Source organism: Pseudomonas shirazensis (assembly GCF_050496565.1).
GTDB lineage: Bacteria > Pseudomonadota > Gammaproteobacteria > Pseudomonadales > Pseudomonadaceae > Aquipseudomonas > Aquipseudomonas shirazensis_A.
Genome location: NZ_JBNWAE010000020.1, coordinates 1 through 56,782, shown reverse-complemented (window position 1 = coordinate 56,782; position 56,782 = coordinate 1). Strand labels below are relative to the sequence as shown.

General features: G+C 62.5%; 45 protein-coding genes and 3 pseudogenes (1 of these 48 cut by a window edge). 14 read left to right on the top strand and 34 right to left on the bottom strand.

Annotated features, from left to right (window positions below; translation table 11 throughout):
- Window positions 1-2,195: the 5' portion of a PepSY domain-containing protein gene (locus ACQZ2L_RS22500; RefSeq protein ID WP_430327922.1), read on the bottom strand. Its footprint begins 361 nt before the window's first position; only the first 2,195 of its 2,556 coding nucleotides appear in the window; the start codon lies at window positions 2,193-2,195; its stop codon lies off the left edge, out of view.
- Window positions 2,196-2,298: 103 nt separating this feature from the next.
- Entirely contained in the window at window positions 2,299-4,593 is a 2,295-nt protein-coding gene (locus tag ACQZ2L_RS22495; RefSeq protein ID WP_430327921.1) for a TonB-dependent receptor, read from the bottom strand.
- Between the two features lie 218 nt (window positions 4,594-4,811).
- On the opposite strand from ACQZ2L_RS22495, the gene ACQZ2L_RS22490 reads away from it, so the two are divergent.
- The 4 genes from ACQZ2L_RS22490 (at window position 4,812) to ACQZ2L_RS22475 (ending at window position 7,663) form a co-directional block, all read left to right on the top strand.
- Entirely contained in the window at window positions 4,812-5,492 is a 681-nt protein-coding gene (locus ACQZ2L_RS22490; RefSeq protein ID WP_430327920.1) for a Fe2+-dependent dioxygenase, read from the top strand.
- Window positions 5,493-5,494: 2 nt separating this feature from the next.
- Entirely contained in the window at window positions 5,495-6,238 is a 744-nt protein-coding gene (locus ACQZ2L_RS22485) for a tetratricopeptide repeat protein (RefSeq protein ID WP_430327919.1), read from the top strand.
- Between the two features lie 100 nt (window positions 6,239-6,338).
- On the top strand, window positions 6,339-6,902 hold the full coding sequence (locus ACQZ2L_RS22480) for a hypothetical protein (RefSeq protein WP_430327918.1): 564 nt from the start codon (window positions 6,339-6,341) through the stop codon (window positions 6,900-6,902).
- Window positions 6,903-7,126: 224 nt separating this feature from the next.
- Entirely contained in the window at window positions 7,127-7,663 is a 537-nt protein-coding gene (locus ACQZ2L_RS22475) for a hypothetical protein (RefSeq protein ID WP_430327917.1), read from the top strand.
- 58 nt (window positions 7,664-7,721) lie between these two features.
- Here the strand turns inward: ACQZ2L_RS22475 and ACQZ2L_RS22470 are convergent, their stop codons facing one another.
- The 6 genes from ACQZ2L_RS22470 to ACQZ2L_RS22445 all read right to left on the bottom strand — a co-directional run bounded on the left by ACQZ2L_RS22470 (window position 7,722) and on the right by ACQZ2L_RS22445 (window position 13,403).
- Complete coding sequence (locus ACQZ2L_RS22470) at window positions 7,722-8,885, bottom strand: type III PLP-dependent enzyme (protein WP_430327916.1); 1,164 nt, start codon at window positions 8,883-8,885, stop codon at window positions 7,722-7,724.
- Window positions 8,886-9,458: 573 nt separating this feature from the next.
- Window positions 9,459-10,616 (bottom strand): betaine/proline/choline family ABC transporter ATP-binding protein, encoded by a 1,158-nt coding sequence (locus ACQZ2L_RS22465; protein WP_430327915.1) that lies wholly within the window; start codon window positions 10,614-10,616, stop codon window positions 9,459-9,461.
- On the bottom strand, window positions 10,613-11,266 hold the full coding sequence (locus ACQZ2L_RS22460; protein ID WP_430327914.1) for an ABC transporter permease: 654 nt from the start codon (window positions 11,264-11,266) through the stop codon (window positions 10,613-10,615). Before ACQZ2L_RS22460 ends, ACQZ2L_RS22465 begins: the two co-directional genes overlap by 4 nt.
- Entirely contained in the window at window positions 11,263-12,189 is a 927-nt protein-coding gene (locus tag ACQZ2L_RS22455; RefSeq protein ID WP_430327913.1) for a glycine betaine ABC transporter substrate-binding protein, read from the bottom strand. Before ACQZ2L_RS22455 ends, ACQZ2L_RS22460 begins: the two co-directional genes overlap by 4 nt.
- A gap of 13 nt (window positions 12,190-12,202) precedes the next feature.
- A complete protein-coding gene (locus ACQZ2L_RS22450; RefSeq protein ID WP_430327912.1) occupies window positions 12,203-12,889 on the bottom strand; it encodes an ABC transporter permease in 687 nt (228 codons plus the stop codon).
- A gap of 313 nt (window positions 12,890-13,202) precedes the next feature.
- Window positions 13,203-13,403, bottom strand: a complete 201-nt coding sequence (locus ACQZ2L_RS22445; RefSeq protein WP_430327911.1) for a hypothetical protein — start codon at window positions 13,401-13,403, stop codon at window positions 13,203-13,205.
- On the opposite strand from ACQZ2L_RS22445, the gene ACQZ2L_RS22440 reads away from it, so the two are divergent.
- On the top strand, window positions 13,402-14,985 hold the full coding sequence (locus ACQZ2L_RS22440; RefSeq protein WP_101316735.1) for a peptide chain release factor 3: 1,584 nt from the start codon (window positions 13,402-13,404) through the stop codon (window positions 14,983-14,985). The two genes, ACQZ2L_RS22445 and ACQZ2L_RS22440, sit on opposite strands and share 2 nt — an antisense overlap.
- 38 nt (window positions 14,986-15,023) lie before the next feature.
- On the opposite strand, the gene ACQZ2L_RS22435 is transcribed toward ACQZ2L_RS22440, so the two are convergent.
- The 4 genes and pseudogenes from ACQZ2L_RS22435 to ACQZ2L_RS22420 all read right to left on the bottom strand — a co-directional run bounded on the left by ACQZ2L_RS22435 (window position 15,024) and on the right by ACQZ2L_RS22420 (window position 18,815).
- Window positions 15,024-16,103: a polyamine ABC transporter substrate-binding protein gene (locus ACQZ2L_RS22435; RefSeq protein WP_430327910.1), complete on the bottom strand. Its 1,080-nt coding sequence runs from the start codon at window positions 16,101-16,103 to the stop codon at window positions 15,024-15,026.
- Between the two features lie 57 nt (window positions 16,104-16,160).
- Window positions 16,161-16,454: pseudogene (locus tag ACQZ2L_RS22430) on the bottom strand (cupin domain-containing protein); the annotation flags it as partial.
- Window positions 16,455-16,535: 81 nt separating this feature from the next.
- Complete coding sequence (locus ACQZ2L_RS22425; protein ID WP_430327909.1) at window positions 16,536-17,942, bottom strand: NAD(P)/FAD-dependent oxidoreductase; 1,407 nt, start codon at window positions 17,940-17,942, stop codon at window positions 16,536-16,538.
- Window positions 17,943-18,005: 63 nt separating this feature from the next.
- Window positions 18,006-18,815 carry a helix-turn-helix domain-containing protein gene (locus ACQZ2L_RS22420; protein WP_430327908.1) on the bottom strand — a complete coding sequence of 270 codons (810 nt, stop codon included), beginning with the start codon at window positions 18,813-18,815 and terminating at the stop codon, window positions 18,006-18,008.
- A 234-nt stretch (window positions 18,816-19,049) separates the two neighbouring features.
- Between ACQZ2L_RS22420 and ACQZ2L_RS22415 the strand changes: the two genes are divergently transcribed.
- Entirely contained in the window at window positions 19,050-19,994 is a 945-nt protein-coding gene (locus ACQZ2L_RS22415) for a hypothetical protein (protein ID WP_430327907.1), read from the top strand.
- 239 nt (window positions 19,995-20,233) lie between these two features.
- On the opposite strand, the gene ACQZ2L_RS22410 is transcribed toward ACQZ2L_RS22415, so the two are convergent.
- The 9 genes and pseudogenes from ACQZ2L_RS22410 to ACQZ2L_RS22370 all read right to left on the bottom strand — a co-directional run bounded on the left by ACQZ2L_RS22410 (window position 20,234) and on the right by ACQZ2L_RS22370 (window position 31,932).
- Window positions 20,234-21,202, bottom strand: a complete 969-nt coding sequence (locus ACQZ2L_RS22410) for a peptide ABC transporter ATP-binding protein (protein WP_430327906.1) — start codon at window positions 21,200-21,202, stop codon at window positions 20,234-20,236.
- Window positions 21,202-22,170: an ABC transporter ATP-binding protein gene (locus tag ACQZ2L_RS22405; RefSeq protein WP_430327905.1), complete on the bottom strand. Its 969-nt coding sequence runs from the start codon at window positions 22,168-22,170 to the stop codon at window positions 21,202-21,204. Before ACQZ2L_RS22405 ends, ACQZ2L_RS22410 begins: the two co-directional genes overlap by 1 nt.
- Window positions 22,171-22,180: 10 nt before the next feature.
- Window positions 22,181-23,107 carry an ABC transporter permease subunit gene (locus ACQZ2L_RS22400; protein WP_181108495.1) on the bottom strand — a complete coding sequence of 309 codons (927 nt, stop codon included), beginning with the start codon at window positions 23,105-23,107 and terminating at the stop codon, window positions 22,181-22,183.
- A gap of 9 nt (window positions 23,108-23,116) precedes the next feature.
- Window positions 23,117-24,127, bottom strand: a complete 1,011-nt coding sequence (locus ACQZ2L_RS22395) for an ABC transporter permease subunit (protein WP_430327904.1) — start codon at window positions 24,125-24,127, stop codon at window positions 23,117-23,119.
- A 101-nt stretch (window positions 24,128-24,228) separates the two neighbouring features.
- Complete coding sequence (locus ACQZ2L_RS22390; protein WP_430327903.1) at window positions 24,229-25,827, bottom strand: ABC transporter substrate-binding protein; 1,599 nt, start codon at window positions 25,825-25,827, stop codon at window positions 24,229-24,231.
- 70 nt (window positions 25,828-25,897) lie between these two features.
- Window positions 25,898-27,274 (bottom strand): annotated as a pseudogene (locus ACQZ2L_RS22385) (OprD family porin).
- A 111-nt stretch (window positions 27,275-27,385) separates the two neighbouring features.
- Window positions 27,386-28,978 (bottom strand): ABC transporter substrate-binding protein, encoded by a 1,593-nt coding sequence (locus ACQZ2L_RS22380; RefSeq protein WP_430327902.1) that lies wholly within the window; start codon window positions 28,976-28,978, stop codon window positions 27,386-27,388.
- A 209-nt stretch (window positions 28,979-29,187) separates the two neighbouring features.
- The gene (locus tag ACQZ2L_RS22375; RefSeq protein ID WP_430327901.1) at window positions 29,188-30,813 is read right to left on the bottom strand and encodes an ABC transporter substrate-binding protein; all 1,626 of its coding nucleotides are present in this window, start codon (window positions 30,811-30,813) and stop codon (window positions 29,188-29,190) included.
- 405 nt (window positions 30,814-31,218) lie between these two features.
- On the bottom strand, window positions 31,219-31,932 hold the full coding sequence (locus ACQZ2L_RS22370; RefSeq protein ID WP_312390960.1) for an SIMPL domain-containing protein: 714 nt from the start codon (window positions 31,930-31,932) through the stop codon (window positions 31,219-31,221).
- 203 nt (window positions 31,933-32,135) lie between these two features.
- On the opposite strand from ACQZ2L_RS22370, the gene ACQZ2L_RS22365 reads away from it, so the two are divergent.
- On the top strand, window positions 32,136-33,392 hold the full coding sequence (locus tag ACQZ2L_RS22365) for an ATP-binding protein (protein WP_101316761.1): 1,257 nt from the start codon (window positions 32,136-32,138) through the stop codon (window positions 33,390-33,392).
- Window positions 33,392-33,952: a response regulator transcription factor gene (locus ACQZ2L_RS22360; RefSeq protein ID WP_314878001.1), complete on the top strand. Its 561-nt coding sequence runs from the start codon at window positions 33,392-33,394 to the stop codon at window positions 33,950-33,952. Before ACQZ2L_RS22365 ends, ACQZ2L_RS22360 begins: the two co-directional genes overlap by 1 nt.
- Before the next feature lie 51 nt (window positions 33,953-34,003).
- On the opposite strand, the gene ACQZ2L_RS22355 is transcribed toward ACQZ2L_RS22360, so the two are convergent.
- The 9 genes from ACQZ2L_RS22355 to ACQZ2L_RS22315 form a co-directional block, all read right to left on the bottom strand.
- Window positions 34,004-37,054, bottom strand: a complete 3,051-nt coding sequence (locus ACQZ2L_RS22355; protein ID WP_430327900.1) for a multidrug efflux RND transporter permease subunit — start codon at window positions 37,052-37,054, stop codon at window positions 34,004-34,006.
- 13 nt (window positions 37,055-37,067) lie between these two features.
- Entirely contained in the window at window positions 37,068-38,213 is a 1,146-nt protein-coding gene (locus ACQZ2L_RS22350) for an efflux RND transporter periplasmic adaptor subunit (protein WP_430327899.1), read from the bottom strand.
- Window positions 38,214-38,924: 711 nt separating this feature from the next.
- Complete coding sequence (locus ACQZ2L_RS22345) at window positions 38,925-40,022, bottom strand: DUF1513 domain-containing protein (protein ID WP_430327898.1); 1,098 nt, start codon at window positions 40,020-40,022, stop codon at window positions 38,925-38,927.
- Window position 40,023: 1 nt separating this feature from the next.
- Window positions 40,024-41,088 (bottom strand): imelysin family protein, encoded by a 1,065-nt coding sequence (locus ACQZ2L_RS22340; protein WP_430327897.1) that lies wholly within the window; start codon window positions 41,086-41,088, stop codon window positions 40,024-40,026.
- 17 nt (window positions 41,089-41,105) lie between these two features.
- Window positions 41,106-42,533: a di-heme oxidoredictase family protein gene (locus ACQZ2L_RS22335; RefSeq protein WP_430327896.1), complete on the bottom strand. Its 1,428-nt coding sequence runs from the start codon at window positions 42,531-42,533 to the stop codon at window positions 41,106-41,108.
- A 244-nt stretch (window positions 42,534-42,777) separates the two neighbouring features.
- Window positions 42,778-44,115 (bottom strand): imelysin family protein, encoded by a 1,338-nt coding sequence (locus tag ACQZ2L_RS22330; RefSeq protein WP_430327895.1) that lies wholly within the window; start codon window positions 44,113-44,115, stop codon window positions 42,778-42,780.
- 148 nt (window positions 44,116-44,263) lie between these two features.
- Complete coding sequence (locus ACQZ2L_RS22325; protein WP_101316777.1) at window positions 44,264-46,315, bottom strand: putative bifunctional diguanylate cyclase/phosphodiesterase; 2,052 nt, start codon at window positions 46,313-46,315, stop codon at window positions 44,264-44,266.
- A 248-nt stretch (window positions 46,316-46,563) separates the two neighbouring features.
- Window positions 46,564-47,160, bottom strand: a complete 597-nt coding sequence (locus tag ACQZ2L_RS22320; protein ID WP_101316779.1) for a superoxide dismutase — start codon at window positions 47,158-47,160, stop codon at window positions 46,564-46,566.
- 181 nt (window positions 47,161-47,341) lie between these two features.
- Entirely contained in the window at window positions 47,342-47,941 is a 600-nt protein-coding gene (locus ACQZ2L_RS22315; RefSeq protein WP_101316781.1) for a LysE/ArgO family amino acid transporter, read from the bottom strand.
- Between the two features lie 126 nt (window positions 47,942-48,067).
- On the opposite strand from ACQZ2L_RS22315, the gene ACQZ2L_RS22310 reads away from it, so the two are divergent.
- The 3 genes from ACQZ2L_RS22310 (at window position 48,068) to ACQZ2L_RS22300 (ending at window position 50,917) form a co-directional block, all read left to right on the top strand.
- Window positions 48,068-48,958, top strand: coding sequence for a LysR family transcriptional regulator ArgP (locus tag ACQZ2L_RS22310; RefSeq protein ID WP_181089310.1), 891 nt, complete (start codon window positions 48,068-48,070; stop codon window positions 48,956-48,958).
- A gap of 49 nt (window positions 48,959-49,007) precedes the next feature.
- The gene (locus ACQZ2L_RS22305) at window positions 49,008-50,003 is read left to right on the top strand and encodes an NAD-dependent epimerase/dehydratase family protein (protein WP_430327893.1); all 996 of its coding nucleotides are present in this window, start codon (window positions 49,008-49,010) and stop codon (window positions 50,001-50,003) included.
- A gap of 86 nt (window positions 50,004-50,089) precedes the next feature.
- The gene (locus ACQZ2L_RS22300) at window positions 50,090-50,917 is read left to right on the top strand and encodes an ATPase (RefSeq protein WP_430327892.1); all 828 of its coding nucleotides are present in this window, start codon (window positions 50,090-50,092) and stop codon (window positions 50,915-50,917) included.
- Between the two features lie 44 nt (window positions 50,918-50,961).
- Here ACQZ2L_RS22300 and ACQZ2L_RS22295 read toward each other — a convergent pair whose 3' ends face one another.
- From ACQZ2L_RS22295 to ACQZ2L_RS22285, 3 genes are read right to left on the bottom strand one after another with little or no spacing between them, the layout of a single operon-like run.
- Window positions 50,962-52,011, bottom strand: coding sequence for an alkene reductase (locus ACQZ2L_RS22295; RefSeq protein ID WP_103436152.1), 1,050 nt, complete (start codon window positions 52,009-52,011; stop codon window positions 50,962-50,964).
- A 20-nt stretch (window positions 52,012-52,031) separates the two neighbouring features.
- Entirely contained in the window at window positions 52,032-53,201 is a 1,170-nt protein-coding gene (locus tag ACQZ2L_RS22290; RefSeq protein ID WP_430327891.1) for an MFS transporter, read from the bottom strand.
- 13 nt (window positions 53,202-53,214) lie between these two features.
- Complete coding sequence (locus tag ACQZ2L_RS22285; protein ID WP_103436154.1) at window positions 53,215-53,517, bottom strand: ArsR/SmtB family transcription factor; 303 nt, start codon at window positions 53,515-53,517, stop codon at window positions 53,215-53,217.
- 1,088 nt (window positions 53,518-54,605) lie between these two features.
- Here ACQZ2L_RS22285 and ACQZ2L_RS22280 point away from each other — a divergent pair.
- Window positions 54,606-55,175, top strand: a complete 570-nt coding sequence (locus ACQZ2L_RS22280) for an ACP phosphodiesterase (protein WP_430327890.1) — start codon at window positions 54,606-54,608, stop codon at window positions 55,173-55,175.
- Window positions 55,176-55,184: 9 nt separating this feature from the next.
- On the opposite strand, the pseudogene ACQZ2L_RS22275 reads toward ACQZ2L_RS22280, so the two are convergent.
- A pseudogene (locus tag ACQZ2L_RS22275) lies at window positions 55,185-55,451 on the bottom strand (1-acyl-sn-glycerol-3-phosphate acyltransferase); the annotation flags it as partial.
- A gap of 67 nt (window positions 55,452-55,518) precedes the next feature.
- Here ACQZ2L_RS22275 and ACQZ2L_RS22270 point away from each other — a divergent pair.
- Together ACQZ2L_RS22270 and murB are read left to right on the top strand one after the other, a co-directional pair.
- Window positions 55,519-55,935 carry a hypothetical protein gene (locus ACQZ2L_RS22270; protein WP_430327889.1) on the top strand — a complete coding sequence of 139 codons (417 nt, stop codon included), beginning with the start codon at window positions 55,519-55,521 and terminating at the stop codon, window positions 55,933-55,935.
- Window positions 55,932-56,782 (top strand): UDP-N-acetylmuramate dehydrogenase (gene murB, locus ACQZ2L_RS22265; RefSeq protein WP_430327888.1); only part of this gene is annotated, 851 nt, incomplete at its 3' end. The genes ACQZ2L_RS22270 and murB, both read left to right, overlap by 4 nt.

Here is a 56,782-nt window from a genome sequence, read left to right as displayed (position 1 = left end):
CTGCGCAGCCCGGCCAGCCCGGTGCCGTTGCCGATCAGCAGCATCGGTGCTGGGGCCACTGGCAGGTGGAAGCTGCTGTTGCGGCGTAGGCGCAGGCTCAGCGAGCCGTGCAGGGGCAGCACCTCGGTCAGCCAGCCTGAGCCCAGGCCAAGGCTGCCGTCACTGTGCCGATGCTGGCGCACGATCAGTTGCAGCACGCCATCGCTGGCAATCGATGCGATCGAGTATTCACGCGTGCCGATCGGCACCAGCGCATCGATAACCGCCTGCGCGTGCAGGCCGACCAGGTGCTCGCGGCTGGCCGGCAGTTGTCGACTGCCCAGTGCCTGACCCAGGGTTTCGCGCGAGCCTTCACGTTGCACTGGGGTATCCAGATTCAGGCCCAGGCCTTGGATAAAGGCTTCAACCTGAGCGGGAGCGTTGCGTGGCAGAACCTCCACCAGATCGCCCGCGTCCCAGCGCACAGCCTGTTCGGATTGCAGGTCGAGCAGGTACACCGGCTGGCCTTGGCTGCGGGGGTTGAGCAGCGTACGCGCGGTCAGGGTCCAGTTGCTGAAAGCGGCCGGTTGCCAGGCGCTGACGACGCTGGCACCGGTCAACTGCGCGAGTTGCTGCTGCCAGTGCTGAAGCGCGGCTGGGTCGGCGTTGTCGACTTCGACCGGGCTGAACGCAGTGCTGGCGCCGCGCTCGGCAAGCCATGCCTGCAAGCGCCGGGCAAAGCCACAGAAGTGCTGATACTGGCGGTCGCCCAAGGCGAGCAGGGCATAGTCCAGATGTTCCAGCGGCCAGGCCTGGCCGAGTATCTTGCGCTCGAAACCACGGGCGCTGTCGGGGGCCTCGCCATCGCCAAAGGTGCTGACTACAAACAGCGCCCGGCGTGCCTGGCGCAGGTCATCTTCACCCAGCTCGGCCAAGGCGCGTACCTGCACCGACAGGCCTGCCGCCTGGAGCTGGCCGGCGCTCTGCCAGGCCAGTTGCTCGGCAAGGCCGCTCTGGCTGGCAAAACCAATCAACCAGCTGTCACCTGCCGACGTGGTGCTGTCGACACTGCCACGGGCCGCGCGGATCTGACGTTTCTTGCGCCGGCGGTCGAAGTACAGCAGCCAGCCGGTGATGAAGAACAGCGGCATGCACAGGCTGGCGATGGTGACGATGATTCGCCCGGGCAAGCCGAAATAGCTACCCACGTGCAGGGCATAGATGCTTTGCAGCAATTGAGCACTGAGCGACTTGTCGGCATAACGCTCGATGCGCGTGAACGTGCCGGTAGCCGGGTCGAGCGTGACGGTGTCAAAGGCGCGTTCGTGATCGGCATCATCGAGCAGATAGAACAGCGTCGCCGGCTGCCCGCCAACCGGCGGCAGGCGCAGGTTGTAGCCAGCCAGGCCGGGCCCTGCCGCAGCCTGCAGGTTGCTCCAGATGGCGTCATAGTCGACTCGCAGCGGCGGGGCGCTTTGGTTGACCGACTGCTGGCCACGGCGGCCACCGCCTTCGCCACGCTTATGCTGCTGTCCCGCAGCCGGGGCGTCGCCGAGCAGCTTGTTCAGCCCTCGGCTGTACCATTCGTACGACCACGACAGACCGGTCAAGGCAAACAGCAGATAGAACAGCAGGCACCAGGTGCCGAACACGGCGTGCAGGTCCCAATTGAACGCACGGCCCTTCTTCGCCCAGTCCAGAGTCAGCCAGGTGCGCCAGTTCAGCGCCTTGCGCGGCCAGCGTAGATACAGGCCTGACAGGCAGAAGAAGATCAGCATCAGGGTGCAGGCACCGGTGATCTGCCGGCCGCTTTCGCCCATGGCGAGAAACCGGTGCAGGCTGAGCATCAGGTCGAAGAAGCCTTGCCCGGCGACCTCGCCCTTTATTTCGCCGGTGTAGGGGTCGGCATAGCGCATCTCACCGCGGCGCTGGCCGGGTGGCGCGGTGAAGAAGATTCGTGCGGCATTGCCCTCGCGGGTGTCGACCCGCAGCATCGCGACCTTGTCGCCGTGCGCCGCTTCGACCCGCCGTACCAGCTCTGCCGGCGGCAGCACGCCTTCGGCACGCACCTGCACCTTGAGCACATCGGCATTGAACAGGCGCAGCAGTTCTTCCTGGAACGACCAGATCGCCCCGGTAGTGCCCATCAACGCCAGGACCAGCCCGGCTGTGATGCCAAACAACCAGTGCAATTGAAACAGCGACTTCTTCAGCACGTCGATCACCTTGTCTTGCCGCGCAAACTCAACCGGCGGGCATTATGCCTTGCTACGCGAAAGCCCCGCTCACTGGCGTGAACGGGGCTTGGCGATTGTTGCGTCAGAAATGGAAGCTGGTGGTCAGCAACGCTGTACGTCCGGCTGCCTGGTTGGCGAAGTGAGTAGAAAACGCCTTGTCGTAGTACACCTCGTTGGTGAGGTTTTGTACGTTCAACTGCAGATCGACGTTCTTGCTCAGCTTGTACGCAGCCATCGCGTCATAGCGCACATAACTGTCGACCATGGTGGTATTGGCGACATTGCCGTACACATCATCCATGTAGAAGGCGCCGCCACCCACCGTCAGCTTTGGCGTAAGAGCGTAGGTGGTCCAGAGGCTGGCACTGTTGTTCGGCGTATTCGGCAATTGATTACCGTCGTTGACCGCACCCAGCGCGCCGCCGTCGATCTGGCGGGCCTGCATGTAGGTGTAACCGGCGAACACCTGCCATTTGTCGGTGAGCTTGCCACTGGCCGACAGTTCGACGCCCTGCACGCGGGTCTCGCCGACGTTTTCGTAGGTGGTGGTGTTGACCTGAACGCGGGCGTTTTCCTTTTCAGTGCGGAACACTGCGGCGGTCAGCGACAGGCGCTCGTCGAGCAGGTCCCACTTGGTGCCGAGTTCGTAGTTGGTGGTTTCTTCCGGCTCCATGTCACTGGCCAGCAGGTTGCCGGCGCGATCGGTGGTGTTGCCCAGCGGGTTGCCTTCGGAGCCTTCGCCCAAGTGTGCGCCGGGTGGGGTCGCCGAGGTGGCGTAGGAAACGTAGATGCTGCCGTTCTCGGCGGGCTTCCACACCAGGCCCAACTGGCCAGTGATGAACTCGCTGGTGTCCTTGCCTTTGGATGCAACACCCTTGCTGCTCACTGCGGTAGCACCAGAGGCGGTGTAACCGCGGTACTGGGTATCGAAGTGGTCATAGCGCAGGCCCATGTTGAGCAGCCACTGTGGGGTCAGCTCAAGGGTGTCGAACACATACAGCGCGCGGGTGTTGCTCTTGGTGTCGGTGCCAGCGTAGTTGCGGGAGATAGCGCCGTTCCACGGATCGTCCGGGTTGGGATTGCTCAGTGACGTGCAGTTGTAGCCGCTGTTGGCGCCGATCAGGCCTGGGGTGCAGGTAGATGTCGTTGCGCCGCGGGTGTTGGTATTGACGTCGTAAGACGAACGCTGGCTTTCTTCCCGGCTCAGTTCAATGCCGGTGGAGAAGCTGTTCTTCATGCCGCCCAGGTAGAACTCACCAAACAGATCGGTTTGGTTGGTGGTGGTCGCGGTATTGCCCACGCGGGTGTTGGCGCGGCGCCAGACGCTGCCGTTGTTGACGTTGCCTTTGCTGTCGTCCGGCTGGGTGAGGATGTAGTCCTGCATGCTGTTGCCGTGACGCAGGGTGTTCTTGATGGTCAGCGCGTCGGTCAGGTCATGCTCGATCGCGAAGGTGGCGATATCGACCCGGCTCTTGCGAAAATCACGCCCGGTCAGGCCGTAGAAGTTGTCGCTGTCGCCACCGTCATCCGGTTTGCTCGGGTGAGCCGAGGTGCGCGCGTTGCTGCCCGCGGTCGGGATCGAATAGGGGATCCCCGAGTCCGGCAGGTCGTCGCTTTCCAGATGGTAGTAGTCCAGGTTGACCCGGGTTGGAGTGCCCAGGCCGAACGCCAGCGACGGGGCGATCCCCCAACGGTCGTAATTGACCTTGTCGCGGCCGGCGACGTTGCTCTCGTGGGTCATCAGGTTGAGGCGCCCGGCAACGCTGTCGCTGAACTGGTAGTTGCCATCCAGGGTATAGCGCTGGGTCTGGTCACTGCCCCAGGTCCAGGCACCGTCCAGCGAGTTGCCCAGGTGCGCGCGCTTGCTCACCAGGTTGATGGTGCCGCCGGCGGCGCCACGCCCGCCAACTGCCGAGTTCGGCCCTTTGGCCACTTCCACCGATTCAACAGCGAAGATTTCCCGGGTTTGCGCGCCAGTGTCGCGCACGCCGTCCAGGTAGGTATCACCCTGGGCATCGAAGCCGCGGATGAACGGCCGGTCGCCTTGGGGGTTGCCGCCTTCGCCGGCACCGAAGGTAATCCCCGGGACGGTGCGCAGGGCGTCTTGCAAGCTCAGCGCGTTGGTTTCCTTGATCACCTGCTGCGGGATCACGGTTACCGAGCGTGGCGTGTCCACCAGAGGCGCGGTGTACTTGGGCGACGAGGCTTTATCGACTTTGTACTCGGTTGCAGCCTGTTCTGCCTTGCCGTTGACGCTGGTCGCGTCAAGCGTGATGGCGGCCGGGTCTGCGGCATAGGCGGACGAAGCACTGATGGCAACGCCAATAGCTGAGACAAGCAGGCGTGGTGAACTTACGGCAGACGGCACGTGGCGCATTTGTTTATGACCTTCCCCAAGGTGTGAAGGCCGCGAAGAGTAATGTAAGCAATTGTAAGTAACAATTGAGAAATATTACCATTCGATACAAATTTACATTCTTTACAATTTGCCCCTTCATTTCCTCAGGTTTATTGCGAAGGGTCTGGCGAAAGGGCTTGCCGTGAGTAAAAGGGAATCAATATCATTGCCCCCTAGTCCCGACCTGGTCCATATCCATGCTGCTGCACATTCCCAATCTGTTCGCCCCCGATGAACTCTTGCGGATTCGTCAGGCGCTGGCGCAAGCAGATTGGGCCGATGGCAAGATCACCGCAGGCCACCAATCGGCCAAGGCTAAACACAACCTGCAGTTGCCCGAGGCGCATCCACTGGCCAAGGAAATCGGCAGCGCCCTCATCGAGCGTCTCTGGCAGACCCCGCAGTTCATGTCAGCGGCCTTGCCGCACAAGGTGTTCCCGCCGTTGATTAACTGCTATCGCGAGGGCGGCAACTTCGACTTTCACATCGACAATGCCCTGCGCCAGCCCAAGGGCAGTGCCGAGCGAGTACGTACCGACCTGTCGGCGACGCTGTTTCTCAGCGATCTGGAGAGCTATGACGGCGGCGAACTGGTGATTCAGGACACCTATGGCACGCAGCAGATCAAGCTGGCCGCAGGTGACATGGTGCTGTACCCCGGCACCAGCCTGCACAAGGTCAACCCGGTCACTCGCGGTGAGCGCTATGCGGCGTTCTTCTGGACCCAAAGCCTGGTCCGCGAAGACAGCCAGCGGGCACTGCTGTTCGAGATGGACAATGCCATTCAGCAGCTCAGCGCTGACCTGCCCGATCACCCGTCACTGCTGCAACTGACCGGCACCTATCACAACTTGCTGCGGCGCTGGGCAGAGGTCTGAACATGTCCTATCCGTTGCGCCGCGATGAGATCGTGGATGTCACAGCGCTGCGAGCCATGCTCGAAGCCAGCCCCGGCAAGGCCGCTCAAGCGATTCTGGCAGCAGCCGGGCAGGGCGTGAGTGAGGCGCAGTTGCTGCTTGGCCAGATTCTGCTGGATGGCCGCGGTATCGAGCGTGATCCGCAGCTGGCGCGACGATGGTTCAGCATTGCCACCCGCGCCGGCAGCAGCATGGCGCACAATATGCTCGGGCGCTGCCTGGAGCACGCCTGGGGCGGGCCGGCCGACCTGCCTGGCGCAGCAGTGCAGTACCAGCGCGCAGCCGCGCTGGGGCTGGACTGGGGCTGGTACAACCTGGGCAACCTGCTGGCCACCGGGCGCGGTGTCGAGCTTGACCAGAAGCTGGCGCTGGCCTGCTACGAGAAAGCTGCACATCTGGGCCATGCCAAATCGATGAACCTCTATGGGCGTTATCTGGAGCAGGGCATCGCCGGCCCTGCCAGCCCGGCGCGGGCGTTGCGCTGGTATCGGCGCTCGGCCGAGGGTGGGGATTTTCGCGGCATGTTCAGCCTGGCCATGGTGCTGGCCGAACGGGGCCAGTTCGATGCCGCGCACCCTTGGCTCGAGCGTGCCCGGCGCGAGGGCAATCTGGCCTTCTTGCACAGCGCACTGGCTACCCTGAGAAGCGCCGGTCCATCTCTGTCGACCTACGCCGACGATTACGCCGAGGCCATCCGCCGCGCTTGAAGGCGTTGCTCCGCAGGAAGTCTGTCACGCTCCATTGACGTTGCTGCTGCGCCTAGGCTGCTCGCGAGCCAATCCGGCTCTTTATGGCGAGGACAGCATCATGGCCAAGGACTACCTTCTAAAAAAATATGGCAGGTTGTACCTGCTGCGCGACGGCGAGCGTTACCCCATCAGCCTCAACCGCGACGGTGAACTGCAGGTGCGTGGCGATCAACCGCCGGAGCGCTTCACCATCGGCATGCTGCATCACCCGGCGATTGGCGGCGATGTGGCTTTCGAGTTCAGGACAGCCTCCGGCCGTCAGCTTACCGAGCAGGGCTCCGGTGTCGTGCGGGCTGCGCGTGAGGAAATGGGTGTGCCCGGGCCTGCGTGGCGCCTGCTGCGTGATGATATCGAAACGGACGGCAACCCCAATCTGCATCAGGTGCAGATTCAGACGCTGGACAGCCGTTTCGTCAGTGCAAGCCAGATGGACTATGTCGGAAAAAAAACCGGCCCTGTCCCCAACACGAGCTGGTCGGAGCTGTGGCTGTCGCAGACCCCGACGCCGAAGTGGGTCAACGTGTACGAGCCGCGCAACAGTAACCTGCTGCGCTACTTCGAGCCAACGGTGGCTCGACCTTCAGTGTTCCTGATCGAGGAGCTGGATGCCCCACCGAACTGAGTGACGCCTGAGCACAGACCCAACCCGAGCTGGCGCGGCTGGAACATCGACGCGCCAGCCCTCATTGCTGCCGCCAATAACCCATTCTGCGCAGATCGCGATCACCCCCATTAACGCCCCGCGCAACGCTGTGTCGAGGGGAAATCTATCGAGATTCAAGGCTGCAGAGTGTTTTCGTAGGCTGCTCGCGAGCCACCCCGGTTCCAATCAAGAGAAGCGCAGGCATGCCTAAAACACAAATTCCAAAGGAATGTATATCCGAGCTTTATCATGTTGCAGACAGCGTAGTACCGGTGCGCTTGATCACCGCCAGCCCGAGCTTTCTACCGGGCTACACCGGTCGTTTAGTCACCAGCAAGAACCCAAACCAAGCTTGGGAGACGGTGCGTCTGAAGCTCAAGTTTCATATCGAGAGTTATTCGTCAGAAAAGATGTCCGTACGTATGACATGCGCTATTGACTATCTCGGCTATCTGGACGACGTGTTCTACGCCACCGACGATGGCGACATCCATCTGGAAAATGACTTGTGGAGAGATCCATACGACTTCAGTGAAGGTGCCGCGTGGGAGTGCATCAATACCGGTGTCATGGGCGACCACGATGGCCAGCCGCGGCGGGTGTTTCAGATCAGGAATCTGGGCTATGACAAATGGGTGAAGGTTGAACGCCTGGACAACTTCATGTACTTGCGCCTGACCGGTGAGGGCTCCGGTTCAAGTTTCATGCTGGGTAAAGTCAGCGACATCGATTACTACTGATGGCAATGCTCGGCAAGCGTAGGCGCGGGAGGCAGTTGGCTGCCCCCGCGCTTTTTTATTACAGGTAGTAGGCTTTCAGCGGTGGGAAACCGTTGAATTCCACCGCGCTGTAGCTGGTGGTGTAGGCACCGGTCGACAGCCAGTACAGGCGGTCACCAATGGCCAGGTTCAGCGGCAGGCCATACTTGTACTGCTCGTACATGATGTCGGCGCTGTCGCAGGTTGGCCCTGCAATCACCACTTCTTCCATCTCGCCTTTCTTCTCGGTCCAGATCGGGAACTTGATCGACTCGTCCATGGTTTCGATCAGGCCGGAGAACTTGCCCACGTCGGTGTACACCCAGCGCTCGACAGCGGTACGCGACTTGCGCGCTACCAGCACCACTTCGCTGACCAGGATACCGGCGTTGGCAATCAGCGAACGGCCCGGCTCGAGGATGATTTCCGGCAGGTCGTCGCCGAAATCTTCCTTGAGGAAGCGGATGATTTCTTCAGCGTAGGTTTCCAGGCTGTTGGTCCGGGTGATGTAGTTGGCCGGGAAGCCGCCACCCATGTTGATCAGCTTGAGAACGATGCCGTCCTCTTCCTTCAAACGCTCGAAGATCACTTTGACCTTGGCGATGGCCGCGTCCCAGACGCTGATATCGCGCTGTTGCGAGCCGACATGGAAGGAGATGCCGTAAGGCACCAGGCCCAGGTCACGGGCGAGGATCAGCAGGTCCATGGCCATGTCGGTCTGGCAGCCGAACTTGCGCGACAGCGGCCAGTCGGCAGTGGTCGAGCCTTCGGTGAGAATGCGCACGTAGACCTTGGAACCCGGCGCGGCCTTGGCGATGTTGCGCAGGTCGGCTTCGGAGTCGGTCGCGTACAGGCGCACGCCCTTGTCGAAGAAGTAGCGGATGTCCTTGGACTTCTTGATGGTGTTGCCGTAGCTGATGCGGTCCGGGCTGACGCCCTGGTTCATGACCTTGTCCAGCTCGTAGATCGAAGCGATGTCGAAGTTCGAGCCTTTGTCCTTGAGCAGGTCGATGATTTCGACCGCCGGGTTGGCCTTGACTGCGTAGTAGACCTTGGCGAACTCGAAACCGGCGCGCAGGTCGTCATAGGCCTTGCTGATCATCTGTGTATCGATGACCACAAACGGGGTTTCCTGCTTGTCGGCGAACGCCTTCATCTTCTGGAAGGTGTCACGTGCGAAATAATCTTCGACTTGGATCGACATGCTCAAGGACTCCATGGGCAAACTGAAAAAGAAAGTGGCTGCAAACTGAACGCCCTCCGTATCCCCACTTTGGTTCGCCTACTTCCCAAGGCATGTCGCCGAAAGCAAAAAGGCCAACCGCATGGTTGCGCCTGCTGTCTCGTCGTCAGTACTTGAGCCGGATGGATCGTTTCCAGCATGGACGTTCGGCGCGCACTTTAGGGCGTGAACCAGGCAAGATCAACAGGCAATCCCCACCTGTTCGTCGCGGATCGACGAGCAGTTACTGGAATAACCGACTCGTATTACCGACAGATGTTCCTGAGCTGGCGCAAACGTAAATAATTGTGGAATAGGCGGGGATCTGGCTGCGAACCCCTGAAAAGCTGTGTTCATTGCAGGTCGGTGATATTTCACTGCAAGAACCCGCAAGTAAGCTCTGTAGACCGTTGGTCAGTGGTTCGCTGGATCAAACGTCGAGGCGGGGAGTGTCCACATTTATGGCCACACAGTCAGCGCCTGCGAGTGGCCAAAAAAAGCATAAATTTTTTGTTACCACAGCGGGGGCGCCCGATCACAGACGCCCCCGGTCATTCAGGAGGCCACCGTCTCGGCCGGCGAGACGATGCTGGTCTTGGCTCCGCGAGAGCGCCCCGAACTCAGGTAGGCCGCGATCGACTCCTGGGTCACCTCGCCAAGGAACACCTGTTCGGCATCCAGCACCGGCAACCACGCCCGGTTGAACTCGTACATCCGCGACAACAGGATGCGCAGATGCTCATCGTGCGATGCGGTGGCGTTGAACTGGCGCAGGAAGTCAGCACACGCGCCCTGCTGCCGGTGCATGTCACGGCGGCGCACATAACCCAGCGCTTTGTTCGCTGCGTCGGTCACCACTACATAGCGGCGGTCGTGCTCGTCGAGCAGCTCCAGCGCATCGGCCACGGGTGTGTCCGGGCTGACCGACGGCGCGTTGTCGGCCGCATCTTCTGCGCGGACCAGCAGCAGGCGCTTGAGGGTGCTGTCCTGGCCGACGAAGTTGCTGACGAAGTCGTCCACCGGGTGCGCCAGCAGGGTATCCGGGTGATCCAGCTGGAGCAGCTTGCCGGCGCGGAAGATGGCGATCTTGTCACCCAGCTTGATCGCTTCGTCGATGTCGTGGCTGACCATGATCACAGTCTTGTTAAGCGCCCGCTGCATCTCGAAGAACTCGTTCTGGATCATCTCGCGGTTGATCGGGTCAACCGCACCGAACGGTTCGTCCATCAGCAGCACCGGGGCGTCGGCGGCCAGTGCGCGGATCACGCCGATGCGCTGTTGCTGGCCACCGGACAACTCGCGCGGGTAACGCTGCAGGTACTGCTTGGGCTCAAGCTTGATCATGCTCATCAGCTCGCGCGCGCGGTCATGGCAGCGCTGCTTGTCCCAGCCGAGCAGGCGCGGCACCACGGTGATGTTCTCTTCGATGGTCATGTTCGGGAACAGACCGATCTGCTGGATCACATAGCCGATACTGCGGCGCAGGCTGACTTCGTCGAGCCCAGTGGTGTCTTCGCCATTGATGAATACCTGGCCCGAAGTCGGCGTGATCAGGCGGTTGATCATCTTCAAGGTGGTGCTCTTGCCGCAGCCCGACGGGCCGAGGAACACGCAGATTTCGCCTTCGTTGACGGTCAGGTTGACCGAGTCGACGGCTTTGACGTCCTTGCCGTTGGCATGGAAGGTCTTGCTGAGGTTCTTCAATTCGATCATGAGCGCAGTCCTCGTGGAGTCAGGGCACGTTGCAGGGCTTGCAGGAGCAGGTCGGCGATGATCGCCAGCAGGCTTACCAGCACCGCGCCGACCAGCAGCATCGACATGTCGCTGCGGCTGATGGAAGTCAGAATAAGTACACCCAGGCCACCGGCGCCGATGGTCGCGGCGATGGTCATCACGCCGATGTTCATCACCACGGCGGTACGCACCCCGGCGAGGATCACCGGCACGGCGATCGGCAGCTCGACCATGCGCAGGCGCTGGCCGAAGGTCATGCCGATACCGCGGGCGGCTTCACGGATGCCCGGTTCGACGTTGGTCAGGGCCAGGTAGGTGTTGCGCAGGATTGGCAGCAGTGAATAAAGGAACACTGCAGTGATTGCTGGCAATGGGCCCAGGCCCTGGCCGAACTTGGAGTAGAACGGCAGCAGCAGACCAAACAAGGCAATCGAGGGAATGGTCAGCAGCACCGTGGCGCTGGCCTGCAGCGGCCCGGCCAAAACCGGGAAGCGGGTCATCAGAATGCCCAGCGGCACGCCAAAGACAATCGCCAGGCTGACTGCGATGCCGACCAGGGTGATGTGCTGCCAGGTCAGTTGCAGCACCAGCGCCCAGTCGAGGTGGGCAAAGGTATCGAACAGGCTCATGGCTGTACCTCTTTGTCGGCAGTGCCGGGCAGCGGATGCTCACGCAGGAACGCAGCGGCAACCACCGACGGGCTCTGGTGTTCGACGTCGACCTTGGCATTGAGCTGGCGCATGGTCTCGTCGTCCAGTTGCTCGGCCAGCGGCTTGAGCAGGGTGGCCAGTTGCGGGTTGGCGTCGAGCACCGCTTTACGCACCACCGGAGCTGCGGTGTAGTCGGGGAAGTAGTGCTTGTCATCTTCCAGCAAGGTCAGGTTGAACGCGTTGAGGCGGCCATCGGTGGTGTACACCAGGCCGGCGAACACCTGATCGTTGCGCAGCGCGGTATAGACCAGGCCGGCATCCATCTGGCGGATGTTGGCGCGGCCAACCTGCAAGTCGTACAGCTCCTTGAGGCCCACCAGGCCATCCGGGCGGTTGGCGAACTCGGTGTCCAGCGCGACCAGATGCTTGCGCTTGTGCTCATCACGCAGCACCTGATTGAGCTGGCTGATGTTGCGCACCTGCGGGTACTCTGCGGCGACCTTGCTGGGCAGGGCCAGGGCGTAGGTATTGCTGAACTTCGATGGGGGCAGCCAGATCAGGTCCTTTTTCGCGTCGAGCTGTTTGACCTTGGCGTAGGTCGCTTCGGCACTGGGCATGCGCTCGTCGATATGGTTGTACGAGACCAGCGATACACCGGTGTACTCCCACATCAAATCGAGCTGGCCGGTCTCCTGCGCCTGGCGTGCCAGGCTGCTGCCCAGGCCGCCGGTCACGCGCACGGCAAAGCCATTGGCGCGCAGGTATTGCGCGGTGATTTCGGCGAGTACCGTCTGCTCGGTGAACACCCGGGCACCGATGCGAATCAGTGGTTTTTCCGCCGCTTGGGCAAATCCTGCCAACAGCAGGCCCGCGCCAAGCAACAAGGCGATGGTTTTTCTCATGGGTTCCCTCTACTTATTGGGCCAGGCCGCGTTCCAGCCAGCGCTTGCTGGAGAAACTCACCAGCACATCCAGCAACAACGCCAACGCCGCCGTGCAGGCCGCGCCGAGCAGTAGCTGTGGCTGATTGTTCAAGGCAATGGCCGGGAAAATCAGGCTGCCAAGGCTGTTGGCGCCGATCAGAAACGCCAGCGGCGCGGTGCCGACATTCAGCGCCAGAGCAACCCGCACGCCGCCGACAATGATCGGCACGGCATTGGGCAGTTCGACCTGCCAGAGTTGCTGGCGCGGGGTCATGCCGATGCCGGTAGCGGCTTCCTTGAGTGAGGCGGGAACGTTTTTCAGGCCTTCGTAGGTGTTGCGCACGATGGGCAGCAGGGAGGCGAGAAACAGCGCGAAGATCGCCGGGCCTGCGCCAATGCCCAGAAAGCTCAGGGCGATGGCCAGTACGGCCAGGGGAGGGATGGTGTTGCCTACGTTGAAGAACTGCATGAAGCGCTCGGCTTGGTCGACCCGGTGCGGTCGACTCAAGGCAATCCCGGCGGGGATGCCCACGGCCAATGCCGCCGCCATCGAAGCCAGCACCAGCATCAGGTGCGCTTGCAGGTAAAACCACAGATCGTCGCGATAACGCGCGATCGTATCGAGGCTGATCCAGTGGATCAGCAGGGCCAGGATGACAAGCGCGGTGGCCCATCCCATCAGCCCTTTTCCGTAGCGTCTAGCCACAGGTGGACTCCTTTTCTTGTCGTCGGCGAACAGTGCTGCGCAGCGCGGCCAGTGCAGGCGGCGGGCAGAGTGATCGCGAGTAGCAGCGTGGCGCTCAGCAAAGCTGCGCGGACATGCCATGAGCCAAGCCCCGTCGGGCTCGAAAATGCAGGTATTACCAGCCCCAAACTGCAATGGTCAGCAGGGGGTGGACGTCTCCGGGGGCGCAAAGGTTCCCATCTGCGGCGGCATTTGGCCAGCGTTAATCACTGGCTAGGCTGGATTTAGGCGCGATAAAACAGCGCGTTTACAGCTCGCAGGCGTTGAAATAACTACCTTTGCCGGCATTATCGATATTCTTCTGAACAGCCCAAAAAAATTCCGCTAACCCGGCTGCTGCCGGCAAGCTTTGCCATTGAGCAGAGCGCGGCGGCGTTGTTTGGGTCTGCAGACGGTTTCGGGTATAATCTGCGCCCTTTTTTCGATCTCCAGTCAGGCGATTTCCCATGACCAACCAGGCCGCCGAAGTCGCGAAGCGCCGCACTTTCGCAATCATTTCCCACCCCGACGCCGGTAAGACCACCATCACCGAGAAGCTCTTGCTGATGGGCAAGGCCATTGCCGTCGCCGGTACCGTGAAGTCGCGCAAGTCCGACCGCCACGCCACCTCCGACTGGATGGAAATGGAGAAGCAACGCGGCATCTCCATCACCACCTCGGTCATGCAGTTCCCTTACCGCGAACACATGATCAACCTGCTCGACACCCCGGGCCACGAAGACTTCTCGGAAGACACCTACCGCACCCTGACTGCGGTCGACTCGGCGCTGATGGTCCTCGACGGTGGTAAAGGCGTCGAGCCACGGACCATCGCCCTGATGGACGTCTGCCGTCTGCGTGATACGCCGATCGTCAGCTTCATCAACAAACTCGACCGCGATATCCGCGACCCGATCGAGCTGCTCGACGAGATCGAAGCAGTACTCAAGATCAAGGCCGCGCCAATCACCTGGCCGATCGGTTGCTACCGCGACTTCAAGGGCGTTTACCACCTGGCCGGCGACTACATCATCGTCTACACCCCAGGCCATGGTCACGAGCGCACCGAGGTCAAGATCATCGAGAAGCTCGACTCCGATGAAGCCCGCGCGCACCTGGGTGACGAGTACGATCGCTTCCTTGAGCAACTGGAGCTGGTGCAGGGCGCCTGCCACGAGTTCAACCAGGAAGAGTTCCTCAACGGCCAACTGACCCCGGTGTTCTTCGGAACCGCACTGGGCAACTTCGGTGTCGACCATGTACTCGACGCAGTAGTCGACTGGGCGCCGCGCCCGCTGGCACGCGTAGCCAACGAGCGGACCGTCGAGCCGGTCGAAGAGAAGTTCACCGGCTTCGTGTTCAAGATCCAGGCGAACATGGACCCGAAACACCGCGACCGCATCGCCTTCATGCGCATCTGCTCGGGCAAGTACGAAAAGGGCATGAAGATGCGCCATGTGCGCACCGGCAAGGACGTGCGCATCGGCGACGCCCTGACCTTCTTCTCCTCCGAGCGTGAGCAACTGGAAGAAGCCTTTGCCGGCGACATCATCGGCCTGCACAACCATGGCACCATCCAGATCGGCGACACCTTCAGCGAAGGCGAAAGCCTGGGCTTCACCGGCATCCCGCACTTCGCCCCGGAGCTGTTCCGCCGCGTGCGCCTGAAAGACCCGCTCAAGTCCAAGCAGCTGCGCCAAGGCCTGCAGCAGCTCGCCGAAGAAGGCGCGACCCAGGTCTTCTTCCCGCTGCGCAGCAACGACATCATCCTCGGTGCGGTTGGTGTGCTGCAGTTCGACGTGGTCGCCAGCCGCTTGAAGGAAGAGTACAAGGTCGAGTGCGGCTACGAGCCGATCACGGTCTGGTCGGCGCGCTGGATCAGCTGCGACGACAAGAAGAAGTTCGAGGAATTCGAGACCAAGGCTGTGGAGAACCTTGCAGTCGATGGCGGCGGTCACCTGACCTACCTCGCCCCGACCCGGGTCAACCTGGCGCTGATGGAAGAGCGCTGGCCAGACGTGAAATTCCGCGCCACGCGCGAACATCACTGATCTGATTATTGGGGCCGCATCTGCGGCCCCAATGCTAATCAGTTACCGGCTTTGATACTGGTCCACAAACGAGTGCGGATACGGTCGATCTTGGCGGGCATCGCCTCCAGTGCGTACAGCTTGCCCATCACATCGTCGCTCGGGTAGATCATCGTGTTGCTCTTGAGCGCAGGGTCGACCAGCGTGTCGGCCTTGAGGTTGCCGTTGGCGTATTGCACATGGTTGCTGATGTTGGCCATCACCTCAGGCTGCAACAGGTAGTTCATGTAGGCGTAGGCCTGCTTCTCGTCGGGCGCATCGGCTGGCATGGCGACCATGTCGAACCACATCGGTGCACCTTCCTTGGGGATCGAATAGCCGACCTTGACGCCGTTCTTGGCTTCTTCGGCGCGGTTCTTCGCCTGCAGCACATCGCCCGAGAAACCAACCACCACGCACACGTCGCCGTTGGCCAGGTCGCCGGTGTACTTGGAGGAGTGGAAGTAGCTGATGTACGGGCGCACCTTCATCAGCAGCTCTTTGGCTTTCTCGTAGTCCTTCGGATCCTGGCTGTGGTGCGGCAGGCCGAGATAGTGCAGGGCAATCGGCAGCAGCTCGGGGCCGTTGTCGAGCACCGCCACGCCGCAGCTCTTGAGCTTGCTCATGTACTCGGGCTTGAAGATCAGGTCCCAGGAATCGACCGGGGCGTTTTCGCCGAGCACCGCCTTGACCTTGTCGATGTTGTAGCCGATGCCGGTGCTGCCCCACAGATAGGGGAAGCCGTACTGGTTGCCTGGATCGTTGACCTCCAGCGCCTTGAGCAGCACCGGGTTGAGGTTCTGCCAGTTGGGCAGCTGGCTCTTGTCGAGTTTCTTCAGAGCCTTGCCCTGGATCTGCCGGGCCATGAAGTGGTTCGACGGGAACACCACGTCATAACCGGAGTTGCCGGTCATCAACTTGCCGTCGAGGGTCTCGTTGCTGTCGAACACGTCATAGGTCGGCACGATGCCGCTGGCCTGCTGGAAGTTCTTCAGGGTGTCGGGGGCGATGTAGCTCGACCAGTTGTAGATCTTTACCGACTCGGCGGCGTTGCTGACACAAGCGGCGAGCATCAGGGGAGCGATTAGAAGCGTGCGCATGTCCGGGGTACCTTGCTTTGTGTGTTGTTATCGAAGGACGGCAGAGGCGATCAGCGATCAGAAAATCAATACATAGGTCTTGCGCACGGTTTCTTCGATGTCCCAGATCCCGGTGCTGTTGGCCGGTAGCATCAGTGCGTCTCCGGCTTCTATGAGTAGCGGCTCGCCACCGTCAGGGGTGAAGGTGCAGCGGCCCTTGATGAAGTGGCAGAACTCCTGCTGAACGATCTGCCGGCGCCAGCGCCCTGGGGTGCACTCCCAGATGCCGGTTTCGACGCCATCGCTGCGCTCGACGCTGGTCACCGAAGTCACCGCGACCGGCTCACCAAGCGGCACGGCGACCGGGTTGGATTCCTCGAGTACGGCGCTGTCGGTGTGTTTGAACTAGGTGATGCTCATGACCAGTGAATCCTGTGTGGAGAAAAGGGCAAGTCAGTGCATGAAGCCTTCCATGAAGTCGGCCACGCCGCTGGCCAGGCGCCGGCGCCAGGGTGCGCTGGCGGGGTTGGCGAGGGTGCGGTCTTCATGGACAAAGCTGCGGATGATCGCGTTGTAGCCCAGCCAGCGGCAGGGCTCGGGCGGCCAGCTGGCCAGGCTGGTCAGCGGGCAGTTGTCGTGTACCCAGGGCTGTGCGGTCAGCTGGTTGTGCTGGCCAAGGATCAGCGCCGCCAGGGTGCGCCCGCCCAGGTTGGTCGCGCCTACGCCTTCGCCACCGTAGCCGCCAGCGAGGGCGATGCCGCGCTGACGATCACACAGAATGTGCGGGCGGAAGCGCCGGGCCATGCCCAGGTTGCCGCCCCAGGAATGGGTGATACGGGCGTTTTTCAGCTGCGGGAACAGCTCGCCGAACAGATAGCGGCGCAGCTCGATCTCGTGGTCCTTGAGGTTGAAGTCTTCGCGCAGACGGCCACCAAAGCGATAGCCACCACGCGCACCGAACACCAGGCGGTTGTCGGCGGTGCGCTGACCGTAGGTGACCTGGCGGCTGTTCTCGCTGAAGGCTTGCCCCTGGTTCAGGCCGATCTGCTCCCAGGTTGACTCCGGCAACGGCTCGGTGGCGACCAGCAGGCTCTGCACCGGCAATTGGTGTTTGCCTAGCGGCGGCAGGCTGGCTGCGTAACCCTCCACGGCCGGCACCAGCCAATGGGCGCGGACGTTGGCATGCGGGGTGCGCAGCATGCCAGGCTGCAGATCAAGCGCAGGGCTGTTCTCGTAGATGGTCACGCCCATGCGCTCGACCGCTCGGGCCAGGCCGCGCACCAGTTTGGCCGGCTGGATGGTGGCGGTGTGCGGGCTGAAGATCGCCCCGTATGGGTTGCTGACGCGCAGTTGCGCATCGAGTTGCTCGGGACGCAGCCAGCGGTAGTCGTCTTCGTTCATGCCCTGGCGGTAAAGGTCGTCGAGGTAGGCGCGCAGGCTGCGCTCCTGTTCCGGATACCGCGCTGCGCAGTACAGCACGCCGCCTTTGCGATAGTCGCAGTCGATGCCCTCATGCTGCAGCACGTTGTTTACTTCATCAGGGATGCCGTGCAGCAGGTCGATGCTGGCGCGGCGCAGCTGCGGCGACAGGGTGGCGAGCAGGCGGTCCTCACCCAGCAGATTGCCCATCAGCCAGCCGCCGTTGCGCCCGGATGCACCGAAGCCGGCGATGTTGGCTTCGACAATGGCGATGCTCAACTGCGGCGCCTGCTGTTTCAGGTAGTAAGCGGTCCACAGCCCGGTGTAGCCGGCGCCGATGATGCACACGTCGACATCGAGGTCCTTGGCCAGGGCCGGGCGGGCGTCGAGGGGCTCGTCGAGCTGGTCCATCCAAAGGCTGATCGTGCGCCAGGGTTGCATCAGGTGCAGCTCCACATCGGTAAGGTCTGTGGCTGATCCTAGGATGCTCCGGCGGCGGCTGTCTTACGTGCGTGCACGCAGGGAAAGTTGTTTTACATAGGCCTTGGGCGACAGCCCGGTATGTTCGCGGAACGCTTTATAGAACGCCGACAGCGAGTTGAAGCCGGCGCCGAATGCCAGTGCATCCATGGTCGCGCCGACGCTGCTGCTGTCGAGCCCTGCCAGCAGGTGCTGCAGGCGCGCCTGGTTAACGTAGCGATAGAAGCTCTGGCCGAGCACCTGATTGAGCAGGTAGGAAATCTGATTGCGGCTGTAACCGCTGTCTTTGGCCACTTGCTGCAGGTCCAGCTCAGGGTCCAGGTAGGGCCGCTGGCGCTGGAAGTAGTGTTCCAGGTCCTGCGCCATGGTGCTCAGCTGACGCGGCGACAGGCCCAGCCGGCTGGTAGCAGGGCGCAGGCCGCCGTTGCTGATGCTCTTGCTGCCTTGACGGACCAGTGTGGCGTATTCGTTGACCCGCCAGATCAGGCCGTCCTTGACGGTGATCGCCTCACTGGAGTGAAACGCAGTCAGGCCATCGCCGCCCTGCACCGTGACCTCGTACTGGATAAAGCCTGTGCAGCCGTCGACCCTGATGCGGTCATTGTGAACGATGTCTTCACCTGCTTCGCGGGGCAGGCAGACGCGCACATACTCGCGCAGCTCGGCATGGCCCATTACACGGTTCTGGAAGAAATCGTGGTATTCGACGTCGGGGTGATACAGGGCCATCACCCCATCGAGGTCGCGGTGTTTCCAGCACAGGTGATAGCGCAGCACGGTGTCGGCTGTAACGGGCGTCTGGGCGGGGCCGTCGGGCAGGGTAATGGATGTCATGGGGTGATGGTGCCGGGCCGCTCAGAGCCGGGCAAGTGCGCGTTGTAGGGGTCCCATTGCAGAAACCCTGAGTGGTATATAGCCATTCGGGCTTTATGCACGATCCTCCCTATGCGATTTTTTGTAAGTCATTGATTTATATAGATGTAATTTTTTGTCGCAATTGGCACAGCGTCTGCACTAGTGCAAGTGCAAGCAAACGGATCCGTTGCTAACTACAAAAGGCGCTGCCACATGATTACCACTGCCGAGCTATCACCCACTGTCGCCGATGCCTCGAACCATTCGGGCGTGTCCTGGGCGGCGATCTTCGCCGGTGCCGCTGCTGCTGCGGCACTCTCATTGATCCTGATGATCCTGGGCGCGGGCCTGGGCTTCGCTGCAACTTCGCCATGGGCCCATGAGGGTGCCAGTGCCAAGGCGCTGGGTATCTCGACCATCATCTGGCTGCTGCTCACGCAGATCATTGCTTCGGGCGCCGGTGGCTATATTGCCGGTCGCCTGCGAGTCAAATGGGCCAACCTGCATGCTGATGAAGTGTACTTCCGCGACACCGCGCATGGCTTCCTGGCCTGGGCTGTGGCGACTCTGGTAACCGCAGTGCTGATCGTCAGCATGCTCGGCAACGTCCTCAGTGCTGGCGCGCAGGCCGGTGCAGCTGCAGTGGGTGGCGCTGCTACCGCTGCGACCGCTGTAGTTGGCAAGTCTGACGCCGACCCAATGGGTTACTACACCGACAGCCTGTTCCGCAGTGAAGGTCCAGCGCCTGTTACTGACGACGCAGCCACCGCAGTTGCCGGTCGCGTGATTGCGCGCGCAGTAAGCAACGATGGTGCTCTGTCTGCTGATGACCGTGCCTACCTGGCGCAATTGGTCGCTCAGCGTACTCGCCTGACTCAGGCAGAAGCTGAAGCTCGCGTTGACCAGATCTATACCGAAGTGCAGCAGGATGCACAGAAAGCCAAGGTAGCTGCTCAAGAAGCCGCTGATACCGCCGCCAAGGTCGCTGCCTGGACCGCTCTGTGGACCTTCATCGGCCTGCTCTGCGGCGCGTTCTTCGCCTGCCTTGCTGCTCTGTTTGGTGGCCGTCAGCGTGATCAGGCTCGCTGGATCGACGTCGACGATGCGGCGTATGTCGGTCGCCGTACCGTTCACACCAACAGCGCGCCGATTCGCTAATCAACTGAACTGACCAGGAGAACTACCATGCGCTCGATTCTGCTTTGGATGATTGGGGTACCGATCCCTGTGATCATTTTGATTGCGATCTTTATGCACTGATAAAACCTGGGGGCGCTTTGCGCCCCTTTCGCGACACAAGGCCGCTCCTACACCGACCGCGCCATCCTCAGGATATGCGCGGTCGCTGTAGGAGCGGCCTTGTGTCGCGAAAGGGCTGCAAAGCAGCCCCCAGCCATCTAAAGAAACTGCTCCGCATAATGACACGCCACCTGCCGCGTCCCCACCTGCCTGAACGCCGGCACCTCCTTGCTGCACCGCTCCGTGGCATACGGACAACGCTTGTGAAAGGCGCAACCATCCGGTGGATTCAACGGATTAGGCAGCTCACCCACAATACGAATCTTCGGCTTCAACGGATCCGGATGAATCGCCGGCGTCGCTGACAACAACGCCTGGGTATAAGGGTGCAGCGGCTTGTCATAGATGTCCGCCTTCGGCCCCATCTCCGCAGGCCTGCCCAGATACATCACCAGCACCTGATCAGCCACATGCCGCACCACCGCCAGGTTGTGCGAGATGAACACGTAAGCGGTGTTGAATTCCTTCTGCAGGTCCATGAACAGGTTCAGCACCTGGGCCTGGATCGACACATCCAGCGCCGATGTCGGCTCATCCGCCACCAGCACCTTGGGCTGTAGCATCATCGCCCGGGCGAGGGCAATGCGCTGGCGCTGACCACCCGAGAACATATGCGGATAACGCTGGTAATGCTCCGGTCGTAATCCAACCTGCTGCATCATCGTCTGGACCTTCTCGCGGCGCTCTTGCTTGCTCAACGAGGTATTGATCAGCAATGGCTCGGCCAACTGGTCACCAATCTTCTGCCGCGGGTTGAGCGAGGCATACGGGCTCTGGAACACCATCTGCACATCACGGCGCAGTTGCTTGCGCTGCTCCTTGCTGGCGCCAGTGACTTCGGTGCCGGCGATCTGCAATGAGCCGGCGGTGGGTTCTTCGATCAAGGTCAGGGCGCGGGCCAGGGTCGACTTGCCGCAACCCGACTCGCCGACCACCGCCAGGGTCTGGCCCGCTTCAAGTTCGAACGAGACGCCATTGAGCGCCCGCACCAGAGCATGGCCCTTGAACAGGCCGCGAGACACCTGGTAATGGCGGGTAAGGTCACGTGCGCTGAGTACGGCAGTCATCACGCCACCTCCTGGTTCAGTGGATAGAGGCAGCGCGCCAGGCTCTGGCTCTTGGGCTCAAGCGCTGGTCGCTGCGTGCGGCAGTTGTCGCGCACATACGGGCAGCGCGGCGACAGCAGGCAGCCCTGCGGCCGGTCATAGCGGCCGGGGACGATGCCGGGCAGGGTGGCCAGGCGTTCGGCGCCGATGCTGTGCTCGGGAATCGCCGCCAGCAAGGCTTCGCTGTAGGGATGCGCGGGCACGTCGAACAGTTGCGGCACCTGGCCCACTTCAACCGCCTGGCCGGCGTACATCACGCAGACTCGCTTGGCAGTTTCGGCCACCACGGCGAGGTCGTGGGTGATCAGGATCAGCGCCATGTTGCGCTCTTGCTGAAGGTTGACCAGCAGCTCCATGATCTGCGCCTGAATGGTCACATCCAGCGCCGTGGTTGGCTCGTCGGCGATCAGCAGCTTGGGTTCGCCGGCGATGGCCATGGCAATCGCCACCCGTTGGCTCATGCCGCCCGATAGCTGGTGCGGGTAGGCCTGCAAGCGGCTTTCGGCAGCCGGAATCTCGACTTTTTCGAGCAGCTCCAGGGCCCGTTGCCGGGCCGCTTTGCCTTTCAGGCCGAGGTGCTGGCGCAATACTTCTTCGATCTGGAAGCCGACCGTGTAGCTTGGGTTGAGCGCAGTCATCGGGTCCTGAAAGATCATCGCGATGTCCTTGCCGACGATCTTGCGCCGCTGCCGGCCACTGAGCTTGAGCATGTCGGTGCCGGCGAAGCTCATGGTGTCTGCGGTGATCCAGCCGGGAGCGTCGATCAGGCCCATCAGGGCCATCATGGTCACCGACTTGCCCGAGCCGGACTCGCCGACGATGGCGACGATCTCGCCAGCATCCACCGCCAGGTCCAGGCCATCTACCACCGGCACTGCCGAGGCATCGCCGAAGCGCACGTTGAGGTTTTTGATCTGCAATAGTGACATGGCGTGGTCCTCAGGCGGCGTTCTTAAGTTTCGGGTCCAGCGCATCGCGCAAGCCGTCGCCCATCAGGTTGATTGCCAGCACACTGAGCAATATGGTCAAACCGGGCAGGCTCACCACCCACCAGGCGCGTTCGATGTAGTCGCGGGCCGAAGCGAGCATGGTGCCCCACTCAGGCGTTGGCGGTTGTACACCCAGGCCCAGAAAGCCCAGCGCTGCGGCGTCGAGGATGGCCGAGGAAAAGCTCAAGGTCGCCTGCACGATAAGCGGCGCCATGCAGTTGGGCAGCACGGTGACGAACATCAGCCGCGGCAGGCTGGCGCCGGCCAGGCGGGCAGCGGTGACGTAGTCGCGGTTGAGTTCGCCCATCACCGCGGCGCGGGTCAGGCGCACGTAGGCCGGCAGCGAAACGATGGCGATGGCGATCACGGTATTGATCAGGCCAGGGCCAAGGATCGCGACGATGGCCACTGCTAGCAGCAGCGAAGGCAGGGCCAGCATCACGTCCATCAGGCGCATGATCGACGGCCCGAGAATGCGCGGGAAGAACCCGGCCAAAAGGCCAAACAGCACGCCCGGGATCAGCGAAATCACCACCGATGACAGGCCGATCAGCAGCGACAGGCGCGCGCCCTGTATCAGTCGCGACAGCAGGTCACGGCCAAGCTCGTCGGTGCCGAGGATGAACTGCCAGGTACCCCCTTCGAGCCACACCGGCGGGGTCAGCAGAAAGTCGCGGTACTGCTCGCTCGGGCTGTGCGGCGCAACCCATGGCGCGAACAGCGCGCAGAACACCACCAGGGTCATGAACGCCAGGCCGGCGACCGCGCCCTTGTTGCGGGCGAACGCCTGCCAGAATTCCTTGTACGGTGACGGGTACAGCAGGCTTTGATCGACCGGGCTGGGCGCGGTCACGGTGTTGCGTGTATTACTGCTCATGACGTGGCCTCAGCGCTGGTGACGGATACGTGGATTGGCCAGGCCGTAGAGAATATCCACGACGAAATTGACCAGAATGACCAGGCAGGCGATCAGCAGGATGCCATTCTGGACCACGGGATAGTCACGGGCGCCGATGGCTTCGATCAGCCATTTGCCGATGCCCGGCCAGGAAAAGATGGTTTCGGTCAGGACCGCGCCCGCCAGCAAAGCGCCGACCTGCAGGCCGAATACGGTCAGTACCGGGATCAGCGCATTGCGTAGGCCATGCACGAACACCACCCGCGCTTGCGACAGGCCCTTGGCGCGGGCGGTGCGGATGTAGTCCTCGCGCAGCACTTCGAGCATCGACGAGCGGGTCATGCGCGCTATCACCGCCAGCGGAATGGTGCCCAGCACGATGGCCGGCAGAATCAGGTGCATGAGCGCATCCTTGAACGCGCCTTCTTCGTCACTGAGCAGGCTGTCGATGAGCATGAAGCCGGTCCGTGGTTCGATATCCAGCAACGGGTCGATGCGCCCGGATACCGGCGTCCAGCCCAGGCTTACCGAGAAGAACATGATCAGGATCAGGCCCCACCAGAAGATCGGCATCGAGTAGCCGGCCAGAGAAAGCCCCATCACCCCGTGATCGAACAGCGAGCCGCGCTTGAGTGCGGCGATCACCCCGGCGAGCAAACCGACAACGCCGGCGAAGAACAGCGCCGCCAGGGCCAACTCGAGGGTCGCCGGAAACAACGTGGTGAACTCGCTCCAGACAGTTTCGCGCGAGCGCAGCGATTCACCCAGGTCGCCTTGGGCGAGCTTGCCGATGTAGTCCAGATACTGGACCGGTAGCGGCTTGTTCAGGCCCAGCCGCTCCATGGCCTGGGCATGCATTTCAGGGTCGACCCGGCGTTCGCCCATCATCACTTCGACCGGGTCGCCGGGGATCAGGCGAATCAGGGCAAAGGTCAGCAGGGTGATACCGAAGAATGTCGGAATCAGCAGGCCCAGACGTCGGGCAATAAAACTCAACATGCTTGGTGTACCTCATCAGCCGGCCAGCCCGCCATCGGGGCGGCTGGTCCGGATTGCGCCGCCGGCTCCCGTGCAGGCTGCCAGCGGTCATTGTTGTCGTGCTACTCCACCCGGGTTGTGGCGAAGTTGTTGTTGGTCAGAGGGTTGAGCTGATAACCCTCCACATTCGCACGCATGGCCGTGAACATTTTCGGATGGGCCATGCTGATCCAGGGTTGGTCGTCATCGTACACCGCCAAGGCCTTGAAATAGAGGTTTGCCCGTTGATCTTCGTCGATCACGGTGCGCGCCTGGCTGATCAGTGCCTGAAACTCAGAGTTGCACCAGCGTGCATAGTTCTCGCCGCTTTTGGCCGCATCGCAGCTGAGGAGCGGAGTAAGGAAGTTGTCCGGGTCGCCGTTGTCGCTGCCCCAGCCTGTGGAGACCAGGTCGGCCTCGCCATTTTTCGCCCGGCGCAGCATCTCAGCCCACTCCATCACGCGGATCTCCAGCTTGATGCCGATCCGGGCGAGGTCGGCCTGGAGCATCTCGGCAGACAAGCGCGGGTTGGGGTTGGTCGGGCCGCCGCCGTTGCGCGTGAACAGGGTGAGCACGGTGCCGGGCGGCACACCTGCCTCTGCCAGCAACGCGCGGGCCTTGTCCAGGTCGCGAGGTGGGTTGTGATTGTCGGTATTGAAGCCGGGCATGCTTGGCGGATAAGGGTTGACCGCCACCAGCGCGTTGCCTTTGCCGAACAGCTGGTCCACATGCGCCTGGCGGTCGAAGGCCAGGTTGATCGCGCGGCGCACGCGCACATCGCTGAGGTATTTGCGTTGGGTATTCATGGCGATGTAGCCGGTGACCAGCGCTTCCAGCTCTGCCACCTTCAGGCGTTTGTCCTGCCTGATCAAAGGCACATCGTCAGGTTTGGGATGCAGCGCGACCTGGCATTCGTTGGCGCGCAGTTTCTGGACCCGCACATTGTTGTCGGTGGCGATCACGAAGATCAGCGGGTCGGCCGGCGGCTTGCCGCGGAAATACTCCGGGTTGGCCTTGTAGCGCACCTGAGCATCCTTGCGATACCGCTGGAAGATGAACGGACCGGTACCGATCGGCTTGCTGTTGAGCAGGTTGGGGGTGCCGGCCTTGAGCAGCTGATCACCATATTCGGCGGAGTAGATCGAGGTGAAGGCCATGGCCAGGTCACGCAGGAACGGCGCTTCGGGACGATTGAGGGTAAAGACCACGGTGAGCTGATCGGTCTTCTCGACCGACTTGATCAGTTTGCTGAACGCCATGCTTTCGAAGTACGGATAACCAACGCTGGTCTTGCTGTGCCAGGGGTGGTTCGGATCGAGCTGGCGGCGAAAACTCCAGAGCACGTCATCGGCGTTGAACTCGCGCGTTGGCGTGAAGTAATCGGTGCTGTGGAATTTGACTCCTGGGCGCAAGTGGAAGGTGTAGGTCAGGGCGTCGGCACTGACTTCCCAGTGCTCGGCCAGCGCTGGCTGGATATCGGTGGTGCCGGGTTTGAAGTCGACCAGCCGGTTGAACACGGTCTCGGCCGAAGCGTCGGCAGTCACCGCGGTGGTGTACTGGACGATGTCGAAGCCTTCCGGGCTGGCCTCGGTGCATACCACCAGCGGCTTGGCCGCGACGTTTGCCGCTGCGGCGAGAGTCAACAGGGCTGCCAGGGCAGCGCGTAGGGATAGAGATGTCATGCAACCTCCCTGCTATGAATGATCCAGCGTAGCCGCCACGACCGGCCTCAGCGAGCCGCGGCGGCAACGGTTAAAGGATGTTGAAAGGGATGGTGGTGACGATACGCAGCTCATCCAGGCTGCCGTCGGACTGCGCCTTGCTGGCCCGGTGGGTGGTGTAGGTAGCGCGGACACTGGTGTCTTTCAATGGGCCGCTTTGCAGCACGTAGGTACTGCCGACACCCCACTCGTAGTGGGTCTCGCCGTCCAGGCCGCGCACGTCGTAGGCCGTGCCGCGGTAGTGAGTACCGTCGATGCCCCAGCCGCGGGCGTTGTACAGGTTGAACTTGAGCCCCGGTACGCCGTAGTAGGCCATGTTCAGGACATAGGCCAGTTGCAGCGACTTCTCGTTGGGGCCGTTGAAGTCCGAGAGCAACGAGTTGGCCAGGTAGATGCCGTTGGTTTCATGCAGGTAGTCGAAATACTCGTTGCCCATGACCTGCTGCCAGGACGCCGTCAGGCTGTGCGCCTGATGAGTCAGGCCCAGCGACAGGCTGTAGGTATCGTTGTCGATTTCGCCGAGCTTCTTGCGCCCTTCGTCCTTGGTTTTGTAGTAGTGCAGGGCGCTGGTCAGGCTCAGGTTTGCGCTGTCACCGAGCACATGGTTGGCGCCGAAGTAGTACTGGTTCCAGAAGTCTTCCACCTTGGCCGCGTACAGGCTGGTGCTCAGGTTGGGCAGCGGCTGATAGTTGAGGCCGACGGTGCTGGCGCGGTCGGTTTCCAGGCCGGCAGCGCCATACTCGCTGCGGAACTTGCTCAAGCTTTGTTCGGTACGCGGCAAGACTCGGTCGAAGCTGGCGAAGTCGAACGAGAGCTTGTCGAACTCGGCGCTGTGCAGACTGACACCTTGAAAGCTCGAGGGCAGGGCACGGTTGCCGATGGTGGCCAGCATCGGTGTGTCCAGCGACTGGCGGCCAGCGGTCAGTGTGGTGTTGGATACCCGCGCCTAGATATTGGCCAAGCCGGCTTTGCTCCACTGGTCGAGTGGGTCGCCATTGCGGTGGGTCAAGGTACGGTTGTTGGGGCCGGCCACCGAGCGGCGGTCGCGCTCCAGGGCTACAGCGTTGTAGGCCGCGACTTCGGCGGCGAAGCCGACGGTGCCCTGGGTGAAGCCCGAGCTGTAGTTGAGGATGCTGCCCTGCAGCCAGTTGCTGCGGCTGTGCGTGTCGTGGCGGCTGCCGTCGCTTTTGCTGTACTTCCACAGCGGCGCGCGTGCTGCGCGTTCGCGGGCATACCAGTTGCGGGTGCTGCCGGTGACGCTTTGCCCGTCGAAAAAGCCGCTGGCGTCAGCCTGGGCACTGGGCCTGAGCTTCAGAGTGAAGAACTCATCGCCGAGGGTGTCGGCCTGGGCGGCCGTGCAGAACGCACCTAGCGACAGTGCCAGTGCAGTGGTTACGGGTAGTTTCATGGCTACAGCTCCATTGTCTTTTTCTAGTTATCGCCGCGCCTTGTGAGCGCGGGGTGGTTGCGGTGTTGCCGGAGGACGCGGGGTGTCCGCGAAGAGGGCGGGCGCAGCGGCTCAATCGACGCTGACGCCAGTGAAGTCATTGCGGCCAAATGGGCTGACCTTGAAGCCCTGGACCCGAGTGCTGAGCGGCTGGTTGACCGTCGAATGGGCTACCGGGGTAATCGGTACCTGCTGCTTGAGGCGCTGCTGGGCCTTTTGATACAGCACGCTGCGCTGGGCCGGGTCGGTGATCTGTTTGGCCTGCAGGACCAATTGGTCGTACTCGCGATCGCACCAGCGCGAGTAGTTGTTGCTGCCGATGGCGGCGCAGCTGTATAGCGTGCCCAGCCAGTTATCGGGGTCGCCGTTGTCGCCGGTCCAGCCGATCAGGGCGACATCGTGCTCGCCACTTTTCATCCGTTTGACGTATTCGCCCCACTCGTAGCTGACGATGCGCACCTTGAAGCCGAGCTTGTTCCAGTCGGCCTGGAGCATCTCTGCCATCAACTTGGCGTTAGGGTTGTAAGGGCGCTGTACGGGCATGGCCCAGAGGGTGATTTCGGTGCCGGGCTTGACCCCGGCCTCGTCCAGCAGGCGCTTGGCCTTGGCCGGGTCGTACAGTGCGTCCTTGATGCTGGTGTCGTAGGACCATTGCGTCGGCGGCATGGCATTGACGGCCAGTTGCCCGGCATCCTGGTACACCGCCTGCAGGATTGCCTGCTTGTTGACCGCCATGTCCATGGCCTGACGCACCTGCAACTGGTCAAACGGCGCGTGCTGGGTGTTGTAGGCGATATAGCCGAGGTTGAAGCCCGGCATGCTCAACACCTTCAGGTTGTCGTCGGTGCTGAGCATCGGCAGGTCGGCTGGCCTTGGATTCAGGGTCACCTGGCATTCGTTACGCCGCAGCTTTTGCATCCGCACCGACGGGTCGACGTTGATCGAGAAGATCAGGTTGTCCAGCTGCACGTGCTCAGGCGCCCAGTATTGCGCGTTGCGCTTGTAGCGGATCTGCGAGTCCTTCTGATACTTGCTGAACACAAACGGGCCGGTGCCGATGGGCTTGCGGTTGATGTCGCTCGGGCGGCCGGTGGCGAGCAGTTGCTCGGCGTATTCGGCGGAGAGGATCGAGGCGAAGCTCATGGCGATGTTCTGGATGAACGCTGCATCGACGCTGTTCAGGGTGAAGCTGACGCTCAGCGGATCGTTGCTTTCGATCCTGGCGATGTTCTTGTCCAGGCCCATGCTGACGAAGTAGGGAAACTCGCTGGGGTACGCCAGGCGGAAGCGGTGCTGACGGTCGAGCATGCGCTGGAAGGTGAACAGCACGTCATCGGCATTGAAGTCGCGGCTTGGCTTGAAGGTCGGGCTGGTGTGGAATTTCACCCCCGCACGCAGCTTGAAGGTGTAATGCAGGCCGTCGTCGCTGACCTGCCAGCTTTCGGCCAGCGCCGGTTGCACTGCGGTGCCGCCGCGCTCGAACTCGACCAGGCGGTTGTAGATCGGTTCGGCGGCGTCATTGTCGGTGGCGCTGGTGTACTGGGCGGTGTCAAAGCCGGCCGGGCTGCCTTCGGAACAGAACACCAGGCTGTTGGCGTGGCTGATCGATGCCTGGGTCAGCAGGCCCAGCCCTAATACAACCGAATACAGCGGAATATGGCGCATGGCAGATCCTTCTCCTCATCCAATGTCAGCCGCAGCGGGGCGCTGGAACGGCAGCAATTGCTCGTTCCTGACGTTACGTCGGGAGGGAAGGGGGCAACAGGTTGTGCTTTCCCCAAAGGTTGTAGGGAATTTCCCACGGAGGCAGGGGAAGCGTCCGATGGGCTAGTTACAGCGCCCACTGCCAAGGGCTGGCAGTGGGCTTGGCGGGGTTATTTGGCGACGCTTACACCGTAGAAAGAGTTGAGGCCGAAGGGGCTGATCTTGAAGTCCTGGACCGTGCTGCGCATCGGCTGATACACCGTCGAGTGAGCGATCGGGGTAATCGGCACCTGCTCCTTGAGGATGTGCTGCGCCTGTTGGTACAGCTCGCTGCGCTTGGCCTGGTCAGGGGTGGCCTTGGCCTGCTTGATCAGGTCGTCGTAGGGCTTGTAGCACCACTTGGAGAAGTTGTTGCCGTCGACCGCATCGCAGCCGTACAAGGTGCCCAGCCAGTTGTCCGGGTCGCCATTGTCACCGCTCCAGCCGATCAGCATGGCGCCCTGTTCGCCGCCTTTGGAGCGCTTGATGTACTCACCCCATTCATAGCTGACGATCTTGGCCTTGATGCCAACCTTGGCCCAGTCGGCCTGGAGCATCTCGGCCATCAGCTTGGCGTTGGGGTTGTATGGGCGCTGCACCGGCATGGCCCACAAGGTGATCTCGGTGCCTTCCTTGATGCCGGCCTCCTTGAGCAACTGCCTGGCTTTTTCCGGGTCGTAGGGGGCGTCCTTGATGCTGCTGTCGTAAGACCACTGGGTCGGCGGCAGGGCATTGACTGCCAGCTGGCCGGCGCCCTGGTACACCGATTCGATGATCTGCGGCTTGTTCACCGCCATGTCCAGGGCCTGGCGAACCTTGAGCTGGGCCAGTGGGTTGGGCTGGTTGCTGCCCTTGATCTGGTCCATCACGTTGTAGGCGATATAGCCCAGGTTGAAGCCCGCCTGGTCAGGCATCTTCAGGTCTTTGTCGGCCTTGAGCGGCTCGATGTCGGCCGGTCGCGGGAACAGCGTGACCTGGCACTCGTTGCGCTTGAGCTTTTGCATGCGCACCGAGGCGTCGGTAGTGATGGCGAAGATCAGGTTGTCGAGCTTGACCTCACCGGCCTGCCAATACTGCTTGTTGCCCTTGAAGCGGATCAGCGCGTCTTTCTGATACTTGTTGAAAACGAACGGGCCGGTGCCGATCGGCTTTTGGTTGATGTCGGCCGGCTTGCCCTGTTTGAGCAGTTGATCGGCGTATTCCGCGGACTGGATCGAGGCAAAGCTCATTGCCATGTTCTGAATGAACGCGGCATCCACTTCATTGAGGGTGAAGCGCACGCTGTGCTCGTCGATTTTTTCGACGCTGGCAATGTTGCGATCCATGCCCATGTCGGTGAAGTAAGGGAACTCGCTGGGGTAGGCCTTACGGAACGGGTGGTTCTTGTCGAGCATGCGCTGGAAAGTGAACAGCACGTCATCGGCATTGAAGTCGCGGCTCGGTTTGAAATACGGCGTGGTGTGGAACTTGACCCCTTCGCGCAGGTGGAAGGTCCAGGTCTTGCCGTCTTCAGACACGTCCCAACTGGTCGCCAGGCCTGGGATCACCTTGGTAGTGCCGCGCTCGAACTGGCTCAGGCGATTGAAGATGGTCTCGGCCGATGCGTCGAAATCGGTGCCGGTAGTGTACTGGCCGGGATCGAAGCCCGCCGGGCTGCCCTCCGAACAAAACACCAGGTTGCTCGCGGCACTGGCCGACGGCGCTCCGGCGAGCAAACCTGCGCCGAATAAAAGCGGAATGACTGCATGTTTGAGCATGATGGCCTCATTGTTGTCATTTTTAGCGGAGATGGCCTTGTGAGCCGACCCATCGATCTTTAAGCGCGGCGGATTGGCAATGCAACAGTGAGGGGGATAGCTGGCGGGTGAAATGTGGAACGACCGTACGATAATGTCGCCTAGGTGTAATTAATGGCGAAGTTGATCGTTTGCGCGGCGAAGATGGCGGCTTTTTGCCATGTGTTGCACGGGAGGGTGTCAAGGAGGAAGCGCCGTTTAAGCGCGTAGGAAAGGGCTTACAGCTATGTAAGAAGGGACCGCTCTGCGGTCCTTCGCGGGTAAACCCGCTCCCACAGGTTTTGCAGCGCCGTCGTAACCTGTGGGAGCGGGTTCACCCGCGAAGGGCCGCAAAGCGGCCCCTAATGTACAGTGCACATCAACCCGTCAAGGCATCAGCACTTCGATCAAGCCATCAGCATTCATGCTGACTTCACTGGTGCCCGCTTCGATTTCCGGCGCCACTGCCGCCTCATCAGCCCCCATAGCTTTCATCGCCATAGGCGCGCTGCGCATGTAGGGACGCGGATAGCCGCTGCTGTTCAGATTCAGGTTGACCACCTTGTAACCCTTGCCGCCAAGGGCCTCGGTCGCCAGCTGAGCGCGGGCCTTGAAGGCATTTACTGCATCCTTGAGCAACTCGTCTTCGCTGGTCTTGCGTGTGGTCTGGGCAATGGAGAAGTCCATGCCGCCCATTTTCAGGTCCTGCAGCAGCTCGCCGGTGAGCTTCGACAGGGTCGGGAAGTCGGCGCTCTCGAGGCGCAGCTCGGCACGCTCGCGCCAGGCGGTGATCTTCTGGCCCTTGGCGTCGTAGACCGGGTAGCTGTTGCGGCTGCCCTGGCTGATTTTCACTTCCTTGACCTGACGCGCCTGCTGCATGGCCTTGTTCATGGTCTCGGTAATGTCCTTGGCCAACTTGCCCGGATCGCTGTTCTGGGCTTCGCTGTAAAGGGTCACGACCATCAGGTCGCGGGGCACTTCCTTGCTGACTTCGGCGCGCAGCGAGACCTGGTTGTAACGTGGCTCTTCAGCCAGCGCCGGGAGGCTGGCCAACAGGCCGCAGGAAAGAAGCAGGGCAGTGCTGCGACGAGAGATATGCATAGGTGACTCCTTGGCGAAGAATAGGCGTGGCGATCAGTTATCCATGCCACGCATGGCCCATAAGACCGGTTTCAGTGTAGTGGGTTCAAAAGTGCCATCATCAAGCTGTGACAAAGTGTGGCGCTTTGCCGCAGCGCAGCAGTGCAAGGCCCGGCTTGGGTATACTCTCGCCGATGTCCCTGGAGCACTCATCAGGAGAGCTCATGCTCGCTGCCGCACAACCGTTGTCTGCAACCCGTCAGAACCTCTGGCGCCTGACCGTGATTCGGGTCCTGGTGCTGGCCGCCCAGGCCGGCTCGGTGGGCGTTGCCTACTGGACCGAACTGCTGCCGCTGCCCTGGCTGTCGCTGGCAGCGACCTTGGCGCTGTCATCGCTGCTGTGCGCCTTCACCGCCCTGCGCTTGCGCCTGTCGCTGCCGGTTACCGAACTCGAGTACGCCTTCCAGCTGGCCTGTGACCTGCTGATTCACAGCGCCTTGCTGTACTACTCGGGCGGCTCGACCAACCCGTTCGTGTCCTACTATCTGGTGCCGCTGGCGATTGCTGCGGTGACCTTGCCGTGGATCTATTCGCTGGTGCTGTCGGGTCTGGCGTTGGTCGCCTACAGCCTGTTGCTGGTGCAGTTCTATCCGCTGGAGACTCTGCCGCTGGCGCGCGACACCATGCAGGTCTACGGCATGTGGCTGAGTATTGCTCTGGCCGCAGCAGTGATTACCTTTTTTGCTGCACGCATGGCCGAGGAGCTGCGCCGCCAGGAGCAATGGCGTGGCGAGCGCCGTGAAGAGAGCCTGCGCGACGAGCAACTGCTGGCCGTTGCCACGCAAGCAGCCGGCGCCGCGCATGAGCTGGGCACGCCGCTGTCGACCATGAGCGTACTGATCAACGAGATGCGCCAGGACCACCACGACCCGCAGTTGCAGGAGGATCTGGCGATCCTGCAAGACCAGGTCAAGCTGTGCAAACAGACCCTGCAGCAACTGGTGCGCGCCGCCGAGGCCAACCGGCGCATGGCCATCGTCGAGCAGGACGTTACCGCCTGGCTCGACGAAGCACTCAACCGCTGGCACCTGATGCGCCCTGAAGCCAGTTACCGCTTCCAGCGCCTGCGCGATGGCGAGGTGCCGCAACTGACGCCACCGCCTGACCTGACCCAGGCGCTGCTGAACCTGCTGAACAATGCAGCCGATGCCTGCCCCGATGACCTGGAAGTGCGCCTGGACTGGAGCGCTGAGGACATCATCATCAGCATCCGCGACCATGGCCCGGGTATTCCGCCGGCCATTGCCGAGGCCATCGGCAAACCCTTCTTTACCACCAAAGGCAAAGGCTTCGGTCTTGGCCTGTTTCTGAGCAAGGCCAGCGTTACGCGTGCGGGCGGCTCGGTGAAACTCTATAGTCATGAGCAGGGCGGCACGCTTACGGAGCTGCGCCTGCCCCGTGGCAAGCGAGGAGATGAATGATGACTGATGAAACCCAGATCGACGGCGAAGAGCTGCCACACCTGTTGCTGGTAGACGACGATGCCACCTTCACCCGGGTCATGTCCCGGGCCATGAGCCGCCGCGGTTTCCGCGTAAGCACCGCGTCGTCGGCCGAGGAAGGTCTGATCCTGGCCCAGAACGACCTGCCCGACTACGCCGCGCTGGACCTGAAGATGGACGGCGACTCGGGCCTGGTGCTGCTGCCCAAGCTGCTCGAGATGGACCCGGAAATGCGCGTGGTGATCCTCACCGGTTACTCGAGCATTGCCACCGCAGTCGAAGCGATCAAGCGTGGCGCCTGCAATTACCTGTGCAAACCGGCCGATGCCGATGACGTGCTGGCGGCGCTGCTGTCCGAGCACGCCGATCTGGATTCGCTGGTGCCGGAAAACCCCATGTCGGTAGACCGCCTGCAGTGGGAACACATCCAGCGCGTGCTCGGCGAGCATGAAGGCAATATCTCCGCCACGGCGCGGGCGCTGGGCATGCACCGGCGCACCTTGCAGCGCAAGCTGCAGAAACGCCCGGTACGTCGCTGAGGTGAACGCCGCCTGCCGGATCGAGTGACGATTCGGCAGGGAGCGTGTGCTTCAGACACGCCTTACCTGCGCCTCCTGCGCAACGGTTTTGTGCGCCAATAGCGTATAGATGCACGGCAGCACGAACAGCGTAAACAACGTCCCGATCGACATCCCGGTGGCAATCACCATACCGATGTCAAAGCGGCTGACCGCGCCAGCGCCGGTCGCCAGAATCAACGGCACCATGCCGAACACCATCGCCGCCGTGGTCATCAGCACTGGCCGCAAGCGGATCGCCGCTGCCTCTTCGATGGCCTCGCGCACATCCAGCCCCTTGTCCTTGCGCAGCTGATTAGCGAATTCGACGATCAGAATGCCGTGCTTGGTAATCAGCCCGATCAACGTCACCAAGCCGACCTGGGTGTAGATGTTCATGCTCGACAGGCCCAGGAACAACGGCAGCAAGGCCCCGCAGATCGACAACGGCACCGTCACCAGAATCACCAGCGGATCACGGAAGCTCTCGAACTGCGCCGCCAGCACCAGGAAGATGATCGCCAGCGCCAGGCCGAAAGTTACCCACAGCGCGCTGCCTTCCTGGACGAACTGCCGCGATACCCCGGCGTAGTCGAACGAGAAGCCTTCTGGCGCTTCCTCGCCAGCGATCTGCCGTACCGTCGCCAGCGCTTCGTCCATGCTCACCAGTGGCACGCCTTGAATGATCGCCGAGTTCAGCTGCTGGAACTGGTTGAGCTGGCGCGGTCGAGCACGGTCACTCAGGGTGATCAGGGTCGACAACGGCAGCAGTTGGCCCTGGTCGTTCTTCACGTAGTAGCTGTTGAGCCAGTCGGGGTTGTCGCGGTAGGCGCGTTCGACCTGAGCGATGACCTTGTAGCTACGCCCTTCAAGGGTGAAGCGATTGATCTCGCCTTCGCCGAGCAGCGTTGCCAGGGTGCCGCCGAGCACGTCCATCGACACGCCCATCTGCGCCGCCTTGGCCCGGTCTATATCTACCACCACCTCGGGCTTGTCGAACGCCAGGTCGATGTCGAGGAAGGCGAACTTGCCGGACGCCTGCGCGCGCTCTTTGACCCGCTGGGCCACCTCGAGCAGCGCCGGGTAATCACCGGCGGTATTGATCACGAACTGGAACGGCAAACCTTCGCCAGTGCCAGGCAGCGCCGGCAGGTTGAAGCCGAAGATCTGCAGCCCGGCGATTTCGCCAAGCTTGGCCTGCACCAGCGGCAGCAGCTCCATCTGGCTGCGCTCGCGCTCGTTCCACGGCTTGAGCAGGAAGCCACCGATACCGCTCTGCACGCCATTGAAGCCGTTGATCTGGAACGACGAGTAATACTCCGGGAAGCCCTTGAAGATCCCGGTGTACTGATTGGTATAGGTGTTCAGGTAATCGAGGTTGGTCGGCTGCGGCGCACTGCTGATCATGAAGATCACGCCCTGATCCTCGTCGGGCGCCAGCTCGTTCTGGGTGAACTTGAGCAGCACCGGGATCAGGCACAGGATGATCACGGCAAACACCACCACCACCGGCCGGCTGTCGAGGGTGCCGTGCAGCAGCCGTTGATAACGCACCTTGAGGCCGTCGAAGATCCGGTCGAGGCGATGTGCCAGGCCACTGGCGTTCTGTTCGCGGCGCAGCAGCAACGCGCACATCATCGGCGACAGGGTCAGGGCGACGATGCCGGAGATCACCACTGCACCCGCCAGGGTCAGGGCAAATTCCTTGAACAGCGCACCGGTCAGGCCTTCGAGAAAACCAATCGGCGCGTACACCGCGGCCAGGGTGATGGTCATCGACACCACCGGTATCGCGATTTCGCGGGCGCCTTGCAGCGCCGCATCCAAAGGTGTCTTGCCTTCCTCGATATGGCGATGGATGTTTTCCACCACCACGATCGCATCGTCTACCACCAGGCCTATCGCCAGCACCATCGCCAGCAAGGTCAGCAGGTTCAGCGAGTAGCCCATGGTCTGCATGAAGAACAGCACGCCGATCATCGACAGCGGGATGGTGATGACCGGGATCAACACCGAGCGCAGCGCGCCGAGGAACAGGAACACCACGACGATGACGATCAGCACTGCTTCGCCGAGGGTCTTGATCACCTCGTCGATGGAGGCCTGGATGAACAGCGTCGCGTCGTAGGCAATCGACACCTTGAGCCCTGCCGGGAGCTGACCTTCCAGCTCCGGCATGACCCGGCGCACTTCCTTGATTACCTCCAGCGGGTTGGCCGACGGCGTGGCCTTGATGCCGATATATACCGAAGGTGTGCCGTCGAACGAGCTGACCGTGTCGTAGTTCTCTGCGCCCATCTCGACCCGGGCGACATCGCCAAGCAGTACCCGAGTGTCGCCGGCTGTCTTCAACGGCAATGCGGCAAACGCCTCCGGTGATTTCAATTCGGTGGTGGCGTTGATGCTGGTGACCACGTACTCGCCCTTGACCTCGCCCGCGGCCGAGAGAAAGTTGTAGCGGCGCACGGCATCGGTGACGTCATTGGCAGTCAGGCCAAAGCCGGCCAGCTTGACCGGGTCGATCCAGATGCGCATGGCAAACACCTGGTTGCCGAGGATCTCGGCCTCGGCCATGCCCGGCAGGGTCGCCAGCTTGGGCTGGATCACCCGCGACAGGTAGTCGGTGATCTGCGGGTTGCTCATCTGCTCGCTGTAGAAGCTGATGTACATCAGTGCCGAAGCGTCTGCCGCTTCCTTGCTCAACACCGGCGCTTCGGACTGTTGCGGTAGCTTGTTGCGCACTTCGTTGGCCTTGGCCAGCAGCTCGGTGAACAAGCGGTCGCTGTTGGCGCCAACCCGCGCATAGATCGAGATGATCGAGAAGTTCTGCCGGCTCACCGAGGTCATGTAGTCGATGCCTTCGGCGCTGGCCAGGCTCTGCTGCAGCGGCTGGGTGATGTAGCCCTGAATGGTCTCGGCGTTGGCCCCGGGGTAGGCGGTGGTCACCGTGATCAAGGCGTTTTCCATTTGCGGGTACTGGCGGATCTGCAGCTTGCTCCAGGCCTGAAAGCCAAGTAGCAGGATCAGCAGGCTGACCACACTGGCCAGCACCGGGCGGCGGATGAACGGGTCGGTGAACGCCATGTCAGCCTCCTGCTCAGTTGCCGCGCGGAGCGCTGGCTGGGGTGGTCGACGCTTGCTCGGTGATCTGGATGGCGGCGCCTGGAGTCAGCTTCAGTTGCCCGGCACTGACCACTCGTTCACCGGCCTTGAGCCCCTCACTGACCACCACCACACCGTCACGACGCTCGCCGGTACGGATGGTGCGTTGTTCGGCAATCAGCTGCGGTTTGCCGTCGGCGGCGTTTTCCGGCTGGCCGTCTGCGCTCTGTTTCGGGCTGACTACGTATACCGAGTTGCCGTACAGGGTGTAGGTGATGGCGCTCTCCGGCACTACCACCTGTGGCTGAGGATCGGGCAGCAGCACCAGCAGGCTGGCAAACATCCCCGGCAGCAACTTGCCGTCGGGGTTGGCCAGGCTGGCGCGGACCAGCAGGTTGCGGGTGTTCTCGTCGACCTTGGGGTTGATCGCGCTGAGCGTGGCAGTGAAGGTCTGGCCGGGGAAGGCCGCCACCTGCAGCAGCACTTTTTGGCCGAGGGCCAGTTGCGGCAGGCTCTGCTCGGGCATGTTGAAGTCAACATACAGGCTGGACAGGTCCTGCAGGGTCGCGATCACCGTGCCGCTGGCGAGGAAGTCGCCGATGTCGACCTGACGGATGCCAATGGTGCCGCTGAACGGCGCCTTGATACTCTTCTTCTCCAGCGAGGCCTTGAGCTGATCGACCACCGCTTGGTTGCGCCGGTACTGCGCAGTCAATCGGTCGAACTCGCCGCGAGAGATGGCCTGGTCGCCAACCAGCTGACTACCACGGCCATAGTCCACCTTGGCCAGGCCCAGGTCAGCCTGAGCGGTGCCGAGCAGGGCGGCTTCCTGATCGCTGTCCAGTTGCAGCAACAACTGGCCTTGCTTGACCTGCTGGCCGGACTCGAAGTGCAGCGACTTCACCGTGCCGGCCTGCTCCAGGCTCAGCTCGACACCCTGCAACGCCTTGAGGCTACCGACCGCCGGCAGGCGCTGCTGCCATGGGCGCTGTTCAGCCGTTGCGGCGGCAACGCTGACCGGCGGTTTCGGTGCGGTAAACATCTGGATCTGCTGATAGATCGAAAAGGCCTTGTAGCCCCCCAGAATCAACACGATCAACAGCACGATGGCCAACATGATCAGCATGCGCCGGCGCAGCATAGGTCCACTTCCCTGGAGGTAGTCATTGTTATGGCTGAGGCACGACCACGGGCGTTCCTGCCCACGTGCGAATGCACTGAGTATCGCTGGTTTTCAGTAAGTAGGTCTCGATTGGGTCGTTCGTTGATCTAAAATCGTTAAGCGAGACAAATGAGGTGGATGACCGAGTATGTAGACTTATCCATTCTTTTCACCAGGCCGCAGCAGAATCGCGGCCTGGCGAAATCGAGCGCACGCGGTCTCTGTAGGAGCGGCCTTGTGTCGCGAAAGGCGTGCGCAGCGCGCCCAGATTGCAGCTCCGCCGCCGATATTGCTGGGCCAGCGATGCTGGCCTTTCGCGACACAAGGCCGCTCCTACAGGTGACCGCGCATGTCGATGGTGCGCGGGTGCCGGGGCGGTCGGAAACTAGGCCACGGCGCCATCGCGGCATCCCGCGGATAACGACCGCACGCGGTCTCTGTAGGAGCGGCCTTGTGTCGCGAAAGGGCTGCGCAGCGGCCCCAGGATTTGTGCAGCAGTAAAGGATGCCGGGCCAGCTACGCTGGCCTTTCGCGACACGAGGCCGCTCCTACAGGGCGCATGTCGATGGTATGCGGGCCCCGGGCCGGTCGAAGAGGGTCGCGTAGTTGGTCTGGAGGTTGCCAGTGTGCCAATCCCGTACTTCGTTAATCTGTAGCTGCTGAAATCGTCAACCCGACGGCTTTATCTGATCACACCAAATGCAGATGGTTATCCCAGAAGCCGGAAGGCAGCTCGAGTGGCTTGCCTACCAATTGCGGCTTGCGGCAGTCGTAGAAGCGGCAACGGCCTTGCCCGGAGGTGACCACAAAACCGTCCTTCACCGCACCCACGCCGGCGCAGTCGGGCATCGGTGCGTCGAGCTTGATCGCTGCCGTGTCCAGGTCCCAGATGAACAGCCGGTTGGCCCGCGGCGCAGTCAGGGCGACCAGCCGCAACTCGCTGTGGATGGCCACACTGGCGGTGTACTGGGCCATCGACTGCAATTGCCGCTCCGGCACCGGGAAGGCCTGGAACGGTTCGCCCGGGCGCTTGATCGCCAGCAACTCGGCGGTCTCGTCCGATGCGCCCATGAACTGCTGGCAAGCGACCAGGGTGCCGTCGCTGCCGATGGCCAGGTGGCGCACGCTGTTCATCTGCTGGCCGAGGGTTTCCTTGGACAGCAGGGTGCCATCGCGCTGCATCATCACCAGGCTGGGTTGCATGGCGTTGAGGTTCATCTCTACCCGGCTTTCGGCCTCGGTGCGGATGCCGCCGTTGGCCACTACCAGGGTTTCGCCGTCGGGCATCCACGCCAGCTCGTGCGGGCCGATGCCGTGGGTCGAGATCTCGCCGCTGTGCACCAGGCGTTCACCGTCGAAGCGATACACCCCGAGTACGCCACGGCCAGGATCGCTGGTGTCGTTCTCGGTGGCGTACAACCACTCGCCATCCTTGTGCATCACCGCGTGGCCATAGAAGTGCCGGTTGGGCTGCGCCGTCAGGGTTTGCAGCAAGCGCCCGTCACGCAGGTCGACCAGATAGCTTTCGGTACCGGGGCGACGCGCCACGAACAGCGCAATCGGCTGTTGCGGGTGATGAATGATGGCATGGCAACGCTGGCCCACTTCGGTGGCAAACACCTGGCTGCCGTCTAGGCGATAGCCGACGGCGTAGTGCTTGCCGTCGGCATCGTCACGGGCGGACAGCAGCAGTGGCTCGCTGCCTTTGTTGCGCAGCAGGCTCCAGCCGCCCAGGGTCAGGGCGCTGAGGGCAATACTGGCAAGTTTCAGGGCCTGGCGTCGCAGCATGTCAGTCACCGTCGTTGGCATTGAAGCCCAGCTGGATGTTCAACGCTTTGGCCAGGTCACCTTCGTGCAGGCGGTGGACCACGTTGAGGCTGTCGTAGATATCGTTCAAGGTCTGCTTGCCAGCGTCGTCTGCGAGCAACTCGCCAAGGGGCTTGTCGTTTGCGGCCAGCAGCTTCAGCGCGTTGGCATAAGCGGTGTCGATCTTGTCGGCGAGGGCGCTCTGATCCTTGCCGAGCAGGCCGCGCAAGCCGCGGTTGTCGACCCCGACCCAGACCGCCTGGGCGGCTTTCAAGCTGGCTTCCAGGCTCTTCATCGAAGAGTGGCTGCGCCAGGCTTCGGCCTGCAGCGGCTGGGCGATGCCCTTGCTCTGGCGGCCCATCGGTGCGCCAAGCTTTTTCTTCAGGGTGTCCAGTGCGGTGACCTGGGCGCGGAGCAGATCGGCGATCGCCTCGTGCGAGTCAGCATAGCGCTGGTTGGGGAACTTGGTCATCTGCGAGAGCATGCCGTCGGTGCTGTTCCAGCCCTTGAGGATCTCTTCGGCGAGGGCCTTCTGGTGCTCGCTGATGGCTACCAGCAGCGGGCAGTAGCGGGCCTTCTGCTCAGGTGTGGCGATGTCCGGCTTGCTGTCGAAGAGGATGTACTCGTAGGCCGACAGGCCGCGCACGACGACGCTGGACTTGCCCAGGGTCTCGTTGTCGATCGGCTTGTCGCCGTTGACCAGTTGCTCGACCTGACGACCGACCAGGTTTTTCTTGTCGGGCCAGAACTGCACCTGCCACGGGCGGTTGCCTTCGGCCAGCGGGCCGACCAGCAGAGGCTGCAACTCGGCCCAGGCTTTTTGCGCGTTGAGGAAGTCGGCGCGGGCGGCGTCCAGGGTGGTTTTGCCTTCGCAGTAGGACAGGGCGCTGGCGGCCAGCTGGCGGTCAGCTTCGACCCAGCGGCTGTAGGTCGGCAAGATCACCTGCTTGGCGATTGCCGCCGAGGTGACGGCCTGCGGGTCTTGCGGCGAGCAAGCACCGAGGGCGATTGCGGCGAGGCTGGTGAACAACAGTTTGGGTCGGAACATGCCCGGCTCCTTGCGCGTTAAAGTGAATTCAGAAAAGCCAGCAACGCGGCGCGTTGCTCGGCATTGAAGGTCAAGACCTGGTCGCGCGCCGCCTGCGCTTCGCCGCCATGCCAGAGCACGGCTTCGAGCAGGTTGCGGGCGCGGCCATCGTGCAGAAACTGAGTGTGGCCGCTGACCGCTTCAGTCAGGCCGATGCCCCACAGTGGCGCTGTGCGCCAGTCCTGGCCACCGGCGGCGAACTCGCTGCGCTGGTCGGCCAGGCCCGGACCCATGTCATGCAGCAGCAGGTCGCTGTAGGGGCGAATCAGCTGGTTGGCAAGCTCCGGCTCAACGCCTGCGCTGGCGGTGGTGAACTGCGGCGTGTGGCAGCCCTGGCAGCCGGCCTGGAAAAACAGGTTCTTGCCGGCCAGCACCTGTGGTGCGTCGACGTTGCGGCGGGCCGGCACGGCCAGGTTGCGGGTATAGAAGGTAACCAGGCGCAGAATATTGTCGCTGACCTCTTTCTCGCCGTCGGCGCCGTCACCGTTGGGCGCGGCCAGGCAATCGGTCTGGGCCGGGGTGCAGTCATCATAGGGCTTGAGCGTGCTGGTCAGGCCCATGTCGCCGGCAAAGGCATGCACATTCTGCTGGTTGACGTTGGGCTGCCCGGCCTTCCAGCCGAAACGGCCGAGCACGGTCTTGCCCTGAGCGTCATCCCAAACCTGATTGGCGCGCCCGCGGATGCCGTCGCCATTGCGATCGTCCGGGTCGGCGTTGGCCAGAATCGCCGCTTCGGGGATCGCCTCGAGCAAACCCAGGCCGATCATCGGCGGCGCGATCCGCGCCGAGAAGCGCGTGCCGGGGTGCATCGGGCCGTAGCCGAGCTGGGTGATGTGCAATTGCGGGCGGCGTAGTTCGACCTCATGGCCATCGGCGAAGCGCATGGTCTCGCTGCTGTAGCTGACGCGGACCTTGCCTTCGGGCTTGATGCCGGGGATGGCCATGTCCTGCAACTGCGTACCGTAGACCGGCTCCGGGACCACGCCCAGGCGTTCGATTTCCTTGGCGTAGGCAGGCTGGTCGGGGATCGACAGGCGTACCAGCATCGACACCGCGTTGCTGTCGTCGAGCTCCGGCGGGTGCCCGCGGCCGTCGCGGACGTGGCAGTTCTGGCAGGCGTTGGTGTTGAACAACGGGCCGAGGCCGTCACGCGCGGTGGTGGTCGCCGGGGCGATCACCCACGGATTGCGGAAAAAGCTGTTGCCCACGGCAAAATCCAGCCGCCGTTCGGGGCTGAGGTTGGCAGAGGGCAGGGAGAAGGCCTGGCGATCGCTGCGCAGGACGGTTGCCTTGCCACCGGACAGGGCCTCGCCTGGTTCGGCCTGAGTGAAACGCGGGGCGTCGTCACAGGCGACCAGAACAGCGGCCAGCAGCAGGGGGCTTAGGCGGAGCAAGGACATCAACAATCCTGGGCTTGGGCAGAAAACCGGCGTGCAAGCTTAGCAGGACGGGATTGTTTGAATAAGAGCAATTTGCAATTACTGAATGAAATTGGTGTCAGGTTGGGGCGTGTAATTTGGGGCTGCTTTGCAGCCCTTTCGCGACACAAGGCCGCTCCTACAGTTACCGCGCACGGCTCAACTGTAGGAGCGGCCTTGTGTCGCGAAAGGGCCGCGCAGCGGCCCCACCTACGCATACTTCAAACCCGAATCAGAACTCGTGATCAGCAGTATCCGGATTCAGGTTGGCAATCCCCAACTTGCCCGCAGCCTGCTCGATCGCACCGGTCTGCTTGACCAGCGAAGCAATCGCATCACGCACGATCTGGTTGCCGACAGCATTGTCGGCTGCAATCAGCTGATCGTAGTGCTCACCCTTGAGGGCGTGATCGACGATCACCTGGATCTTGGCCTCGGTGGCCTCCAGGTCAGCCTTCAAGGTGGCGTCGGTAGCCGGGTCAACCTTGGCCACCAGCGACGACAGGCTTGGCCCGGTCAGCTTGCTGCCGTCGGCGCGGGTGTACTCGCCCAGGTAGACGTTACGAATACCCTTGGCATCGTAGAAGTGCGAGTAGTGAGTGTTGTCGCTGAAGCAATCGTGCTCGTCTTCCGGCGAGTTGGCTTCCAGCGAAACCTTCATGCGCTCGCCCGCCAGTTCACCCAGCGACAGGCTGCCCATACCGAACAGCATCTTGCGCACGCCGTCGTTGACCGGCTCCGCTTCCAGCGTGGCGCGGTAGTTGTCGGCGACGTTTGGTGCCCAGTTGCCGACCATCTCTTCGAGGTCTTTGACCAGCAGGTCGGTGACCGCCTTGAGGTACGCGCGGCGACGGTCGTTGTGGCCACCGGTGGCGCCAGCGCCTTCCAGGTAGTCGGACGCCGGACGGTTGCCCGCACCTGGGCCGGTGCCGTTCAGGTCCTGGCCCCAGAGCAGGAATTCGATTGCGTGGTAACCGGTCGCGACGTTGGCCTCGGAACCGCCCAGCTCATTCAGGCTGGCAAGTTTCTCGGGGGTCAGGTCCTTGACGTCGATCTTGTCTTCGCCAACCTGGATCTCGGTGTTAGCAATGATGTTGGCGCTGGCGGCAGGGTTGCCCAGTGCATGCTCGTAGCTCTTGTCGACGTAGTCGATCAGGCCTTCGTCCAGTGGCCAGGCGTTAACCTGACCTTCCCAGTCATCGATGATGGTGTTGCCGAAGCGGAACACTTCGCTCTGCAGGTACGGTACGCGGGCAGCGACCCAGGCATCCTTGGCGGCTTGCAGGGTTTCGTCGTTCGGCGTGGCGAGGAATGCGTCGATGGCGCTTTGCAGGGTCTTGGCGGTGCTCAGCGAGTCGCTGTAGACGGCCGAGACGAGCTCTGCGTAGTGCTTGACCACGGCCTTGCCAGCCGCCTCGTCGATCGCCCCGGCGGTCGCGGCGGTGGTGCTGGCGGCAGCAGGTGCCTGGGCTTGCGGCGCGGCGGCCTTGTCATTTTTACCTTCGCCGCAACCGGCGAGGGCGATAGCGATGGCCAGCAGACTGGCGGAGGCCAGAGGCATACGAATCATTGTTGGTTTCCTGCGTGGTGGGTTTGGACGTGTGCCGTGGCACGCGAAACCGACACATCATGCGAAAGATTTGCATTTGCTGTAAAGGGGTGGGCAGTGAATTCATGAAAATGCCCGCAGCTGGGGCATTTTCCTGTTCAGGCGGGGTTTACAGCACTGAGACCTGATTGCGCTGCGCCTGCTTGAGGTAGGCCGTCAGCTCGCGCGCCGACAACGGCTTGCTGTAGTGATAGCCCTGACCCTCGTGGCAGCCCTGGGCAATGATGTAGGTCTCCTGCTCGGCGGTTTCCACGCCTTCAGCGATGACCTGCATGCCCAGGCTCTTGCCGAGCTGGATGATGGCGCGAACGATGGTGGCGTCATCGTCGTCATCGAGCAGGTCCTGGACAAAACTCTTGTCGATCTTGATCTTGTCCAGCGGCAGCGATTTCAGGTAGCTGAGCGAAGAATAACCAGTGCCGAAGTCGTCAATCGCAATCAGCGCGCCGGAGCGGCGCAGGCTCAGCAGGTGCTGGGCGGCGGTGCTGATGTCTTCCATCAGGCCGGTTTCGGTGACTTCCAGCTCAAGGCTGCGTGGCGGCAGGCGATAGGCCTGCAGCAGGTTGTTGACCACCCGCGGCAGCTCGTTGTGGTGCAGTTGCACGGTCGACAGGTTGACCGCCATGCGCAGCTCGCCGAAGCCCTGATCATGCCATTCGCGCAGTTGCCGGCAGGCCTGGTCGAGGACCCATTCGCCGATCGGGATGATGTGGCCGTTCTGCTCGGCCAGCGGGATGAACTGGTCGGGCGGGACCATACCCAGCTGCGGATGCTGCCAGCGCAGCAGGGCCTCGACGCCGACCACGCTGTGGTCGCGGTAGCTGATCTGTGGCTGATAGACCAAGTACAGCTGATTGCGCGGCAGCGCTTCGCGCAGGTCCTTTTCCAGCTCGCGGCGCCGGCGCATCTCGCTGTCGACGCTGGCGATGTAGAACTGGTAGCGATTGCGCGAGCGTGCCTTGGCCAGGGTCATGGTCTGCTCGGCTTTTTGCAGGAGCTTCTCGGTGCTGTCGCCATCCTCTGGGAACAGGGTGATGCCGATGGTCGCGCGCAGGCGGATTTCCTGCTGCTCGAGGGCAAACGGCGCCTCCAGGTCGTCGAGGATGCTCTGGGCCAGCTCGGCCGCCTCGTACGGCTGCTCGATGTCGGCCTGGACCAGCGCAAACTGGTCGCCGCCCAGCCGGGCCAGGGCGCCGAGGCGGCCACTGTGCGCACGCAGGCGGTCGGCCAGGGCCAGCAGCAACTGGTCACCGACCTGATAACCGAATTGCTCGTTGATGCCTTTGAAGTCATCCAGACCTACGCACAGCACCGCCACCCGGCGTTGCAGGCGGCCGCCATCGACGAGGATCTTGTCCAGTTGTTGCTGCAATTGCTGGCGGTTGGGCAGGCCGGTCAGAAAGTCATACTGAGCCATGCGTTGCAGGCTGTTCTCGGCTTCATGGCGCAGGTGGGTATTGCGCTCGATCGAGGCGAGCAGCTGGTTGGCGGTGTTGACCCACAAACCCAGTTCATTCTTTTCGTGGCCTTTGACCAGCGGGATCTGATGCTGGCTGGGCCGATCAGGATTGATCTGGGTGAGGTGCTCGATGATCTTCGACAGTGGCTTGGTCAGCAGCCAGTGGTAGACCAGATACAGCACCAGGCCCATGGCCAGCGCCCGTAGTACGCCGGAGATGAAGATGATCACAGCGTTGATCAGGAATTCTTTGCCATAGGCGGCAGTGTCGAGGGTGATACTGAGGTCACCGTAATACTCGCTGTAGGGGCCGCGGCCAACCAGTTGCGTGGTGTAGGTGCGTTCCTGGCCGAGCAACAGATCGGTCAGCCAGCGCATCGACATGTCGCGCAGCGGTCGCGATTTCTCTGCGAGCATGGTTTCGTTGGGGTGGCCGATCGAGGCCATGCGCACTGAGTCATCCTGGAACAAACCTTCCATGACCTGCATGCCCATTTCCCGGTCGAGGCTGTACACCGCCTGGGTCGACGGGTCGCGGAACATGTCGAGGATGCGCTGGGCATCGCTGTTTACCGCCTGACGCGTTTTGTAGGTGTCGTAGACGATCTGCGCACAGCTAAGGACGACGCCAACCGCGAGCGCCGACAGCAGCACCACCCTGAGCAACTTGACCGATAAGCTGTTCCGCAATTGCAGCTTCAATGGGGATTCCTTAATCCATGCGCATGCCATTATTTTGCCACTAGTTATGGCAAGACACTATCGACCCTTGTTGCATTGCTACTGTATCGGTTGCGCACGCTTGCTACTTTAGTGCTATGCGCCAACTTTCCCAGAGAGTTGATGTTAGCGCGCTATGCGGGCGGATCAAGCTGGATTTGCAGCGGTGCGAGCGGCCATAAAAAAACCCGGCGAGTGCCGGGTTTTTTCTGTGCCAAAAGCGAAGTCGATCAGGCCTTGAAGGTCTGGCCTTCGAACTGCTCGGCAACGAACTTCCAGTTGACCAGGTTCCAGAACGCCTCGACATACTTAGGGCGGACGTTGCGGTAGTCGATGTAGTAAGCGTGCTCCCAGACGTCGCAGGTCAGCAGCGGGGTGTCGCCGTTGGTCAGCGGGTTGCCGGCGCCGATGGTGCTGGCCAGTGCCAGGGAACCGTCAGCCTTCTTCACCAGCCAGCCCCAACCGGAACCGAAGGTGCCGACCGAAGTCTTGGTGAACTCTTCCTTGAACTTGTCGAACGAACCGAAGGCAGCGTTGATGGCCTCGGCCAGTGCGCCAGTCGGTTGGCCGCCGGCGTTTGGTGCCAGGCAGTTCCAGTAGAAGGTGTGGTTCCAGACCTGAGCGGCGTTGTTGAAGATGCCACCCGAAGAGGTCTTGACGATCTCTTCCAGGGTTTTGCCTTCGAATTCGGTGCCTGGGACCAGGTTGTTCAGGTTCACGACATAGGTGTTGTGGTGCTTGTCGTGGTGATACTCCAGGGTTTCCTTGGAGATGTGCGGCTGCAGGGCATCATGGGCGTACGGCAGCGGCGGCAATTCAAAAGCCATGGTGGATCTCCTGATTCAGGTCTAATTCGCGGTTTGCGCAAGGCCGATCACGGGCGGCCCGAGATACGTCGGCGAGTTTGTACTCTTTGCGACGCAAGCCTTGGATCATATCACCAGCCCCCGCGCATAACCACGCAACAACTATAGGGACAAATAGTTGCAGCGCCGGCGCCAGCGGCATTCAGCCCAGAATCAGCTGCGCCGCCACCGCAAACATCATCACCGCCACCATCAGATCGAGCAGGCGCCAGGTCGCCGGTCGCGCCAGCCACGGTGCCAGCCAGGCTGCGCCGAGGGCGAGGGTGAAGAACCACACCAGCGAAGCGCTGGCCGCACCCGCCACGTAAGCGCTGGGTACGGTTTGCTGGGCACCCAGCGAGCCGATCAGCAGCACAGTATCCAGATACACATGGGGGTTGAGCAGGGTCACTGCCAAGGCGCTCAGCAGCACCGCCCGGCGCGAGCGCGAGCCCTGGCCTTGCTCCTGCTCCAGGCTTTGCTTGGAACAGGCCCGTTGCAAGGCCTTGGCGCCGTACCAGATCAAGAATGCCGCGCCGCCCCAGCGTGCGGCTGCCAGCAACGTAGGGTTCTGCGCCAGCACCGTGGCCAGGCCGAACACGCCGGCGGCAACCAGCAGGGCGTCGCAAACCACGCAGAGGATGGCCACCGGCAGATGGTGTTCACGGCGCAGGCTCTGCGCCAGGACAAACGCGTTTTGCGTGCCGATGGCCATGATCAGGCCAAAGGCAACCAGCATGCCGTTCATATAACTTTGCCACATAGCGCAGACACTCCACTGCCACCAACCGACAGGCTGGCGCTGATTGCTTGATCGAATGCTGGTCATTGTGCCGACCCGCGTTGTATAAGAAAAACCAATAAAGCTGATCAGGCATTAGAGAAATCGATGTTCGACTACAAGCTCCTGGCGGCCCTGGCGGCGGTCATCGAACAAGGCGGTTTCGAGCGCGCAGCCCAAGTGCTTGGCCTGTCGCAATCGGCTGTGTCGCAGCGGATCAAGCTGCTCGAAGCGCGGGTCGGCCAGCCTGTGTTGGTGCGGGCCATGCCGCCAAGCCCGACCGAGGTTGGCCGGCAGTTGCTCAACCATGTGCAGCAGGTGCGCCTGCTTGAGCGTGACCTGCAGCGTCAGGTGCCGGCGCTGGACGAAGGCGGCATGCCCGAGCGCCTGCGCATTGCGCTCAATGCTGACAGCCTGGCGACCTGGTGGGCCGGCGCGGTAGGCGCGTTTTGCGCCGAGCAACCGGTGTTGCTGGACCTGGTGGTCGAGGATCAGGACGTCGGTCTCAAGCGCATGCGCGCCGGGGAGGTTGCGGCCTGCCTGTGTGGCAGCGAGCGGCCGGTGGCTGGCGCGCGCAGCCAGCCGTTGGGCGCCATGCGCTATCGCGCCTTGGCAAGCCCGGCATTTATGGCCCGGCATTTCCCGCAGGGCTTCGACGCCAGCCGACTGGCGCGGACCCCGGCGATCGTGTTCGGCCCGGATGATTTCCTCCAGCACCGTTATCTCGCATCGCTAGGCATTGCCGATGGATTTTTGCATCACCTGTGCCCGTCCTCGGAGGGCTTTCTGCGCATGACCGAAGCCGGCCTGGGCTGGGGCTTGGTGCCGGAGCGGCAGGTGACTGCGCAGCTGCAGCGTGGCGAACTGGTGGAAATCTGCGCCGATACTCCCATCGATGTGCCGCTGTACTGGCATCATTGGCGCAATGGCGGGCAACTGCTCGCCCAATTGACCGAGCACCTGCGCCAAATGGCGCCAGGTTGGCTAGTGCCGTTGTAGCCGGCCGCGACGTCAACTGCATCTGAAATCTGGCAAGGCGGAGTGTTACATGCGAATTCTGGTCACCGGCGCGAGCGGCTTCATCGGCGGGCGCTTTGCGCGTTTTGCCCTGGAGCAGGGCCTTGAGGTCCGGGTCAACGGGCGGCGTGCTGAAGGCGTGGAGCATTTGGTCAAGCGCGGCGCGCAGTTCATCCCCGGTGACCTGGGAGATGCCGAGCTGGCCCGGCGCCTGTGCCAGGGCGTCGATGCCGTGGTGCACTGCGCGGGCATGACCGGCTCCTGGGGGCGCTACCAGGATTTCCATCAAGGCAATGTGGTGGTCACCGAAAACGTCGTCGAAGGTTGCCTCAAGGAGCATGTGCGCCGGCTGGTGCACCTGTCGTCGCCGTCGATCTACTTCAATGGCCGCTCGCGCCTGAATGTGCAGGAACAGCAGCTGCCGCGGCGCATGCATGACCATTACGCCACGACCAAGTTTCTCGCTGAGCAGAAGGTCTTCGGCGCGCAGGAGTTCGGCCTCGAAGTGCTCGCCCTGCGCCCACGGCTGGTCACCGGCGCCGGCGATGCGAACATTTTCCCGCGCTTGCTGCAGATGCAGCGCAAGCGCCGCCTGGCGATCATCGGCAACGGCTTGAACATGGCCGACTTCACCAGTGTGCACAACCTCAACGAAGCATTGCTCAGCGCACTGTTCGCAGGCGATGAAGCGCTTGGCCAGGCCTACAACATCAGCAATGGCCAGCCGCTGCCGCTGTGGGATGTGGTCAACTACGTCATGCGTCAGATGCACTTGCCGCAGGTCACCCGCTACCGCTCCTACGGCCTGGGTTACAGCCTGGCAGCGCTCAATGAAGCAGCGTGCATGCTCTGGCCGGGCCGGCCGCAGCCTACCTTGTCACGCTTGGGTATGCAGGTCATGAGCAAAGACTTCACCCTCGACATCAGCCGTGCCCGGCAGCATCTGGATTACCGCCCCCAAGTCAGCCTGTGGAGTGCGCTCGACGAGTTCTGCGGCTGGTGGAAGAACGTCCCGCACAACCACTGACACGCGCGCCTTGATGATGGTCATCAACGTAACGCGCTGGCGGTTTATACTGTGTCTCTTTGCTATGACTGTGGTTGAAAGCCCCCATGCGTAACGACCTTCGCGACGACTTCGACGACGTGCCTGCATTGCGCGCCGGCACCCGAGATGACGATGAACTGCTCCCCGAGCACGTGGCGCGCAGCCGCCAGAAAGCCGCACGGCCGACCAACACCGCGCCGCTCTGGGCGTTGCTGGTGGCCTCGTTCATCGCCCTGGCCGGGCTCGGCTGGTGGAGCTTCCAGCAGATTTCGCTGATGGAGCAGCAACTGGTCGCGACCCAGGAGAGCTTTGCCCGTATCAGCGAGGAAGCCGCCGGCCGCCTGCAAGCGATCAGTGGCAAGGTCGAAGCCAGCGACGCCAGCGTCAACACCGGCAGCGAAGCCTTGAAACTGCAGATTCGCCAGTTGCAGGCCAGCCTGGCCGAGCAGGGCAAGCAGCAGCAAGGCGTGGCCGGGCAGGCCGGCGACCTCGGCAAGCGCCTGGAACAGGTGCTGGCCGATACCCGCGAGCAGCAAAAAGCTGTAACTGAATTGCAGACCCAGTTGCAGGCGCAGTTGAAGGCGGTGAATGCCGAGTTGGCGGCGCTGAAGGCGGGCCAGCTGGATGGCGGCAAGCTCGACAACGAGCTCAAGAGCCTGAACAGCGAGATTGCCGCGCTGAAGAAGCAGGGCAACCCGAGCGCGGCGATCAGCAGCCTGGAGCAGGATGTGCTGGTGCTTAAAAGCCAGATCGACAATCGCCCCGCAGCAGCGGCCAGCAGCGGCGCCTCGGTGCAGGAGTTCGACGCTTTCAGGGCGCAGACCACGCGCAACCTTAACACCCTGCAGAACCAGGTGCAGAACCTGCAGCAGCAGATCAACGCCCGGCCATAGCCGCAATGCTGATGGGGCCGCGCAAGGCGGCCCCATTCATCTGCTTACAGCCGTGGATAGTCGATGTAGCCCACCGCGCCACCGCCATAAAACCCCTCCGGCCGCGCCTCGTTCAACGGCGCATCGGCGGCCAGCCGTGCTGGCAGGTCCGGGTTGGCAATGAACGGCACGCCAAACGCCACGGCATCGGCCAGGCCGCTGGCAAGGGCCGCGTTGGCGCTGGCCTTGTCGAAGCGTTCGTTGACGATGTACGGGCCACCGAAGGCTTGCTTGATCTGCGCGCCGAGGCTGTCGTCGGCGAGTTTTTCCCGCGAGCAGATAAACGCGATACCGCGCTTGCCCAGTTCGCGGGCGACGTAGGTGAAGGTCTCGGCGCGGTCGGCATCGCCCATGTCATGGGCATCGGCGCGTGGCGCCAGGTGCATGCCGACGCGCTGGGCGCCCCACACTTCGATCACCGCATCGGTCACTTCCAGCAGCAGCCGGGCACGGTTCTCCAGCGAACCGCCGTAGTTGTCGTTGCGCTGGTTGGTGCTGCTTTGCAGAAACTGATCGAGCAGGTAGCCGTTGGCGCCATGGATCTCGACGCCATCAAAGCCCGCCGCCTTGGCGTTCTCGGCACCGATCCGATAGGCCTCGACGATGTCGGCGATCTCTTCGCTTTCCAGTGCCCGCGGGGTTGGGTAGTCGGCCAGCGGACGTACCAGGCTGACATGGCCCTTGGGCTGGATTGCGCTGGGGGCAACCGGCAGCTCACCGTTGAGGTAGCTGGGGTGGGAGATGCGCCCGACGTGCCACAGCTGCAGGAAGATCCGCCCGCCGGCAGCATGCACTGCCTTGGTCAGGCTGTGCCAGCCGCGCACCTGGTCGTTGGACCAGATGCCGGGGGTGTCCGGGTAGCCAACCCCCATGGGCGTCACCGATGTCGCCTCGCTGAGAATCAGCCCGGCGCTTGCGCGCTGCACGTAGTACTCGGTCATCAGCGCATTGGGCACGCGGCCCTCGTCGGCACGGCAGCGGGTCAGCGGCGCCATGATGATGCGGTTGGGCAACTGCAGGTCACCCAGCAGCAGTGGATCGAATAGCGTAGTCATCGGTTCAGCCTCGCAAAGGTTCAGTTGCCAGCGGTGGCCAGCTCGGCATCGTTGCCGCGCTGGTTGAAAGCGATCAGGGTGACGATCAGGGCCAGCAGCGCCAGGGCTGCGGCGGCCAGGGGTACACGGGTCAGGCCCAGGCCGTGGGCGATCACGCTACCGCCGACCCAGGCGCCGAGGGCGTTGCCCAGATTGAAGGCGCCGATGTTCAAGGTCGACACCAGGTTCGGTGCAGCCTTGCCATAGGTGACCACGTTGACCTGTAGTGCCGGCACTGCGGCAAAAGCGGCAGTGGCCCAGAGGAACAAGGTGATTTCAGCGGGGACCACGGCGCTGCTGGTCCAGCTGAACACCGTCGAGATCACCGCCATGGCCACAAACACGCCAATCAAGGTTGCGCCCAGGCGACGGTCGGCGAGCTTGCCGCCGATGATGTTGCCCAGGGTCAGGCCGAGACCGATCAGCAGCAAGGTCCAGGTCACGCCGCTGGGCGAAACCCCGGTGACGTCACCCAACAGCGGCGCGACATAAGTGAACAGGGCGAACATCGAGGCCGAGAACAGCACGGTCATGCTCAGCGACAACCAGATACCGGCACCCTTCAGCGCGGCCAGCTCAGCGCGCATGTCGACCGCCTCCTCGTCACGTTGCAGCGGCAGGTAGCGGATCAGGCCGATCAGCGCGATCACACCGATCACGGTCACTGCCCAGAAGGTCGAACGCCAGCCGGCGACCTGGCCCAGCGCAGTCCCCAGCGGCACGCCGAGCACGTTGGCCAGGGTCAGGCCGGTGAACATCAAGGCTACAGCGGAGGCGCGGCGATTGGCCGGTACCAGGCTGGCGGCGACCACCGAGCCGATGCCGAAGAAGGCGCCGTGGCACAGCGCGGTGACTACACGGGCGAACATCAACAGGTTGTAGTCAGCGGCGACGGCGCACAGCAGGTTGCCGACGATGAACACGCCCATCAGCGTGACCAGCGCAGCCTTGCGCGGCAGGCGCGCGGTGGCCAGGGCCATGAACGGCGCACCGATGGCGACGCCCAGGGCATAGCCGGTAACCAGCCAGCCGGCACCGGGGATGGACACGCCGAGGTCACTCGCCACTTCGGGCAGCAGGCCCATGATGACGAATTCGGTGGTGCCGATGGCGAAGGCGCTCAGCGCCAGCATCAAGAGTGGAAGGGGCATTGCTCAATCCTCGTCAGAGCGTTTCGCTCAGTTGCTTGAGAAACGCCTGGATCGCGTCCTCGTTGCGTTTGAAAAAGTGCCATTGGCCGATTTTCTGGCTGCTGATCAGGCCTGCGCGTTGCAGGGTGGCCAGGTGGGCCGACACGGTGGATTGCGAGAGGCCGCAGCGTTGGTCGATCTGGCCGGCACAGACGCCGTGTTCGATGCTGTGCTGTTGATCGGGGAACTGGCTGGCCGGGTCCTTGAGCCAGCCGAGGATTTCGCGGCGGACTGGGTGGGACAGGGCTTTGATGGTTTCGTCGAGGTCCAGGGGCATGGGGGAGGCTCTTGGGGTTGGGCGCTATATCGCGATGGGACGAAATATAAATCGGTATTTCGCGATATACAAATATGATGTTGGTCTTAGCTTGGGCTGAATTGCTATATCGGGTTATAACGATATAGGGGGGTGATCGGGCCGCTCGTTGGTCAGGAGGGGCTTGGGGTTGAGGGCTTATCCGGTTTTTGTGGTGGTTTTGCGGGCCCCTTTCGCCCTTACGGCGAGTCACTTTTTTGGCAAACGCCCCAAAAAAGTAACCCAAAAAATGCTTGGCTCCACATCCGGCCCCTCCGCTGCGCTGCGGGGTTCCCTCGCTCCGGTCTTGCTCCCGGGAGGACCGCGCTGTACGGCCCCTCCTGGGCCGCAGCGCTTGCCGGCCATCCATGGCCGGCACCTCCCTTCGCAAGACCTGCGCTCGGCCTCCTGAGTCGCCGGTAGATCAAGATCAAAAGCAGATCAAGATCAAGAGCACGCCTCGCTGCGCTGGCGCAGAGCGGGACTGGTGTGGCTGCCTGATTTTTGTTTGGCTTGTGATTGCCGGGGCTGCTGCGCAGCCCTTTCGCGACACAAGGCCGCTCCTACAATCGACCGTGCAAGCCCGTTAGATATGGGTGTTCTTGGTCGGCGTAGGAGCGGCCTTGTGTCGCGAAAGGCCAGCGGAGCTGGCCCGGCAATCGAACATCGAACCACCATCGCGAAACCGACGCTGACCGGCTCTGCGCCAGCGCAGCGAGGCGTGCCCTTGATCTTGATCTACTGCGACTTCAGAAGGCCGAGCGCAGGTCTTGCGGAGGGAGGTGACGGCCATGGATGGCCGTCAAGCGCTGCGGGCCAGGATGGCCCGTACAGCGCGGTCCTCCCGGGAGCAAGACCGGAGCGAGGGAACCCCGTAGCGCAGCGAAGGGGCCGTATGTAGGAGCAAGCCTTTTTTTGGTTACTTTGTTGGGGCGTTTGCCAAAAAAGTGACTCGCCGTAAGGGCGAAAGGGGCCATAAATGCCACCAAAGAAAACGGATAATACCCCAGTCAACTAGCCACCACGCTCGGTCAACTGCGACCAACCCGCAGAAACCCTATACTGTCCCCATGAACTACCTAGCCCACCTCCACCTAGGCGGCCAACAGCCGCAACAGTTACTCGGCAGCCTCTACGGCGATTTCGTCAAAGGCACCCTGCACGGTCGCTTCCCACCCACCCTGGAAGCGGCCATCCAGCTACACCGCTCGATCGACAGCTACACCGACAGTCACCCCATAGTACTAGCCGCACTGGCGCGTTTCCCGCGGGAGCGGCGGCGCTACGCCGGAATCGTGCTCGACGTATTTTTCGACCATTGCCTGGCGCACCACTGGCACGATTACGCCGCCCAACCGCTAACCGAGTTCACCCAAGGTTTTTACCGGGTCCTGCTCGCCGAACCCGAGCTGCCAGGCCGGCTCGCCCAGATCGCCCCGATGATGGCCGCGGACGACTGGCTGGCCGCGTACGGCGATTTCGCCACGCTGGAGTACGTGTTCCGAGGCATAGGCCGGCGCCTGTCGCGCCCCGAAGGCTTGGCCGGGGTAATGTCCGAACTGGAAGCGCTGTACCAGCCGCTGCTGGAAGACTTCAGGGAGTTTTATCCACAGCTGCAGGCGTTCGCCAACGCTCGTTGAGCCAGCTGATCAAGCCGCTCGCGCTTGCCGGCGCGGGGCCAACTCGACTTGCTCATGGCCAAACAGGGCTGCATGAATCGCTTGTTGTGCCTGAAACGCCAGTTGCGCGCGCTCCTTGCCGACGCTGCTGATCGGCGCCAGCAACTGAATGCGTACCTGCCCACGCGGTTGGGCAAACAAGCGCAGCAGGTGCGAAACCAGGTCGTCATCGCCAACGAAAGGTGCGATCGGGTCAACCTCGCCATCGCGCCAATATTGAATCGCGACCGGTTGCAGCGGGGTGGGGGCGGGGGGGGGGGGGGGCCGGGAACGCGTGGGGGGCTAGGACGGCAAGCGCGTACCGATGCTGGTCAAGGTCGCCCCGGACCTGAGCGACCGCGACATCGATGCCGCCGCGCGCGTGCTCGGCGAGCTCAGGGTGGACGGTGTGATCGCCACCAACACCACGATCGACCGCAGTGCGGTGGCCGGTGACCCGCGGGCGAACGAGGCCGGTGGCCTGTCCGGCGCGCCGCTGCTGGGCCAGTCGACCCTGGTGCTGCGCCGCCTGCGTGCGCGCCTGCCCGAGTCGATGCCGTTGATCGGCGTGGGCGGCATCCAATCCGGTGCGGACGCGGTGGCCAAGATGGCCGCCGGCGCCGCACTGGTGCAGTGCTACAGCGGCCTGATCTTCCGTGGCCCGGAGCTGGTGCACGAATGCGTGGAGGCGATCCGCCGCCGCAGAGAGGCACCCAGCCGCGGCGCGGTGGCACCGCTATGAACGACGCCATGACGGCCTGGGCCATCACTGAAAACGCCTCGCTGAAGGCGCTCAACACCTTCCACGTCGAGGCCACCGCCGCACAGCTGCTGGAGGTGTTCGACCCGTCCGTACTGCCGGAGGTGCTGGCCCTGCCGCGCGTTGCCGAGCAACCGTTGCTGGTGCTGGGCAGCGGCGGCAACGTGCTGATCGCCGGCAACCTGGAAGGCACCGTGCTGGTATTCGCCAACCGCGGCATCGAGATCCTGGAACACCGCGCCGACCACACCATCGTGCGTGCCGGCGCCGGTGTGAACTGGCATGGGTTGGTGATGTGGTCGCTGCAGAACGGCCTGTCGGGTCTTGAAAACCTGGCGCTGATCCCCGGCACCGCAGGCGCCTCGCCGATCCAGAACATTGGCGCCTATGGCGCGCAGGTCGGCGAATTCATCCAGGCCGTGGATGCGTGGGACCGGCAGGAGAACGACTGGGTGCGCTTCGATGCCGAAGGCTGCCAGTTCGCCTACCGCGACAGCATCTTCAAGCACGACCCGGACCGTTACCTGATCACTGCGATCGAGCTGCGGCTGCCGCTGCTGCATGGCCTGCGCCTGGGTTATGCCGGGATCGCCGAGGAAATGGAGGCGATGGGCGTGGAGCTGCCGGTGGCTGCCGATGTGGCCAATGCGGTGATCAACATCCGTCGCCGCAAACTGCCCGACCCGGACGTGCTCGGCAACGCGGGCAGCTTCTTCAAGAACCCGATCCTGCCGCTGGAGCAGGTCGAGGTATTGCTGCAGCACTTCCCCGAGCTGCCGGTGTTCCCGGCCGATGAGGACAGCCGCCGCAAGATCTCCGCCGCCTGGAT

What these genes read in the sequence shown, in the direction of transcription:
- ACQZ2L_RS22495 (WP_430327921.1), bottom strand. Translation starts at nt 4,593, where the DNA reads ATGCGCCACGTGCCGTCTGCCGTAAGTTCACCACGCCTGCTTGTCTCA.
- ACQZ2L_RS22490 (WP_430327920.1), top strand. Translation starts at nt 4,812, where the DNA reads ATGCTGCTGCACATTCCCAATCTGTTCGCCCCCGATGAACTCTTGCGG.
- ACQZ2L_RS22485 (WP_430327919.1), top strand. Translation starts at nt 5,495, where the DNA reads ATGTCCTATCCGTTGCGCCGCGATGAGATCGTGGATGTCACAGCGCTG.
- ACQZ2L_RS22480 (WP_430327918.1), top strand. Translation starts at nt 6,339, where the DNA reads ATGGCCAAGGACTACCTTCTAAAAAAATATGGCAGGTTGTACCTGCTG.
- ACQZ2L_RS22475 (WP_430327917.1), top strand. Translation starts at nt 7,127, where the DNA reads ATGCCTAAAACACAAATTCCAAAGGAATGTATATCCGAGCTTTATCAT.
- ACQZ2L_RS22470 (WP_430327916.1), bottom strand. Translation starts at nt 8,885, where the DNA reads ATGTCGATCCAAGTCGAAGATTATTTCGCACGTGACACCTTCCAGAAG.
- ACQZ2L_RS22465 (WP_430327915.1), bottom strand. Translation starts at nt 10,616, where the DNA reads ATGATCGAATTGAAGAACCTCAGCAAGACCTTCCATGCCAACGGCAAG.
- ACQZ2L_RS22460 (WP_430327914.1), bottom strand. Translation starts at nt 11,266, where the DNA reads ATGAGCCTGTTCGATACCTTTGCCCACCTCGACTGGGCGCTGGTGCTG.
- ACQZ2L_RS22455 (WP_430327913.1), bottom strand. Translation starts at nt 12,189, where the DNA reads ATGAGAAAAACCATCGCCTTGTTGCTTGGCGCGGGCCTGCTGTTGGCA.
- ACQZ2L_RS22450 (WP_430327912.1), bottom strand. Translation starts at nt 12,889, where the DNA reads ATGGGATGGGCCACCGCGCTTGTCATCCTGGCCCTGCTGATCCACTGG.
- ACQZ2L_RS22440 (WP_101316735.1), top strand. Translation starts at nt 13,402, where the DNA reads ATGACCAACCAGGCCGCCGAAGTCGCGAAGCGCCGCACTTTCGCAATC.
- ACQZ2L_RS22445 (WP_430327911.1), bottom strand. Translation starts at nt 13,403, where the DNA reads ATGGGAAATCGCCTGACTGGAGATCGAAAAAAGGGCGCAGATTATACC.
- ACQZ2L_RS22435 (WP_430327910.1), bottom strand. Translation starts at nt 16,103, where the DNA reads ATGCGCACGCTTCTAATCGCTCCCCTGATGCTCGCCGCTTGTGTCAGC.
- ACQZ2L_RS22425 (WP_430327909.1), bottom strand. Translation starts at nt 17,942, where the DNA reads ATGCAACCCTGGCGCACGATCAGCCTTTGGATGGACCAGCTCGACGAG.
- ACQZ2L_RS22420 (WP_430327908.1), bottom strand. Translation starts at nt 18,815, where the DNA reads ATGACATCCATTACCCTGCCCGACGGCCCCGCCCAGACGCCCGTTACA.
- ACQZ2L_RS22415 (WP_430327907.1), top strand. Translation starts at nt 19,050, where the DNA reads ATGATTACCACTGCCGAGCTATCACCCACTGTCGCCGATGCCTCGAAC.
- ACQZ2L_RS22410 (WP_430327906.1), bottom strand. Translation starts at nt 21,202, where the DNA reads ATGACTGCCGTACTCAGCGCACGTGACCTTACCCGCCATTACCAGGTG.
- ACQZ2L_RS22405 (WP_430327905.1), bottom strand. Translation starts at nt 22,170, where the DNA reads ATGTCACTATTGCAGATCAAAAACCTCAACGTGCGCTTCGGCGATGCC.
- ACQZ2L_RS22400 (WP_181108495.1), bottom strand. Translation starts at nt 23,107, where the DNA reads ATGAGCAGTAATACACGCAACACCGTGACCGCGCCCAGCCCGGTCGAT.
- ACQZ2L_RS22395 (WP_430327904.1), bottom strand. Translation starts at nt 24,127, where the DNA reads ATGTTGAGTTTTATTGCCCGACGTCTGGGCCTGCTGATTCCGACATTC.
- ACQZ2L_RS22390 (WP_430327903.1), bottom strand. Translation starts at nt 25,827, where the DNA reads ATGACATCTCTATCCCTACGCGCTGCCCTGGCAGCCCTGTTGACTCTC.
- ACQZ2L_RS22380 (WP_430327902.1), bottom strand. Translation starts at nt 28,978, where the DNA reads ATGCGCCATATTCCGCTGTATTCGGTTGTATTAGGGCTGGGCCTGCTG.
- ACQZ2L_RS22375 (WP_430327901.1), bottom strand. Translation starts at nt 30,813, where the DNA reads ATGCTCAAACATGCAGTCATTCCGCTTTTATTCGGCGCAGGTTTGCTC.
- ACQZ2L_RS22370 (WP_312390960.1), bottom strand. Translation starts at nt 31,932, where the DNA reads ATGCATATCTCTCGTCGCAGCACTGCCCTGCTTCTTTCCTGCGGCCTG.
- ACQZ2L_RS22365 (WP_101316761.1), top strand. Translation starts at nt 32,136, where the DNA reads ATGCTCGCTGCCGCACAACCGTTGTCTGCAACCCGTCAGAACCTCTGG.
- ACQZ2L_RS22360 (WP_314878001.1), top strand. Translation starts at nt 33,392, where the DNA reads ATGACTGATGAAACCCAGATCGACGGCGAAGAGCTGCCACACCTGTTG.
- ACQZ2L_RS22355 (WP_430327900.1), bottom strand. Translation starts at nt 37,054, where the DNA reads ATGGCGTTCACCGACCCGTTCATCCGCCGCCCGGTGCTGGCCAGTGTG.
- ACQZ2L_RS22350 (WP_430327899.1), bottom strand. Translation starts at nt 38,213, where the DNA reads ATGCTGCGCCGGCGCATGCTGATCATGTTGGCCATCGTGCTGTTGATC.
- ACQZ2L_RS22345 (WP_430327898.1), bottom strand. Translation starts at nt 40,022, where the DNA reads ATGCTGCGACGCCAGGCCCTGAAACTTGCCAGTATTGCCCTCAGCGCC.
- ACQZ2L_RS22340 (WP_430327897.1), bottom strand. Translation starts at nt 41,088, where the DNA reads ATGTTCCGACCCAAACTGTTGTTCACCAGCCTCGCCGCAATCGCCCTC.
- ACQZ2L_RS22330 (WP_430327895.1), bottom strand. Translation starts at nt 44,115, where the DNA reads ATGATTCGTATGCCTCTGGCCTCCGCCAGTCTGCTGGCCATCGCTATC.
- ACQZ2L_RS22320 (WP_101316779.1), bottom strand. Translation starts at nt 47,160, where the DNA reads ATGGCTTTTGAATTGCCGCCGCTGCCGTACGCCCATGATGCCCTGCAG.
- ACQZ2L_RS22315 (WP_101316781.1), bottom strand. Translation starts at nt 47,941, where the DNA reads ATGTGGCAAAGTTATATGAACGGCATGCTGGTTGCCTTTGGCCTGATC.
- ACQZ2L_RS22310 (WP_181089310.1), top strand. Translation starts at nt 48,068, where the DNA reads ATGTTCGACTACAAGCTCCTGGCGGCCCTGGCGGCGGTCATCGAACAA.
- ACQZ2L_RS22305 (WP_430327893.1), top strand. Translation starts at nt 49,008, where the DNA reads ATGCGAATTCTGGTCACCGGCGCGAGCGGCTTCATCGGCGGGCGCTTT.
- ACQZ2L_RS22300 (WP_430327892.1), top strand. Translation starts at nt 50,090, where the DNA reads ATGCGTAACGACCTTCGCGACGACTTCGACGACGTGCCTGCATTGCGC.
- ACQZ2L_RS22295 (WP_103436152.1), bottom strand. Translation starts at nt 52,011, where the DNA reads ATGACTACGCTATTCGATCCACTGCTGCTGGGTGACCTGCAGTTGCCC.
- ACQZ2L_RS22290 (WP_430327891.1), bottom strand. Translation starts at nt 53,201, where the DNA reads ATGCCCCTTCCACTCTTGATGCTGGCGCTGAGCGCCTTCGCCATCGGC.
- ACQZ2L_RS22285 (WP_103436154.1), bottom strand. Translation starts at nt 53,517, where the DNA reads ATGCCCCTGGACCTCGACGAAACCATCAAAGCCCTGTCCCACCCAGTC.
- ACQZ2L_RS22280 (WP_430327890.1), top strand. Translation starts at nt 54,606, where the DNA reads ATGAACTACCTAGCCCACCTCCACCTAGGCGGCCAACAGCCGCAACAG.
- ACQZ2L_RS22270 (WP_430327889.1), top strand. Translation starts at nt 55,519, where the DNA reads ATGCTGGTCAAGGTCGCCCCGGACCTGAGCGACCGCGACATCGATGCC.